We start from the raw sequence: 56214 nt of genomic DNA on the forward strand, positions 1-56214 counted from the left end.
AGCCCTGCTCACCGCCCGGCGAGCCGCAGCCCAGGATCAGGTCGTCGATCTGGGTCGGGTCCAGGGCAGGCACCTTGTCGAGCGCTGCCCGCACAATCTGCGTGGTCAGATCGTCGGGCCGCAGGTCGACCAGCGAGCCCTTGCGGGCACGGCCGATCGGGGAGCGCGCGGTCGAAACGATGACGGCCTCAGGCATGAGGACTCCTTGGGTCGGACGGTTCTGACGAACCCCTGTGCTGGTTACTCACGGGTTCGTATCGAATCTACGTCCCGCTGTGGAGTACCGGAAGCGGGTGTCCCGCCCAGCGCGTCCATCAACACTGGCAGCAACCGCGCCGCGGCCAGCTCGTAACCAGCCGCCGACGGGTGGAAGCCGTCGGCGGCGAAAAGCAGTTCGGGCGCGGCCCGGAACTCGGGGGCGAGCAGGTAGCCCACACGCACCGGGTGTCCGCCCGCGACCGTCGTCGCCACGTGCTGCGCCTTGGCCAGCCGCACGCTCCAGTTGTGCACGACGGTGCGCAGTGGCTGTGGAATGGCCGTCACGGTGCCGAGATTCGGGCAGGTACCGACCACTACGACCGCGTCGGCGCGGCGCAACCGGGCGACCGCCGCGGCGAGCCTGCGCGCGGAGGCGCGGATCGAGTGCTTCTTGGTGACGTCGTTGGCGCCGATGAGGATGACCGCGGCGTCCGGCGGCGGACCGGCGACGAACATGGCGTCCACCTGACCGGCCAGGCCCTTGGAGGTGGCGCCGCAGATCGCCTTGGTGCTCAACCGGATCCGCTGCCCCGTCGCCTCGGCGAGCCCCCGGGCCAGGCGTACGCCCGGCACCTCGTCGGGCACCAGGCAGCCGAGGCCGGCCGCGGTGGAATCGCCGAAGATCATCAGATGCAGGTCGGCGTGCTTCCCCGTGCGCCACGGCTCGGGCGCCCCGCAGCCGGGAGTGTAGATGCCGTCCGCCTCCGGCGGCTTCGAGGTGTCCCGGCCGATCATGCCGCGCGCCACGCCCGCCTGCGCCATGAGCAGACGGTAGGTCGCCCACCACGCGGTGCCCGCGCCCGAGCCGGCCAGCACGGCCGCGGCGCTGGTCATCGCCGCCGTCCGCCAGCGGAATCGAGGAGCGCTCACGACAGGAATTTTACGAAATCCGGCCGGGACGACCAGTGGCGAACGAAGCGACATCCGATGGGTTCGCGGCGCGTGCGCGACCGGTGCGAGGTCAGCTCGGGACCACGAAGGCGCCGCGGGCGGGGACGCTCGCGGCGTCGGTGGAGACGGTGACCTCCACGAGGCCGGGGCCGGTGTCCTGGAACAGCGCGTACTGGATGCTGCCGTAGATGCCGGTGACCACGATGTTGTCGTAGCTGCCCGTCGCGCCGGTGGTGACGTTGCGCCACGCTACCGTGGTGCGAACCTCGCACAGCGGCGCGAACGGGTGGACACCGGGCCCGACGCCGCTCACGGGGAGCGCGCGCACGTTGAGAATGGCGCGACCGGGCCATTCGGGGCTGGTGTCGGCCCAGGTGCGGATGCTCGTCCAGCACAGACCGCCGCGGGCCAGCGTGGGCACCTGCGGGAATTCCACGGTCGCCGCCTCGGCTCGCGCACCGGATCCGACCACTAGAGCCACCGCCGATCCGACCAGAAGCATTGCGGCGCGGGCGATGTTCGGCTGCCTCATGGCAGCGATCCTAAAGCCGCGGGCGCCGGTTCGCCGGGAGTGCGGGCCCGCTGCGCGCGGCGTGCGCGAACTCACAGTTAGTGCGTCTGCAACGATGGGGTCCATGCGCATCGCGGATCATGTCGTGGATCTCATCGGCAACACGCCGCTGGTCCGGTTGAACTCGGTCGTAGGACCGAACGCGGGGCTGGTCGCGGCCAAGATCGAATATCTGAACCCGGGCGGCAGTTCCAAGGACCGGATCGCGGTGAAGATGATCGACGCCGCCGAGCAGTCCGGGAAGCTGCGGCCCGGCGGCACCATCGTGGAGCCCACCTCCGGCAACACCGGCGTCGGCCTCGCCCTAGTCGCACAGCAGCGCGGCTACAAGTGCGTGTTCGTCTGCCCCGACAAGGTCAGCGAGGACAAGCGCAACGTGCTGCGCGCCTACGGCGCCGAGGTCGTGGTCTGCCCGACCGCTGTGCCGCCGGACCACCCGAACAGTTACTACAGCGTCTCCGACCGCTTGGTCCAGGAGATCGACGGCGCCTGGAAGCCCGATCAGTACTCCAACCCCGGTGGTCCGGCCAGCCACTACGAGACCACCGGCCCGGAGATCTGGCGCGACACCGACGGCAAGGTCACCCACTTCGTGGCGGGTGTCGGCACCGGCGGCACCATCACCGGCACCGGCCGCTACCTCGAGGAGGTCTCCGGCGGGAAGGTCCAGATCATCGGTGCCGACCCGGAGGGGTCGGTGTACTCCGGCGGCACCGGGCGGCCGTACCTGGTCGAGGGCGTCGGCGAGGACTTCTGGCCCTCCGCCTACGACCCCGCCGTGCCGGACGAGATCATCGCGGTCTCCGACGCGGATTCTTTCGACATGACGCGCAGGCTCGCCCGCGAGGAGGGCCTGCTGGTGGGTGGCTCCTGCGGCATGGCGGTCGTCGCGGCCGTCGAGGTGGCGCGCCGCGACCCGGACGCGGTGGTGGTGGTGCTGCTTCCCGACGGCGGCCGCGGCTACCTGTCGAAGATCTTCAACGACGAGTGGATGAGTTCCTACGGCTTCCTGCGCGAACGAATGGACGGCACAGCCGAACCACTCGTGGGTGACGTATTGCGCGGCAAGTCCGGCGCGCTGCCCGATCTGGTGCACACCCACCCGTCGGAGACGCTGCGCGACGCGATCGAGATCCTGCGCGAGTACGGCGTGTCCCAGATGCCCGTGGTCGGCGCCGAGCCGCCGGTCATGGCGGGCGAGGTCGCGGGCAGCGTGTCCGAACGCGATCTGCTGTCGGCGGTCTTCGAGGGCCGGGCCCACCTGACCGATTCGGTGGCCCAGCACATGAGCCCGTCGTTCCCGCTGATCGGTTCGGGCGAACCCATCTCCGCCGCGACCAAGGCGCTCTCGGACACCGACGCGCTCATGGTCGTCGAAGACGGCAAGCCCGTCGGCGTGATCACCCGCCACGATCTGCTCGGCTTCCTCAGCACGGGCACCCTGGGGAAGTAGGCGGCCCGCGCTACGCCGGTCTCCTGCCGCGCCCTGCCGCCCGCACGCCGCCGGTGATCAGATCGGTCCATTCGTCGGCCAGCAGAGCCAGCCGGTACCAGGCGGCGTGCACCCGGTCGTCGGACACCTTTTCGGCGGTGTGCAGCAGGTGGCTGGCGTGCACGTGGGCGGCGGCCATGCGGTCGACCGTGGCGCCGACGGATTCGGCGCGCAGATGATCCGTCGAGCGTTTGCCCGGCAGCTGGGCGATCACCCACGCGTCGATGGTGGCCACCAGTTCGGCTCGGCGGCAATCGATCCCGGCGGCGGCAAGTGGATCGCAGTGGCGCCTGCGGTGCAGCGCCGCGAGGGCCCGCGCCCAGCCGACCAGCGGGTGGTCTTCTTCCGGATCGCTCGGGTGACCGCCGAAGGCGGCGACCAACTCACGCTGATCCGGCAGCTTCCGGGAGACGCCGTGCGAGCGCCGCGGCAGATGGTCACGCACGAACATGGCAGGCTCCCAGTGCATCCGGAACCGACCACAGTGCGCTACGGTCGATCGACAATGTGTGCATCTTCGCACCTCCGATGGTGTGGCGGTGGAGGCATCGCCCCAATGCCCGGATCCACTGATATCCTCCGCGTTCCCCTTGGCCTGACGGTGACACCCACATGGCACCCAAATGACAAGAGGTAACAATCCTTTACCCGTCCCTGCCTCGGCTCCTGTGAGGTCCGCTTCCCGCGACTCGGCTCGTTCTCATCCGCTTTCCCATTGTGCGAGAACGTTGTTCGGCAGTCTGTCAGCCGCCGGGACGGCGCCGTCCACCGACGCGGGGGACGGTCGCCGATTCGCACCGGCCGCGATCATCGCTGGTGACCAGGCAGGTAACCAGCCCTTTTCGAACGGCATGCCGGTGGCGAGCGACAGTGCCGCGAGCACCTCGGCGGCGCGGATCGACGACACGCACCGACAGTCGTGCCCGTGCCGGGCTATGCAGTCCCAATGCCATTCTCGGGCAGCATAATCCGAGAGGCCTGTGCCGCCCGGCGGGATCGAGCGGAGGTCGGGTTCACGCAGAACCGGCGCGTGGCATCCGGTAGCGCGAATCGACGTCATCCTTGTCGAAAAAATACTTCGGCAACTTATCCGCAATTACATGTATGGGCTGACTGTCAACGGTATAAACGGTCAGGACGCACTGGCAGCAAACAGTCATGTCATCGACGGATAGCGAAGGAAGGTAATGCACACCTCCAGTTCGGCTATCGATTATCAGCAGGGGTTGTCCGACGCGTGGAGTTCGGTGGCGTCGTTCGTGCCCGAACTCGCCGCGTTCCTCGTCATCCTGCTCATCGGCTGGCTGGTCGCGAAAGCGATCGCCGCGATCATCGCGAAAGTGCTGGAGCGGAGCGGATTCCACCGTCTCGCCGAGCGGGGCGGGATCCGCCGGTTACTGTCGCGCAGTCGCTACGACGCCGGTGATGCGCTGGCCGAACTGGCGTACTACGCCGTCCTGTTGATCGCGCTGCAACTCGGCTTCGGAGTCTTCGGCCCGAACCCGGTGAGCGACACGATCGACGGCGTCATCGCCTGGCTGCCCAAGGCGGGCGTGGCGATCGTCGTCCTGGTGATCGCGGGCGCGGTCGCCCACGCGGCGCGCGACATGGTCGGCGGCCTGCTCGGTGGCCTGTCCTACGGCGCGACGGTCGGCCGGATCGCGGCGGTGTTCGTGTGGGGGATCGGCATCGTGGCGGCGCTGGACCAGATCGGCGTGGCCACCCCTGTCACGCTGCCGATCCTCGTCACGGTGCTCGCCACCATCGGCGGCATCCTCGTGGTGGGCGTCGGCGGCGGCATGATCCGCCCGATGCAGCAGCGGTGGGAGAACTGGCTCGGCCGCTTGGAGGAGGAGATGCCCGCGGTCCGGGGACACGCCGCCGCCTACCGGCTCGGCGAGGACGCCGCTCGGGAGCAGCTGTGGATGGATCAGCAAGCGGCCAGGGGGCAACATTGGGAAGACCAGCACGGCCACGATGCGGAATGGCAGTGGGACCGCGCGGAGGGCGGGTTGTGGCAGGGTGATCCGGCACACCGATGGGAGCAGCAGGGTGCGCGGGCGCACGGGCGGCACTGGGGCGAGAAAGGATCCGGTCCCGGCGGCCGGTATTCGCAGCCGCACGAGTTCATGGACTACCCCGACGAGAACGATTTCCGCTAGGGCGGTAATTGCTCAGTTGTCCGCCGGGTCGCGCCTGCCCTGTGTTTTCGTCCGCACCTCACGCGCGACTCGGAAACTTTCGGCGTGAACCTCGTCAGCGGAATGCGTTCGCGTCGGTCAGAGCTCGGCCGAGCACCAACTGGTGCACCTCAGCGGTGCCCTCGTAGGTGAGCACGGACTCCAGATTGTTCGCATGGCGAAGCACCGGGTAGTCGAGCGTGATGCCGTTGGCGCCGAGGATGGTGCGGCACTCGCGGGCGATGGCGATGGCCTCGCGCGTGCTGTTCAGCTTGCCCGCGCTCACCTGCTCCGGTGTGACGACGCCGCGGTCCTTCAGTCGCCCGATGTGCAGCGCGAGCAGCTGACCTTTGCCGAACTCCAGCGCCATGTCGGCCAGCTTGGCCTGGGTCAGCTGGTAGGCGGCCAACGGCTTGTCGAACACCTCACGGGTCCTGGCGTACTCGATGGTGGACGCCAGACAATCGCGCGCCGCGCCGAGGGCGCCGAAGACGATGCCGAAACGCGCCTCGCTCAGGCACCCCAGCGGCGAGGCCAGTCCGCGCGATCCCGGCAGCACCGCGTCGGCGGGCAGGCGGACATCGTCGAAGTCCAGTTCCGCGGTGACCGACGCGCGCAGCGACAGTTTGCGGTGCATCTCCCGCGCCGTGAACCCGGGCGTGCCCGCGGGCACCAGGAACCCGCGGATCACCTGCTTGCCCTCGTCCTCGGTCTGAGCCCAGACCACCGCGACGTCGCTCACCGAGCCGTTGGTGATCCACATCTTCGAACCGTTCAGCACCCAGTCGCCGCCGTCACGCTTCGCCCGTGTGCGCATGCCGCCCGGGTTCGAGCCGAAGTCGGGTTCGGTGAGCCCGAAGCAGCCGAGCGCGCGGCCCGCGGCAAGCTCCGGCAGCCACTGCTGCTTCTGCTCCTCGGAGCCGTATTTGTGGATCGCGGTCATCGCCAGCGAACCCTGCACCGAGACCATGCTGCGGACGCCGGAGTCGACCGCCTCCAGTTCCTGGCACGCCAAGCCGTACGTGGTCGCCGACATTCCCGCGCAACCGTATCCGTCCAGGTGCATGCCGAGCAGCCCCAGCGCGCCCAGTTCCGGCGCGATCTCGCGGGCCGGGAAGGTGCCCGCCTCGAACCACTCCGCGATGTGCGGACGCAGGCGCTGGGCCGCGAAGGACGCGACGGTGTCCCGGATCTCGCGCTCGTCTTCGGACAGCAGCGCATCGGTGGCGAACAGTTCTTCGACAGTGACCATGAACTCAGCCTAAACAGGGGCCGGTGCGACGAGACCGAGGTCACTCGGTTGCCGCGACGCAACTTTCCGGCGGGGATGCCCCCTGCGCGTAAATCGGCCGGACTCGACCGCGAGATCGCGGTATCTCGGCGTAGTTCGGGCGATTTGGCCGGTTTCGTGTCCGCGCGTCCGGCCATATGCAAGGACCGGGAAGTCGCCTGGCAATCGCCCCGATTAGGCTGGCCCCATGAGCGAGCTGGGATTCTCCACACGGGCCGTGCACGCCGGGTATGAACCCGATCCGCAGACCGGCGCGGTGAATGTGCCCATCTACGCGAGTTCGACGTTCGCCCAGGACGGCGTGGGCGGGTTGCGCGGCGGATTCGAATACGCCCGCACCGGCAACCCGACGCGCTCGGTGCTGGAGGCGAACCTCGCCGCGCTGGAATCGGGCCGCTACGGCCGGGCGTTCGCCTCCGGCATGGCCGCGACCGACTGTGCGCTGCGCGCCACGCTGCGTCCGGGCGATCACATCGTGATCCCCGACGACGCCTACGGCGGCACCTTCCGGCTGATCGACAAGGTCTTCAGCCAGTGGGGCATCGAGCATTCCCCCGCGCACGTGTTCAACGTGGACGAGATGCGCGCCGCGATCCGGCCGAACACCAAGCTGGTGTGGATCGAGACGCCCACCAACCCGCTGCTGAGCATCGGCGACATTCCCGCCCTCGCCGACGTCGCGCACGCCGCGGGCGCGAAACTGGTGGTGGACAACACCTTCGCGACCCCCTATCTGCAGCAGCCGTTGCTGCTGGGCGCCGACATCGTGGTGCACTCCACCACCAAGTACCTCGGCGGTCACTCCGACGTCATCGGCGGCGCGCTGATCACCGACGATCCCGAACTCGACGCGGCGTTCGCGTTCCTGCAGAACGGCGCGGGCGCGGTCCCTGGCCCGTTCGACGCCTTCCTCACGCTGCGTGGCGCCAAGACCCTCGCCCTGCGGATGGACCGGCACTGCGACAACGCCGAAACCATCGCCGAATTCCTCTCCCGGCACCCGTCGATCTCGCAGGTGATCTATCCCGGCCTGCCGGAGCACCCGGGCCATGCCGTCGCGGGCAAGCAGATGCGGCGGTTCGGCGGGATGATCTCGGTGCGCCTGCACGGCGATGTCGAGGCGGCCCGCAAGTTCTGCTCGCGGACCGAGGTGTTCACCCTCGCCGAATCACTGGGCGGCATCGAGTCGCTGATCGAGCATCCGGCCGCGATGACGCACGCCTCCACCGAGGGTTCCGAGCTGGAGGTTCCCGCGGATCTGGTGCGGCTTTCGGTGGGTATCGAGGATGTCAGCGACCTGCTCGCGGACATCGAGCAGGCATTGAGCTAAGTTCACCGACATGACGAAGCGGCCGCACCCGATGATCGGGCGCGGCCGCTCGTGTCCGCGGTGGTGTCGGCCGGGCGCTACGCCGCGGCCCGGAGTATCAGCTGTGGTAGGGCTCGGCGCTGATCAGCGTGACCTTCATCGTGTTGCCGTTGGGCAGCGTGTATTCCCTGGTCTCGCCCACCTTGGCGTCGATGAGCGCGCCGCCGAGCGGGGAGTTCGGCGAGTAGGTCTCCAGCTTCGAATCGCTGAGACCCTCCTCACGGGTGGCGATCAGGAAGGTTTCGGTGTCCGTCTCGTCGCCGTCGTAGTAGACCTTGACGACCGACCCGGGAAGCGCGACGCCGGACTTGGTCGGCGCGACGCCGACCTTGGCGTTGTTCAGCAGCTCCTGCAGCTGGCGAATGCGCGCCTCCTGCTGACCCTGCTCCTCGCGCGCGGCGTGGTATCCGCCGTTCTCCTTGAGGTCGCCCTCTTCCCGGCGTTCGTTGATCTCGGCGGCGATGACCGGACGATTGGCGATGAGCGCGTCGAGTTCGCTCTTGAGCCTGTCGTGCGACTCCGGGGTCAGCCAGGTCACTTGCGTCTCAGTCATCTCGATCACTCCCTAGTAGTTGTTCCCGGCAGGCCGGGATTCCCTGAGCACCGGCGTGTACCCACCCGGAAGAGGGCACGCACCAGTCGACGGCTAGAGCGATCCTGGGAAGTTCATCGAACCCCGACAGGCCCTGGTCGCGGGCATGCTCACAAGCCCGAACCGTCAGCGCTGGCCGCCAATGCAGCAAACACGGCTCCGAGCCCCGGAACCGTGTATCACGCCATTTTAGCATGATTCACAAATGTGCAGGTCGGAGTTGATTTCGTGGGCACGTCGCCGGTCGACGCGCGGAAATCAGCCAGCCCGCAGATAGCCGGGCACCTGATCGCTGCACGCGTACACACTGCCCGAGGCCGGTCGCGCCGACGAGCGCACCACGGTGGTCAGCTCGACGGTGCCGCTGCCCGACGGCTCGATCAGCACTTCACGGCGGCCGAGTTCGGAGCCGTCGCGCGCCATCGCGCGGACGAAACACACCACCGGCCGCTCGGGGTCGGCGCGGGTGACCTTGAGCCGGATGGTCATGGTCGAGTCGTCGACGACGACGTAGCCGAGCTGCTCGGCCTCGATGTCGTCCGGCCCGTACTTCTGGTACCCGAGGTAGGCGACGCCCAGCCCGGCGAGCACCACGACCACGCCGAGCGCCAGCGCGACCCAGCGGCGCGGCTTGCGGGGCCGGATGCCGTACCGGTCGGCCGGGGGTCGGCTCGGGGACGCCGCCGCGGCCTTCGCGTCACCGCCGGTTTCCGGCGCGGGCTGGCTCATGGTGGTCGCTCCCGGGGGGTACGTCGGAACAAATGTGGGTCGAATGGAACTATAGGTAACGAAGCCCCGACAGCCGCGACCGAGAGCGACGGTGAACGAGACGTGAGTGGCCTTCGCCTCATGGCGGTGCATGCCCACCCAGACGACGAATCCAGCAAGGGTGCCGCGACGACCGCCCGCTACGCAGACGAGGGACACGACGTCCTCGTCGTGACGCTGACCGGCGGAGAGCGCGGAAGCATCCTGAACCCGGCCATGGACACCCCGGGCGTTCTGGAGCGGATCCACGAGATCCGCCGCGAGGAGATGGCCGCCGCTGCCCGCGCGCTCGGTGTTCGCCAGCACTGGCTCGGATTCGTCGACTCGGGGCTGCCGGAGGGCGACCCGTTGCCGCCGCTGCCCGAGGGCTGCTTCGCGCTGGTTTCGCTGGAGGAGGCCACCGAGGCCCTGGTGCGCGTGGTGCGCGAGTTCAAGCCGCACGTGATGACCACCTACGACGAGACCGGCGGCTACCCGCATCCCGACCACATCCGCTGCCACGAGGTGTCGATGGCGGCGTTCGAGGCGGCGGGCGACCCGGAGCGCTTCCCCGACGCGGGCGAGCCGTGGACGCCGCTCAAGCTGTACTACGACCACGGGTTCAGCATGCGGCGGATGGAGGTGTTCTCCGCGGAGTACGAGCGGCTCGGGGAACCGTTCCCGCTCCAGGAGTGGCTGGACCGGATGCGCCAGTACACCGCGGAGCGCGGTGACATGATGTCCCGGATCACCACCCAGATCGAGTGCTCCAAGTACTTCCCGCAACGCGACGACGCCTTGCGCGCGCACGCGACGCAAATCGACCCGAACGGCGCCTTCTTCGCCATTCCGCTGGAGATGCAGCAGCGGCTGTGGCCGACCGAGGAGTTCGAGCTGGCCAAGACCCGGGTGCGCACCGAGCTGCCGGAAACCGACCTGTTCGCGGGCATCGAGGACGAGCGGTCGTGACACTGGTCCTGCTCGCCCAGACACCCGGGACGCCGACCGGCCCCGAGTTCGGCAAGGCGTCACCGCTCGGTCTCGTCATCGTCCTGCTGCTGCTCGCGGGTACCTTCCTGCTGATCCGGTCGATGAACCGGCACATCAAGGGCCTGCCCGCCACGTTCGAGCCCGAGCACCCCGAACCGGACCAGGAGGCCGACGAGGGGACCGAGCACGGCATCACCCGGCGTGCCGAGGAGTCGAAAGGCGCTGACTCCGAAGGGCGCGCCGAATCGACTTGACCGGGGCCTCGCCCCGCTGACCTGCGTGTTGTTACCTTTCCGCGCTCTCTTTCGTCAATGAGGTAGTCGCGGCACGATCCACTGCCGTCCCTGTGACGGCGACCCCGGATTCGTTGCCCGCGTCTCCTTTCGAACACTGAGAGTCGAGGACAGAGCGATGACATTCGACGAACTGCGGGCCGAGCTGCCCGGCCGTGTGCTTGTGGCCGGTGACGAGAGCTTCGAGACCGCGGCCCGGCCGTGGACGACGACGGTCGAGCAACCGGTGGCCGCCGTGGTGCGGGCAAACGATGCCGACGACGTCGCGACCGTGCTCCGGTACGCCGGCCGCGCGGGCGTGCCGGTGGTCACCCAGCCGACCGGCCACGGCGCCTCCGGTGGGGTACCGGAGGCGATTCTGCTGCGCACCGGACAGTTGGACGGCATCGAGATCGACGCCGAGCGGCGGGTGGCGCGCGTCGGCGCGGGGGCGCCGTGGGGCCGGGTGCAGGCTGCCGCCGCCAGGCACGGGTTGACCGGCCTGGCGGGCAGCAACCCGGTCGTCGGCGTGACCGGCTACACCCTCGGCGGCGGCATGAGCTGGTTCGGCCGCAAACACGGCTGGGCCAGCGACGCCGTGCGCGCGTTCGAGGTCGTCGACGCCGCGGGCGCCCGGCGACGGGTCACGGCGGAGGACGATCCGGACCTGTTCTGGGCGCTGCGCGGCGGCGGAGGCGACTTCGCCGTGGTGACCGCGCTCGAGTTCGACCTGTTCCCCGCACGGGAGCTGTTCGGCGGCCGCGTGCTCTGGCCGGAAACGCGGATACGCGAGGTCTTCGACGTCTTCCGGGAGATCACCGCCGCCGCGCCGGAGGAGCTGACCGTGTGGTTCCAGCGCCTCCAGATCCCGGACGCACCGCCCATGGTCGGTGTGGACGCCGTCTACCTGGGCGACCCGGATCGAGGACGCGCCGCGCTCGCGCGGCTGGACGCCATCGGGAATCCGATCCTGGACAAGCGCGGCGTGTTCGGGGCCGCCGACATCGGTGCCGTCACCGCCGAACCCACGAACCCGAGCCCGTCGCTCTCCCGGGCAGAGCAGCTCACCGATCTCGGCGACGCCGTGGTCAAGACTCTGATCGATGGACCGGTCGCCCCGCTGGCCAACGTGCAGATCCGTCACCTGGGCGGCGCCTTCGCCGAAGGCAGGCCGGACAGTGGCGTACGCGGCCCGATCGCCGAGCCCTACCTGCTCTACTGCCTGGGGCTGGGGCTGCCGCATCTCGCCGAGGCGGTCAAGGCCCGGCGCATCGCCATCGTGGACGCGGTGAGCGGGCAGATCAGCGGCCATAAGCCGTACACGTTCCTGACGCCGGACGAATCCGCCGCCGCCGCTTTCGATTCGGCGACGCTGGCCCGGCTGCGCGAGATCAAGCGCGCCCGGGACCCGCACGGCGTCATCCGGGCCAACTACCCGGTGCTCGATTGAACCGGCAAGGCGACCCGCGGCAACGGGGCCGAGACCGGTGTGGTCTCGGCCCCGCCGCCGTTCAGAACGGCCAGTCGGCGTCGCGGCCCGCCTCCAGCAGCGGGATCATCCGGAACGCCGCGTCGGTCAAGCCCCCGAAGGAGTGCCGGTACGGGGTGCCGCCGGGGGCATGCCCGTACCGGTATCCCGCCAGGTTCCAGGTGTAGAGCGGCACCCGGGCGGGCAGCGCACGGCCGACGTCGCCGTCGTGCGCCTGCTCGTCGGTCAGGATGACGACCCGATCGTGACCCGCGTAGTGCTCACGCACCGCCCCGGCCGTGTCGGTACCCCAGCCGAGGAAGTAACCCTCCTCGCGCCAGCGCCGCACCGCACCCAGCACCGGCTCGGCGCGCCGCTGCGGGAACACCCGGCTGCCGGGCTGGGTGCGGCCCTGCCACGTGCCGCCGCTCGAGTAGGACACCACGTCGGCCCGAGCGCAGCGCCGGGCCAGCGCGAGGGCGAACAGCGCGGCGGCGTCCCAGCGCGCCAGCGAGCCGTCCTTGGCGAATCCCGCCTGCATCGAGCCCGAGGTGTCCACCAGCACCAGCGTCCGCCCGGACAGCGCGGGCACGGCGGCCAGCGAATGACCGAGCGCCTGCTCGAGCGCGTGACCCCAGCGCAGCGACGGCGCGGCCCGGTACGCCGACAGGAACCGCATCGGCAGCTGCCGCGAACGGGCCACATGTCCGGGATCGGCGAGTTCGGCGGCCACGTCCGCGGCCACGGCGTCGCTCACCCCGGCCTGGTCGAAGTTGCGCAGATTGCGCAGCTTGGCCATGTAACCCATGGTCGGAACGAGTGCCTCCCACACCGTCGCGTCCATCGGGCCCTGGAGCCAGCCCGCGACCGCCTCCCAGGTCATGCCCGCCGCGCGCAGCGTGGCACGAGCCTGCTCGGGGTCGTCGAACAGCGCGCGGCGCTGCTCGACCGGGCGGGCCATCAGCTCCGCACGGGCCCGCAGCACCGCCAGGGCGGTGGGCGGTTCGGTCTCGCGGCCGTACCGCCGATCCAGTGCGTGTGCGAACAACGCGCCCTGCCACGACTTGCCGTCCGCGGGAGTGGGATGGGTCAACTGGAGCACGTCGGCGAACCGGAAGGAGCGCGCGGCGCTGTCCCACTTGAGCAGGGCGCGCTCGTCGTACAGCCGCCGGACGGCGTCGGCGACGCCGCGCTTGACCGGCTTGGGCACGGCCCGCCCATGTGTCGCGATCCAGTAGGCGAGCAGTTCCCCCGGCTCGTCGGCGCGCTGCAACACCGAGTCGATCACCTGCCGCGACATCCCCGCCGCGTCCGCGTCCAGGCGCGCCTTGGCGAACTCGGCGGCGCCGACGATCGCGGCGCTGCGCATGTTCGCCTCGGTGCGCAACCAGCGGAGGAAGCGGGCGGTCCACTCGGGGGCGGTGATCGTCGCCTGGTGCACCAGCGCGGCGTAGCGATCGTCGCGCTCACCGGCGGACTCGTAGAAGGTGTGCTCACCGACCATGTTCGTGACGGCCAGCAGGAACAGCTCGCTCTGCGGCGTGCGGGTGTATCCCGCGCCACCCTCGAAGGTGCGGCCGGTCGGACGGGTCTCGCTGGTGACCGGTGAGGTCGCGCCGGGGCGCGCGCGGTTGAACTTGCTCATGGATTTCCCCAGATGTACGTCGGGGACAGGCGCGGTGTCCGGCCCGAGGTCGAAATCTGCCGCGGCGCTGTACCGGTCGACGCAGGCATGGTGTGGCCTGCTCGCGGAACCAGCCGTGTAGCCGCACCGGGCCGGTGCGTGCGATGCCCCCCGAGATCGATGATTTGCCTGCGGAATTCCCGAAATGGCGTGGTCGAGAAGTAGCCGCCGACTTCGCACCGGGAGGTGCGATGGAGTTGTGGCGCGCCCGGTGGTTCCCGGGTGCACCGAAACTGTAGCGAGACGAATTCGATTGCCGCACCTCATTTTTTGCGAGCACGATGTCCGAGGAAAAGCGGCGACGGCCTGCTCGCCGTATCGAGCGACCGAAATGGTTTCGGCAGGAGTTGAACCCGAAGTAGCCGTTGCCTGCGCACCGGACATGCGCCGTGTGTCACTGCGAGGAGCCGGCCCGAGGTCGAGTCGACCACGAAATATGCCCTTCGTGCTTGCCGATTACACTACTGCCTCCTGGCAGTCCGGATTCGAACCGGAACTTCCTGGCCCCGAAGTAGCCGCGGTACGCGCACCGGGCGGGCTCGCACGCGAATGAATCACGTTGCGCACCCGAGATAGAGGTCGGCGACGGAACGTACCGCTCTGCCGATTGAGCTACCGGACCGTGTGTGGTCCGGGCGGGACTCGAACCCGCAACCTGTCCATTAGAAGTGGAAGTAGCCGTTGCCTGCGCACCGGGTGCACCGCTCACTGTAGTGGCTGCGGCGAGACTCGCGCATCCGATTATTCCGCGGCGATGGCGGGAAGCACACCGCTGGCAACTATTTCGGCACAAAATGGTGTTCGCATTGTCGCGCGCCGGTCGAAGTCCTGTGTTACCAATTCAGCCAAACCGCACGACCGAAGGATGCTCATGGACAATGTGATCGGACAGATCGACCGCGCACTGGACGCGACCGGAGCGATCGTCGCCGCCGTGGAGGGGGCGGGTCTGGCCGCGCCGACGCCGTGCCGGGATTGGGACGTCCGTGCCGTCCTCAACCACACCGTGGGGGGTATGCACATCTTCGCGGCCGCTCTGAGCGGCACGAACGCAGGCGCCGAACACGCATCCGACTGGCTCGGCGGGGATCCGCAGGGCGCGTACGCCGCGGCCGCGGAAGTGGACCGCGCCGCATGGCACCGGCCGGACGCGCTGGACGGCACGGTGGGCCTCGCACTCGGGGAACTGCCCGGCCCCGCGGCGGCACTGGTGCATCTCACCGAGATTCTCGTCCACGGAGTCGACATCGCGGTGGCCATCGACCGGCCGGATCTGGCCGACGACGAGCTGTGTGGCGAACTGCTCGCCACCATGCAAGCCATGGGCGGCATCGACTCCTTCCGCGCGCCGGGCGTCTTCGGGCCCGAGGTCGTCGTCGCAGACGATGAGCCGGCACACCGCCGGTTGCTGGCGTACGTGGGGCGTGAGGTGCTTACGCGGACATAGTCCATCCGGCGAGTCGGCAAAGTATCGCGCGGAATTCGGCCGCCTCCGCACGGCATGTTGAGCGCCCGAGGTCTGGGCGGCGACGGAATACCGGCTCGAGCGAATCGAGCCCTACGGGTCTGGAGACCCTGCCTTGGACAGCTCTGCCGATTGAGCTACCGGATCGCTTGCGATCCGGACGGGATTCGAACCCGCAACCCGTCCATCGAATACGGAAGTAGCCGTTGCCTGCGCACCGGGCGCGGGTAGGACTGTAGCCGGTCGGCTCGGAAGGGCGCAGCTCATTTTCGCCGCGCCGCGTACCGGCCGGCGCGATCCCTACTGCCGAGCCAGGTCCTGCAATGCGTCGAGACCGGGCAGCTCCTGCGCGGGCACTCGGACGCCGATCACTCCCGACAGGCGATCCTCGGGCATCTGCCGGCATCGATCGAGTGCCTCGAGCGGTGCCAGCCCCTCCTCGTAGGCACGGCTGAGCCACAGATGCCACAGACCGGCAGCGATCTCGCCGGTGCGGCCGGAGGAGATCCGCGGTAGATAGTCGGCGGCGTCGTCGGCAATGGACGCCCAGAGATATCCGATGACTGCGCCGTCCTTGCTGACAGGAAAGAATCGGACGGCGGCATTCGTGTCTGTCGGATACCGCGGCAGCGGGCTACTGATCAGTGGCCCCCAGCCCTGCGAGCGGTCGGCAGGGGTGCCGTCCGGGAACATGCCGTCCTGAATCAGCGGGTTCGGCGGCGGTGGGCCACCCGGGTTCACGATTTCGTAGAGCTCGGCGAGGGTGGCGGCGTGCTGTTCGACGGCGTCCGCTGAAATCGCGCCGCCTTGTGGATGTTCCGGTGCGCCGATCCACTGCCGGACGGCTGCTTGTGCTAAAACGCCTCGCTCGTAGGCGAGCGCCAGTCGCTCCGCCCACACGTCCGCGCTCCACAACGACGGATCGGCGAAAGGGGCAGAGAGCCCTTCGCCGGAACCGGGCCGCAGTTTCCGGACGAAACTCGCCGCGTTGCTCGCGGTGGACGCCCACAGGTATCCCAGTAATTCTCCGCGTAGCGTCACCGGCAGGTAGAAGACCGCCTGCTGTGTCCACCGTCGTATCGGCCCCCTCGGTGGGGCCGGAGCGAAGCCTCCGGGAGCGCCGTGCGGTGCATAGAATTCTCGGTGGCTGCCCTGAAGCGGGCTGCGGGGCTGTCGCAGTGTCGGTGCGAGGGGTGTCGATCGAATGGTAATAAGTTCGCAGCTCGCCGGGCGCGAGATCGTTCTCGGGCGTATCGGGTCCGAATCCCTCGTTGAATTTCGGATTGCTGTCGACAATTCTTTCTTCCCGTGGAAGGGCATCCCGGGCTCGCACTTCCTCGGCGACTCGCCGGTCGATCTCGTAGAGCTCTTCGAGCGAGATCCCATGCGGGCGGCGAGCTTCTTGTCGATCTCCCGCTGCTCCTCAGGATTCGGGGACTGCCAGAAAGGTGGTTTCGGCATTTTCCTTGCTCCGGTGGTTTCCGGACGCTTCTCGGCGGTAGACGGTCACTCGAGGCGTCGAACGAATCATTCGTCACCGGCCGCCGAGCGCCGACGCGCGGTGGGCCCTCAGCGTCGGCGCGACGAAGTCCTCTCCCGCGGCCTCGGCGGCTTTCGGAGTCGAGACCCCCGGCCCGTGCTGCCCGCGCGGCGCGAGGAAGGGCCGTACGGTGGAGCCATGAACAGGCTCGGAAAGGCGACGTCTCCGTACCTGCGCCAGCATGCGGGCAATCCGGTGCACTGGCGGGAGTGGGATGCCGAGGCACTGGCCGAAGCGCGTGAACGGGACGTGCCCATCCTGCTCTCGGTCGGATACGCGTCCTGTCACTGGTGCCACGTGATGGCGCACGAGTCGTTCGAGGACGCGGCCACCGCCGAGCAGATGAACGCGCACTTCGTCTGCGTGAAGGTCGACCGGGAGGAGCGGCCCGACCTGGACGCGGTCTACATGAACGCTACGGTGGCGATGACGGGTCAGGGCGGCTGGCCGATGACCTGCTTCCTGACCCCGGACGGCGAACCGTTCTACTGCGGCACCTACTACCCGAAGCTTCCGCGCGGCGGTATGCCGTCGTTCACACAGTTGCTCACCGCGATCACCGAGACCTGGCGCACCCGGCGTGACGAGGTGAACCAGGCGTCCGCGCAAGTGTCGGCGGCGCTGCGCGAGCAGACGGCGGGCCTGCCCGACACGGATCTGACGATCACGCCGGAGCTGCTCGCCCATGCCGTCGCCGCGGTGCTGCGCGATGAGGACCACGAGCACGGCGGGTTCGGCGGCGCCCCCAAATTCCCGCCGTCGGCGCTGCTGGAGGGCCTGTTGCGGCACTGGGAGCGGACCGGTGACCCGGCGGTGTTCGACGTGGTCTCCCGAACCGCGGAGGCGATGGCGCGCGGCGGCATCTACGACCAGCTGCGCGGGGGCTTCGCGCGGTATTCGGTCGACGCCGCGTGGGTGGTGCCGCATTTCGAGAAGATGTTGTACGACAACGCGCAGCTGCTGCGGGCCTACGCGCACTTGGCCCGGCGCACCACATCGGTGCTCCCGGAATCGTTGTCGGAGCGGGTCACCCGGGAAACCGTACGATTCCTGCTCGACGACCTGGGGACCGCACAGGGCGGCTTCGCATCGGCTTTGGACGCCGACACTCATCTGGAACCCGGCAAACCCGGTGTAGAAGGCGCGACGTACGTCTGGACGCCCGCGGAACTGGCCGGCGCGCTCGGTTCGATCGACGGGGGCTGGGCGGCCGAATTCTTCGGCGTCAGCACCGCCGGGAACTTCGAGCAGGGCACCTCGGTGCTGACCAGGTACACCGAGCCCACCACTGCCGAGGAAGGTGCGCGCCTGGAACGCGTGCGAGCGGCGTTGATCGCCGCCCGCGACCGCCGCCCGCAGCCGGACCGGGACGACAAAGTGGTGTCCGCCTGGAACGGCATGGCGATCACCGCGCTGGCCGAGGCCGCGGCCGCGCTGGATGAGCCGGAGTGGACCGCCGCGGCCATTCGGTGCGCCCGCTTCCTGCTGGCCGAACATGTGGTGGACGGACGGCTGCGCCGCGCCTCGCTCGGCGGCGTCGCCGGCGCCGCGCCCGCGATCCTGGAGGATCACGCCTGGCTGGTCACCGGACTGCTCGCGCTGCACCAGGTCACCGGTGAACTCGGCTGGCTGGAAGACGCCCAGCGCCTGCTGGACACCGCGATCGAGCACTTCGCCGATCCGGACCGGCCGGGCAGCTGGTTCGACACCGCCGACGACGCCGAAACCCTCGTCACCCGTCCGCGCGACCCGATCGACGGCGCGACCCCCGCGGGCACCTCCGCGCTCGCCGAAGCCCTGCTCACCGCGGCGGCCACGAGCGACCCCGAACGGGCCGCCCGCTACCGGGAACTCGCCGACCTGACCCTCGAACGCGGCGCGATCGTGCTGGCACGCGCGCCCCGATCGGCGGGACAGTGGCTCGCGGTCGCCGAGGCGGCCTTGCGCGGTCCGCTCCAGGTCGCCATCGCCACCGAGTCGGTCTCCCGCCCGACCGAATTGCTCGCCACGGCACGGCAGGCCGCCCCCGGCGGCGCGGTCGTCCTCGCCGCCGCCCCGAACGCCGTCCCCCTTCTGGCGGACCGGCCTTTGGTCGGCAATGCCGCCGCGGCCTACGTCTGCCGCGGCTCCGTCTGCGACCTTCCGGTCTCCACCGCGGACCAGCTCCGCACGGCTCTGCAGCGGAACTAGCGGAGACGGGCGGGTCCGTCGCGGTCGGGCTTCCCGTCGACCGCGGTCGACCGGCCGGACGCCTGCCGGTCGCGCGATGACCGCCGCGTCGTCGCAGCAGCCGTGCGGCTACCGCTGTCGGAGCCGTCAGCGCCGAGGTCGGGCATCGATCTCGGTATCGGGCGCCGGTGCGGCAGTGTGAATTTCGATCACCGGGTTGGTGTCGGGCGGTAGGTCGCCGCTGTCGAGCTGATCGGTGCCGTTCGCGGCGGGGTCGGGGTGGGCGTCGGAGGTGTCGATGTCGGTCCAGCAGGTCGTCGGCTCTTTCATGCCGCGCAGCACGATGGTGTCGTAGAGGGTCCATTGCGCGCGTTCGTGTTCGGCGGCCGCGTCGATCACCGCTTGGCTCACCAGCACGCGCCGCGGCACTTCCTTGGCCGCCGTGGTGAGCCGAGCCGCCTCGTTGACGGCGTCGCCGATGACCGTGAACTCGAGCCGGGTGTCGGAACCGACGTCGCCCGCGAAGACCGGTCCGCGCGCCACGCCGATCCCGATGTCGAGCTCGCCCGTGGCGATGACCTCGTCCCGGATGCGGCGCGCCGCCCGCAGGGCCGGTGTCGCGTTGTCGCGCAAAGCGATCGGCGCTCCGAAGACGCACAGCGCCGCGTCGCCCTCGAACTTGTTGACCAGGCCGTTGTTCTCCTCGGTCGCGGCGACGACGATCGCGAGCAATCGGTTGAGCTTTTCCACGAACTCCTGCGGCGGCAGCCCGGTGGACAACTCCACCGAGCCGGTCACGTCGACGAACAGCGCCGCCACCTCACGCACGTCTCCGGTGAGGTCCGCTCCGCGGGCGAGCGCGCGCTCGGCGACCTCCGTCCCGACATGCCTGCCGAACACTTCCCGCATCCGCTCCCGCTCGCGCAGGTTCGCGGCCAGCTCGTTGACCGAGTGCTCCAGCCTGCCGATCTCGCTGGTGCTGCCGATCGGTACCCGGGCGCCGAGGTCGCCTCGGGCGATGCGATCCAGCGCGCGGCGCAGTGTGCGCATCGGCGCGGCGACGGAGCGGGCGAGGAAGGCGGTGGCCAGTGCGCCGACGCCGATGCCGACCGCGGAGAGGTAGATCCCGGTGCGAACCCGGTCGGGTGCGGCCGCGGCCGGGTCGGCCAGTACGACGATCAGCATGAGCAGCGGAAGCGCCGCCGCCACCGCCCAGGTCAGCACGACCCGCACCAGCACCGAGGAACTCCAGTGCATCGTCCAGCCGAGCACCCTGGCCACCACCGGAATGGTGGGCCGGATCAACCGGTCCACGATCAAGAAGGTGACCGCCGCCGACTCGAAGGCGCCGATCGTGAACAGCGCCGCCGTCACGCCGGGGTCGTTGTCCGGGCTCAGATGCGCGAAGACGGCGGTCGCCACGATCACGCCGGGGATCCACAGCGCGAGCGCGCGCACGCTGATCACGACGGGCAGGTGCAGCAGGCGTCGCGCCTCCGCCTCGGTCGGCTTGCGCGCGTCGTCGAGCCAGCCGAAGTACACCTTCCGGTCGCGCACCGCGAGCACGATGCCGGCCAGGAACCCCACCGCCGGGTAGATGCCGACGAAGGCGAGTGCCCGCGGCCAATCCGTGCCCAACCTGCCCAGAAAGCCGTTGAGCGCGAGCTGGGTGACGATCACCGCGAGGCCACAGAGATTCGCCGTGGTGACCAACACGGCCAGACCTGCCCGTGCTTTGAGCGCCCAGACGACGAGCTTGGAGATCATGAGGTTCGCGACCCCGATGGACGACGCGCGCCGACGCCGAGCGCAGGCACCGAGCGCGGCATACTCCGCGCGGCTGCCGGACGTGGCAGGGCGATGCCGCGCAAGGCGGCGACGAAGAACACGAACGAGCAGCATAGAACCAGGACACTCGGCACAGGCGGTTTCCCGGTGGTCTCGCCCGGCTGGTCGGGTGACCGATCCGCACCGCCGTCCACAGGCGCCCTCGGCGGCTCACTATCCGGCCCCGATCCGAGCGCATGCCATCCCATCGCGCGCGCCGCCCCTCTCGTCCGACCTCCCCTCGACTCTATGCGCTCAGCGCAAGACGACGAGCCAGACCGCCGCGTAGTGGGTCAGTGCCGCGAGCACCGTGGCGGCGTGGAAGAACTCGTGGTGGCCGAAGACGGCCGGCCACGGGTTCGGCCATTTGGTGGCGTAGAGGATCGCTCCGCCGCTGTAGATCAGACCTCCGATCAGCAGCAGGATCAGCGGCGCGATGCCGATCTGGTTGTTCAGCTGCCCGGCCACCGGCACGATGGCCCAGCCCAGCAGCAGATACAACGGAACGCCGACCCAGCGGGGCGCGGTCGGCCACAGCAGTTTCAGCGCAACACCGGCCAACGCCCCCGCCCACACAACGGCCAGCAGCGTCTGCCCCGTACTTCCGGGCAGGCCGAGCAGGGCGAAAGGGGTATAGCTGCCCGCGATGAACAGGAAGATCATCGAGTGGTCCGCTCGCTTCATCCGGATGCGGGCGCGAACGGTCGGCCAGGTCACCCGGTGGTAGATCGCGCTGATGCCGAACAGCCCGCACACGGTGAGCCCGTAGACCAGCGTCGACCAACCCGCGGTCGCCGACACCGTGGCGGAGTGGGCGATCAGCACAACGGCCGCGACCGCGGCGACGGCCACCGCCCAGGTGTGGATCCAGCCCCGCATACGCGGTTTGACCAGCGCCTCGGCGAGCGCTTCGCCTGCGGAACCTGGGGCCGGTGTGACCGGTGCCGTGTCGGCGGCGCCGACGGATTCGGACACGAGTACCTCCTGATGGGTGCGACTCGGACGAGGTCGGTGCGTGGCACCGCGCCAGGCCGGGTGACGACGAGGCGGCCACCAACTGAACCTGCCAGTAACCTACGCAACCGTAACTTGCGAGCTTATGGCCACTGTACCGGCGTATCGCGGTCGATGCCGGAATCGTGTCGCCGAGGCGTAGGGTTGCCCGCGTGGAACTTCCGAGTCAGGTGCGGGGTCTGCCGTATCGCATCTACGAGGCCCGGCTGTCCAGGCAGCTGGCCGGCAAAGAGCATCCCCGGCACGTCGCGGTGATGTGTGACGGCAATCGCCGGTGGGCCCGGGAGAACGGTTTCACCGATGTCAGCCACGGCCATCGGGTCGGCGCGCTGAAGATCGCCGAGCTGGTCGGCTGGTGCGCGGCCGCGGGCATCGAGATGGTGACCGTCTACCTGCTGTCCACCGAGAACCTGCAGCGCGATCCGGACGAACTGGAGACGCTGTTCGAGGTGATCACCGACGTGGTCGAGGAGCTGTCGGCGCCGGAACAGGACTGGAGTGTGCGCATCGTCGGCTCGCTCGAGGGCTTCCCCGAGTTGATCGCCAAGCGGCTGCGCACCGCGGCCGAGCGCACCGACGGCCGCAACGGTGTGCACGTCAACGTCGCGGTCGGCTACGGCGGCAGACAGGAGATCACCGACGCGGTGCGCTCGCTGGTCCGCCAAGAGATCGCCGCGGGCGAAACGGGCGAGGATCTGGTCCAGTCGATCACGGTGAACGCGATCGGCCAGCACCTCTACACCTCCGGTCAGCCGGACCCCGACCTGGTTATTCGCACCTCCGGCGAGCAGCGGCTGTCCGGGTTCCTGCTGTGGCAGAGCGCATACTCGGAGATCTGGTTCACCGAGGCGTACTGGCCGGAGTTCCGTCGGGTGGATTTCCTGCGGGCGCTGCGCGACTATGCCGCGCGCCATCGCCGTTTCGGCGTCTGATTCGATCTTGGAGGGTGAATCGGGCTAAACGGTCGCCCTTCTCGCGTACCGTGCGGTCTCATGAGCTCCTTCGACCACCGGACCGCCGGAGCCGCCGGAGCCGTGCAGCACGGGCCGGGCGACTCGATCAGCTATGCGGAGTTCGGTAGGCGCTTCCTGGAGTACGCCGCCTCCGAGGAGCGCATCGCCGGCGCGTTCGACCAGTTGACCGGCACCGCCTTCGATCTGGGGCCGATCGGGGTCGGGCCGGCCCGGCTGGCCAAGGTGACCGCCCGGGTCCACCTCGGCCAGGCACGGCTGCGCCGCCACGACGACGAGACGCTCAGTGTCGAGATGATCATCCCGCTGGACATCGACCTGCTGCTGGACCTGGCGCTCGACCGGCACCGATTCCACGTCGAGGGAACCGTGCACCTGCACCTGACGGTGCGTACGGCCGCGCCCCTGCGCGTGGTGATCGATATCGCCGAGCCGCTGCCGGGTGACGTGCGCGTCGATGTCGCCGCCGCCACCAAGCGCGCGCAGCTGCTGCGCACCCTCGCCGGCGTCGATCACGAGATCAGGCGTTTCGTCGCCCGCTATATCTCCACCGAAATCCGTAAACCGCACATAGCCGCGGTTCGTGATATCGATGTGGCCCGGCGGCTCGATGAGGCGTGGAAATTGTAAGCGGAATCACAATTTCCGCAGCCGCAACCGGTTGATGGTGTGATCGGCGTCCTTGCGAAGCACCAGGGTCGCCCGCGGCCGGGTGGGCAGAATGTTCTCCACCAGATTCGGGCGGTTGGTGTTGTTCCAGATCTCCTGCGCGGTGGCGGTCGCCTGCTCGTCGGTGAATCGGGAGTAGTGGTGGAAATGCGCGTTCGGATCGGCGAAGGCGGTGTTGCGCAGCGTGAGAAACCGTTGTACGTACCACTTCTCGATGTCCTCGATGCGCGCGTCGACATAGATCGAGAAGTCGAACAGGTCCGACACCATCAGCCGTGGACCGGTCTGCAGCACGTTCAAGCCCTCCACGATCAGAATGTCGGGCTGGCGCACGCAATGCAGCTTGCCCGGCACGATGTCGTAGGAGATGTGCGAATACACCGGGGCGCAGACTTCGGCCGAACCGGATTTCACCTCGGTGACGAATCGCAGCAGCTTGCGGCGGTCGTAACTCTCCGGGAAACCCTTGCGGTGCATGATGCCGCGCCGGGTGAGTTCCGCGGTGGGATAGAGAAATCCGTCGGTGGTGACGAGGTCGACCCGAGGGTGGTGATCCCAGCGGGCCAGCAGCGCCTGGAGTACGCGCGCGGTGGTGGACTTGCCGACCGCGACGCTGCCCGCGACGCCGATCACGAATGGTACCTGCTGGTCGGGGTGGGTTTCGCCGAGAAAGGTAGCGGTCGCGGCGAACAGTCGCTGGCGCGCGGCGACTTGCAGATGGATGAGACGAGCGAGCGGAAGATAGACCTCCGCGACTTCCTCGAGATCGATCTGTTCCCCGAGGCCGCGCAGCCCGATCAGTTCTTCCTCGGTGAGCACCAAAGGAGTCGACTTACGCAGGGTTCGCCACTGTTTCCGGTCGAATTCCACGTATGGACTCGGCTCGCTCATTCGTGCCACTTACCCGACACTCCGTTTCGGCAAACACGCACAGTTACCGTGCGGATCCGGTGAGATTCGGTCTAGCTGTCGCCGCATAGCCGAATTCTGCTCCGCGTCAACATCGTGGGATGACCGGGGTGCCGGTACCGGTCGGTAACCGACTCGATGACGCAGGTGTGAGCCGCTAATGTCGGCTGGCATGGAAGCGCATCCGCTCGTGACCGAATACCTGCGGCTCGGCCTCGCCTTCGATCGGCTGGAGGAGGGGTTCGTCGACGCCTACACCGGCGATCCCGCCCTGCGCCGGGAAGTGGAGAACGCGCCCGCGCCGCAGCCGCGTGAGCTGGCTCGTCGGGCCGCGGAGTTGCGCGCCGCGGTGCCGGAGGCCGGGTTGGCGTCGCAGCGCGCGGAATTCCTCGACGTGCACCTGCGAGCACTGGAGTGTTCCGGACGGAAGTTCGCCGGAGACGACATCGGCTTCGTCGAGGAGGTCCGCGCCTATTTCGACGTCGACATCGCGCCCGGCGACGTGGACGACTACCGCGACGCGCACCGGCAGATGGACGAGGTGCTCGCCGGGGACGGTCCGCTGGCCGAACGGATGGCCGCGCATCGCAAGGCCGACGAGATCCCGCCGGAGCGCCTGCCGGTCTGCGTGGAGGCGTTCTCCAGCGCGCTGCGCGAGCTGGTGCGCGCCCGCTACCCGCTGCCCGACCACGAACACGTCACCTATGAGGTCGTCGGGGACAAGCCCTGGTCCGGCTTCAACTATTACCTGGGCAACTACCACTCCAGGGTCGCGATCAACTCCGACCTGAAGCAGCACATGGCGCACCTGCCGCAGCTGATCGCGCACGAGTCCTATCCGGGCCATCACACCGAGCACTGCCGTAAGGAGGCCGGGCTGGTCGCCGCCGGGCAGGCCGAGCAGACGCTGTTCCTGGTGAACACGCCGCAGTGCCTGATGGCCGAGGGGCTCGCCGATCTGGCGCTGCGTTCGATCGTCGGGCCGGGATGGGGCAAGTGGGCGCAGGAGATCTACGCGGATCTCGGATTGCGCTTCGACGGCGAACGAGCCGAACGGCTTTCGAACGCTTCGGCCAAGTTGCTGGGCGTGCGGCAGGACGCCGCGCTGCTGCTGCACGACCGAGGGCGCACCCACGACGAGGTGGCGGAGTTCTTGCAGACCTGGAGCCTCACGACGCCGGAGCGGGCGCGCCAGTCGCTGCGATTCCTGTCCTCGCCGCTGTGGCGGGCGTACATCTCGACCTATGTCGAGGGGTATCGACTGCTGGGCGGATGGCTCGATCGCGCGACCGACGCCGACGATCGGGCGGATCGATTCCGCAGGCTGCTCGACGAGCCGCTGACGCCGGGCGCGGTGCGCGCCGCGGCGTGAGCGCGACGGCAGCCGGGTGCGGCACGCCCTACTGGATCACCGCGCACCCCTGCCCGCCCGCGGAGATGCTGCACAGCAGCAGTGAGAGGGTGCGCAGCAGCGCCTCGACCGGGGAGTTGGGTACCGAGACCAAGCCGACCATGTTCGTTCCTTCGTCAGGTGATCGTGAACTGTCACCAGGGAAACCGGTCGGCGGGCCACTTCTCGTTACCGCTTGTAGAGCCCCATCAATCAGGGTCACGCCGTCCGGGGGCACTTCCGGAGGGCACGGTCGGGCCTCGTGCGCGGGCTCAGGTCCGCGAAGGTGAAGGACGCCGTGATCGGGTCGCTCCCTGTGGCTTTTTCATTCGTTCGGTGACAGTGGCGGCAACGCGCCCTGTCGCGAAGGTGCGCGAGCGGGCCATCGCGTCGTCCTCGGGCACGAACGCGGCCGCCCCGGTGCGCCAAGGGCTGCCCTGCCGCGGCCGTACGTGTGGGTCGGCGGCGACAGTACTTCCTCAATTCACTGCTGCGCGCGGAAGATGACGCACGTGGTGGTGGCGTGCGCGACCAACCGGCCCTTCTCGTCGACCACCCGTCCCTCGGCGGTCGCGGTGGTGCGCCCGACGTGGATCGTGGTGCCGGTGGCGGTGAGGCGTTGCCCGTCGGTGGGCACCGCCCGGATGTAGTTGATCTTCAGCTCCAGCGTCGTGTACCCGACGCCCGGCTCCAGCGTGGTGTGCACCGCGCAGCCCATCACCGAGTCGAGCAAGGTGGCGCAGATGCCGCCGTGCGTGGTGCCGAGCGGGTTGGCGAAGTCGGGCCGGGTGCGCAGCGCGAAAACCACCTTGCCGTGCTCGAGTTCATCGACCTCCATGCCGAGCAGGTCCCCGATGAAGGGCGGGCGATCCGCCCTGGTCATGGCGGTGCGCAGCAGTTCGAGACCGGACAGCTGAGCCAGGTCGACCGTCGCTTCGGACATCAATCCCATCCTTTCGATGAACCGATCGGTCCACATCTGAGATGATTGGAGCATGGACCGATCGGTTCACGCAACCGTGGGCAAGGAGCTCGCATGACCGCAGGGCCGCGCACCAGGCTGATCGAAAGCACCATCGAACTGGTGCGGGAGCAGGGCGTGCACGCCGCCGGACTGGCCACTCTGCTCGAACGCGGGAACGTTTCGCGCAACTCGCTCTACCAGCACTTCCCGGCGGGCAAGAGCGAGTTGGTCGAGACCGCCACCCGGGTGGCGGGCGCCCGGATCGGTGAGGTGATCGACAAGGTCACCGCCGCGCCGCCCCGGGGCTGGTTCGATGCGCTGCTCGGCTGGTGGGTCACCGCGCTGGAGAAGACCGGCTATCGCGCCGGGTGCCCGGTCCTCGGGGCGGCGCTGGCCGAGTCCGAGCCCCGGGTGCGGGCCGCCGCGGGCGAGGTCTTCGGCGCCTGGCACGACCGGCTCGGCGCGGCGCTCGTGGCCGCGGGGATGTCGGCCGAGGAAGCGCGCTCGTTCGGCAGCTTCGCGTTGAGCGCGATGGAGGGCGCCATCGTCCAGGCGCGCGCCATGAAGTCCACTCGGCCCCTGGAAGACGCGCAGCGACATCTCACGGTGCTGTTGGAGAGCTACCTCCCCGAGGACGGCGCGTCCCGCTGAGCGTCCGACCGTGCCTCGCGGGCGTGTCGCGCGTCACGACGGGCGGCACGAAGCGCCCATGGTGACCGAGCGGGATGAACCCCCTGCTCGAGGGCGGGCCTCCCGGCCCATAGACTGAGGCCGTGACGCAGACGACCGCCTCTGTCAATTCCCAGTCTCTCGGTGAGCTCGATCCGGAGCTCGCTGCCGCGATGGCAGGCGAGCTCGCCCGCGAACGCGACACGCTCGAGATGATCGCCTCCGAGAACTTCGTGCCGCGCGCGGTGCTGCAGGCGCAGGGCAGCGTGCTCACCAACAAATACGCCGAGGGCTACCCGGGGCGGCGCTACTACGGCGGCTGCGAGCACGTCGACGTGGTGGAGACCTTGGCGCGCGACCGTGCCAAGGAGCTGTTCGGCGCGGAGTTCGCCAACGTGCAGCCGCATTCCGGCGCGCAGGCGAACGCCGCGGTGCTGATGTCGCTGATGAACCCGGGCGACAAGCTGCTCGGCCTCGACCTCGCGCACGGCGGTCACCTCACCCACGGCATGCGCCTGAACTTCTCCGGCAAGCTCTACGAAGTGCACTCCTACGGCGTGAGCAAGGAAGACCACCGCGTCGACATGGACGAGGTGCGCGAGATCGCCTTGCAGGCGCGTCCGAAGGTGATCGTGGCGGGCTGGTCGGCCTACCCGCGCCATCAGGACTTCGCGGCCTTCCGCTCGATCGCCGACGAGGTCGGCGCCTACCTGTGGGTGGACATGGCCCACTTCGCCGGTCTGGTCGCCGCCGGTCTGCACCCCTCGCCGGTGCCGTACGCCGACGTGGTGTCCTCGACCGTGCACAAGACCCTCGGCGGTCCGCGCTCCGGCCTGATCCTGGCCAAGCAGGAGTACGCCAAGAAGCTGAACAGCGCGGTCTTCCCCGGCCAGCAGGGCGGGCCGCTCATGCACGCCATCGCCGCCAAGGCCGTCGCCTTCAAGATCGCCGCGGGCGAGGAGTTCAAGAACCGCCAGGAGCGCACCCTGTCCGGTGCGAAGATCCTGGCCGAGCGGCTCACCGCCGCCGACGTCAAGGACAAGGGCGTCAGTGTGCTCACCGGCGGCACCGACGTGCACTTGGTGCTGGTCGACCTGCGCAACTCCGAACTCGACGGCCAGCAGGGCGAGGACCTGCTGCACGAGATCGGCATCACGGTCAACCGCAACGCCGTCCCGTTCGACCCGCGTCCCCCGATGGTCACCTCCGGCCTGCGCATCGGTACCGCAGCCCTGGCCACCCGCGGCTTCGGCGACACCGAATTCACCGAGGTCGCCGACATCATCGCCGGCGCGTTGGCCGGTAACGCCGACCTGGACTCGCTGCGCGCCCGGGTGAGCAAGCTGGCCAGGGACATTCCGCTGTACGACGGCCTGGAGGACTGGCGTCTGCTCGGCTGACCACGCGACCTGCTTCGCGCCTCCGAGCTGCTCGTCGAAGGTGCGAAGCAGGAACCGCAATTGCCTCAACCTACGAGCAGACGCGGCGATCCGGAACTACCGGTCCATGCGCGCTTTGGCCCGCACGATCGATTCGTCCAAGTAGCGAGCGATATCGGCGCTGGTACCGGGGCGGATCATCAGAGCGCGGTTGGCGGGCACCTCGCAGTAACGGCCGTCGGGCGTGTCGATCCAGCGTAGGCGGCCGGTGCGCGTCGGTTCGGCGTTGCGAGGACCGAGCAGCACGGCAGCGGTACCGCGGGTGGTGCACTTCTGCCGCCAGAAACGCCGATAGCGTTCTTTGGCCTGGCTGGCGGGCGCGTTGCCGAACAAGTCGGGGCGATCGTCGTTGAGATCATCGAGCAGGAAGCTCTTCTCACCGACCGTTCCGGCCGGGGTGTCCGGCAGCAGTCGCACCAGTTCGGTGGCGAGCTGGTCGATTCGGCAGCGGCGCAACTTGATCCGCCCGCCGTCCGGCGCAGGCGATTGCACGGCGAGCACACCGGAGCCGGTGCGCGTGCCGCAGGCGACGGCGCGCAGTTCGACGCCTTCGCGCGTGTTGTCGTAGCCGAACAGTTCGATACGCCAGTCGGGACCGGCCAGCGTGGTGATCGCGCTGCGCAGCGGCAGCCGTTCGTCACGTCCCAGCTCGGCACGGAACTGCCGCTGATACGCCTGGTACTCGCGCAGGCCGGGGAACCGGCTGGTGAACCGGAACGGGAAGGGCATCCGGTCGAGGCCGGTCCCGAACCATGCCGCGGCGAACTGCTCGGCCGACAGTGACCACTGCGCCGTCATTTCTCCCCCAGCGCGGGCGGCACGGTCGGTTTCACCTCGCCGAGCAACTCTTTCGCGTGCTCTTCGGTGCGCAGATACTTCGGCGACTTGTGCTCGTCGTCGTCCGTGCGCCTACCGCGCAGCCCCGGCGGGATCATCCCCGAATAGCCCGGGGCGCCCGGCGTGCCAGGGCGTCCCGGCGTGGTGGAGGGCGCGTTCGCCGCCGCCGGGGCGGTGGGTTGGGCGGGCCGTGACGTGCCCGATCCCGCTTCACTGCCCGCGGCGCTCGGAGTTCCGGCCACACCGGGCATGCCGGGCCTGGTCGGTGTGCCGTTCGGCCTGCCATCGAACGACGTCGCCGTGACGGCGGCGGGTGCGGTCGGCAGCGGCGTGGTGGACGCGAACGGCGCGACCGGGGTCGATGTCGGCGTCCTCGTGGTGGATGCCGGAGTGGTGGTGGTCGCGTCCTGGGACTGCGAGACAGCCTGCGCCGTCGTCGTTTCCGGAGTGGCCTCCCTCGACGTCGTCCGATCGTCGGGCACGCCGTCCTCCTCCACGCCGCTGGGGGAGGGGGTGTCCGCGGAAGCGGGCTCGCCGCCGGAGGAGGACGTGTCGGTGGGCCGGGTGTCGCCCACCGGCTGCGAACCGACGTTCGTGCCCACCGCCGTGCCGGTGCCGGTCTCGACATCCGTCGGTGTGGTGGCGGCGGGGCTGACCGGAGGCGGCAGCGTGGGGATGGCGGGCGCCGTGGCCCCGTACGGCTGGATGTACTGGGTGTTCATCTCGTCGCGGGCCTGCTCTTCCCGCGTGTTGCGTTGTTCCGGATCGGCCGGGCCACCCGACGAATCCACCAGATCGGGCACCGACACCTTGAACTTGGCCGCCGCGTCCGCCGCCGACGACAGCGGCACACTCTGCGCGCTCAACGCCTCGCCGAATTCACCGACCCGCGCCGCGTACTCCCGCATGCCGCGGACCGCACTGTCGGCAGCCGCGCCCTCCCAGTGGTGTTCCACCGCCTTCTTGATCGCGTTCTCGAACTGCTGCCCCGCGTTCGTGACCGCCGCGGCGATGGCCGACCACGCGGCGAACGCACTGTCGAGCCCGGCCGGATTCATCGTGTCGGCCGCCTGCTTGATCTCCGCGTGCGAGAAACTCTGCGCGTTCTCCGGATCGGTGATCGCGCGGCCGTCGGTCTGTCTCATGCTCGCTTCCCCCGGTGTTCAGCTGCCCGCGGGCAGCAGCGGTGCGACTGCTCGGGCGATATCGGTGGCGATATCGCAGGAGACGAGGTGTTTGTTCGCCGATGTCTGTGGCACGTTCGTCAGGATGTAGAGCGAACCGGACCTCATCTCGACGTTGACCGTGCAACCACCGGGTACGTCCGGACGGGCTTCGTAGCGCACGGCTTTCCGGTCACCTGCCGACACGTCCACGGCGGCGGGGTATTTGCTTCGGACCTGATCGAGGGTGCCATTTGTCGTCTCGACGACGAATCCGTACCCAGCCCGCGCGACGTAGCGGCATCCCCTCCAGGTGATGCCGCCTTGGCTGTCCTGTCTGGGTTCCGGAGGTTTCGAGTCCCACTGGCGCTGGGCGAGAAACTCGGGGGTCAGAGCGGTACAGGGGTCGAAACCGGGCTGTGTGTTCGCGCCAGGCGATGCGCTCGAATTGGAAACGGTCGCGTTGCCGGACGATGTCGCCGGTTCGCTCGGCGGCATCGGGTCGCCGCACCCGGTGAGCAAAACCAGTCCTGCCGCTCCGGCAACGAACCCGGTTCTTCGAATGCCGGTGCCGCCCCTCATACCTCCAGCTCCCGCATTGCGGCGGCGAATTCCGTGTCGGTCCGAACGTAGCTGTCGCAGATGGCTTTGAATATGGACTGGATTTCCTGCGCCACGGAGATGTAGTCGGTCAGCGTGTCGAACGCGTTGTTCGGACCGCCGAAGGCTTTTTCCCGGAACAGGCGCACCAACTCGACGGCCGAGGTCAGCTTGGGGTTGTCCTCACCCAGCCCCCAGTATTGCCGTTCGCCGAGTTCTCGCGCGTCGGTCTGCGCTGCCACGAGTGCGTCGATCAACTCCTGGCACGCCTGGTCGATCTCCACGAACCCCTGCGGGTCTATCCGCACCTGCAATGCCCCGGTCTTCGCAGCCTCGATGTGCCCGGGAAACGGGCTGTCCGCCATCGTCGCCCCTTCCGTCAGTGCCGTCTGACCTTATAGACGCGCCACATCTCGCTCCGGTTCCATCGAAACACAGCCGACCTCGCGGGTGCGCCCCGTCGCGCCACTCGTCGCCGCCGGCATAACCGTCGCGAGCTGGGCTGTTGTGCCGAAACGCGCGTGGGTGCGACGAATCCGATTCCCTGTCAAGGCTGCTGACGGACGGTCAGCGCGCGCCCGCCGCCCCGAGCAGGGCGGGGTAGTCCTTCAAATCGATGTCGTTCGCTGCGTTGTCACCGTATTTCATCATCAGCGTGAACAGCCGGGAACCGAGGAACCGGTTCCGCATCCTGATGCCACGCGCGGTCTTCGGCGCCAGGAAACGACCGGCGTTGCTGTTGCCCGCGATCTTCGCGTAGCGCTTCATGATCTCGTCGTAGCGGGCGAAGGCCACGGTGTGATCGCCGTCGGCGCAGGCCAATTCCCCCGCGATGACGTACGCGCCGACCACGGCGAGTCCGGTGCCGAATCCGCCGAGCGTGTTCCCGTACGCGGAGTCGCCGACCAAGGCGACCCGCCCCTTGGTGTAACCGTCGGCCATGCGGACCTGACCGAGCGAATCCAGGTAGACATCATCGAATTCGGTCATGTCGGCGAGCATCCGCGGCACTTCCCACCCGATCCCGGCGTAGGTCCGCGCGAGGATACGTCGCTGGGCCGCGCTGTCGTCCCTGGCGTAGTCGAGCACGGGGGAGGCGAACATGTACATCTGCTGTGCCTTCGGGCCGCCGCTGATCGCGAGTCGTCCGGGAGCGTTGTGGGCGTGGGCGACCGCCCGTTCGCGAGGGCCTGTCGCCTCGCCGCTCCACGGGCTCGCACCCGCGACGGCGTAGTAGTAGCCCAGGTGTTTCACGAAGTCCCGCTCGGGCCCGAAAGCCAGCCTGCGTACCCGCGAATGGATGCCGTCGGCGCCGAAGACGAGGTCGAAGGTGCGGGCGGGCGCGCGCTCGAATTCGACCTGCACGCCGGTGGCGGTCTCGGTGAGGGCGGTGATCGAATCGCCGAACAGGTATTCGCAGCGGTCGGCGGTGCGGCGGTAGATGATCTCGGAGAGGTCTCCGCGCAGGATCTCGACGTCGCCGCCGGTGAAGTCTCCCGACAGGACCGCCAGTCGTGAGCCCTGCTCGTCGACGAAGACCATGTCGGTGGTGCCGGTCCTGCGCCGCTCGACGTCGTCGAGGATGCCCATCCGCGTCAGCACCGTGCGGTGTGTACTGCCCTTGAAATCGACGGCCTGACCGCCGGGCCGCAGCGCCGGGGCGCGCTCGACCACCGTGACCGCGAAGCCGTAACGGTACAGCCAGTAGGCCAGCGACGGTCCGGCGATGCTCGCGCCGGAGACGAGAACGGTGGTGTTGCGCATGGGGTCTCCTGTCCCGAAATCTGCGTCCATCGGAAACTGTATCCGATGGACGCAGATTAGCGTATGGTAGACACAGTTACGCGGCAAGACGTTTTTCCGGAAGGATCTCGGGCATGCCGACACCAACCGCACTCGAACTGCTCTGGGGGACCGGTCAGCGCCCTAAGCGCGGTCCGAAACCCGCGCTGTCGCTGGAGCGGATCGTCGGGGAGGCCATCGCGCTGGCCGACGCCGAAGGGCTGGGGAGCCTGTCCATGCAGCGGCTGGCCGAGCGTCTGGGCTTCACGAAGATGTCGCTGTACCGCTACGTGCCGGGCAAGGCCGAACTGGTCGCGCTGATGCTGGACACGGCGCTCGGCGCGCCCCCGGAGATGAGCGTGGGCGCGGAGGCGCCGCAGGACGCGTGGCGCGACCTGCTCGGCGAGTGGTGCGAGACGATCTACGAACGTCTCCGTGCCCACCCCTGGTCGCTGGAGGTGTCGGTGGGCGCGCGGCCGGTCGGCCCGAACGAAATGGCCTGGATGGAATCCGCGCTCGCCGCGCTCGCCGGAACCGGGCTCACCACCGCGGAACGCCTGGACACCATCGTCCTGCTCATCGGCCACGCCCGCAGCCTCGCGCAGCAGCAGCGAGTGATGGACGCCGACGCGTTCGAGAAACAGATCGCAGGGCAGTTCGCCGAGATGATGGCCGCCGCGGCCGATCGTTACCCGGCCGCCGCCGCCGCGTTCGCCGAGCAGGGCGTGGTCGCGGGCGGGGAGGGCGCGCTGCGATTCGGCATCGGGCGAATTCTCGACGGACTGGCCGTGCTCATCGCGAGCCGCCGGTGACCGGCGCGGCCTACGCTCGGACCATGAGCGACGAACTCGACCTGAAACAGGACTCGATCACCACCGTGCGGGAGTTCTTCGCCGCGCTGGAGCTGGGCGCCGCCGAGGAGGCGATCGACCTGCTGCACCCGGACATCGTCTGGAAGAACACCTCGCTGCCCGATGTCACGGGCGTCCGCCGGGTGGGTGGCGTGCTGCGCGGCCTGCGCCGTGACTGGCTCGGCTTCGGGGTGGACCTGCACCACATCGCCGCCGACGGCGACATCGTGCTCACCGACCGCACCGACTACCTGCGCTTCGGGCCGGTGCGCGTCGGCTTCTGGGTGACGGGCACGTTCGAACTGCGCGACGGCCGAATCATCCTGTGGCACGACCACTTCAGCTGGGAGAACTTCCTGCGCGGCACGGCCGCCGGCCTCTGGCGCGCCGCACTGACCCGCGGCTGACCCGGTGTCAGGAGTGCTGGACCAAGTAGTCGAGGTAGACCGGCCGCAACACCTCGGCGACCGCGCCGTCGCCGGCGTGGACGTAGTCGTCGAGCATGGGCAGCACGTACTTGATGTCCGCCTCGCTCTCGCCGACATTGCCCGCGGCGGCTTCCGCGGCCGGGATCGACGTGAGCAGCCGCCACAGGAACTTCACGTCACCGCGTCGCACGGCCAGCTTCATCGCCCGGTCGTGCAACTCCTTCGACGACAGCTTCTCCAAATCCTCGTTACCGGACATACCAGCGACTCTATCCGTCGAATCGGGCCACAGCGACCGTGTGGCGAAACCCGGAGCCGCTCGAAGGCCGTGCTGCGACAACTGCCATGCCATCGCAACCACCGCCCGGCCTCCGGGGTGAAACGTATCTGACGATCCGACCCGGACGACGGCACCCGGATGCCGGTCGATCGGCTCGGGCCGGCGGATGTCACCGAAGCCGTGCCGCGGGTCGATCGCTGGCCCGAGGCGCTCGCCCCGTCGACCGAGTTGCGGCGCTGGTTCCACGCCGACCGGGACGCGCGCGGCCCGCAATTCGCCCATCGATACCGCGCCGAACTGGCAGCGCTGGAGGTTCAGCAAGATTTGCGGGAATTACGCGCTCTGGCCGCCGAAGGTCCGGTCACATTGCTGACAGCCGTACAGGATCCGGTGCACAGCCATGTTCCGGGGTTGCTCGACCTGCTGGGTCGAGTGCCCGCGACGTGCTGGTTTACGACAAATTCACGGACACGCCTTTCAGTCCCTGAGCGCGGACATGGGGATCGGAGGTAGCGTCGGGTGTGCGGGCCGCGGCGGTGTGGCTCGTACGGGAGGTCCTGGCCGTGACTGAGCTACTCAGTACGAGGGGGCCGGTACCCGGCCCTCGTGGCACCTGACGGCAACGTCGGGTCCATCAGGACGGACCGGTCCAGCGAGATCGTTCGTGCGACTGCCGCACGGACACAGAGGAGCCCACCGTGACTGCTGCACGCTCCGTTTCCGCTCCGTCGGCGAACTCCAGCTCCGCGAAAGGCGGAGCCGCCGCGAAGGGGGCCCGCCCCTCGCAATTACTCGGCAAAACCTTCGTCATCGACACGTCCGTCCTGCTGTCGGATCCCTGGTCCTTCACGCGGTTCGGCGAACATGACGTGGTGTTACCCCTGGTGGTCATCAGTGAACTCGAAGCCAAAAGGCACCATCACGAGCTGGGCTGGTTCGCGCGAGAAGCGCTGCGCAACCTGGACGATCTGCGCCTGCAGTACGGCAGGCTGGATCAGCAGGTGCCGATCGGCGCCGAGGGCGGAACGTTGCAGGTGGAACTGAACCACACCGATCCCGCGGTCCTTCCGGTCGGCTTCCGCACCGACACCAACGACTCCCGAATCCTGGCATGTGCGCTCAACCTCGCGGCCGAGGGCCGCGACGTGGTGTTGGTGTCCAAGGACATTCCGCTGCGGGTCAAGGCCAGTGCGGTGGGCTTGCAAGCCGACGAGTACCACGCCCAGGACGTGGTGACCTCCGGCTGGTCCGGCATGGTGGAGCTCGATGTCAGCACCGCGCACATCGATCGGCTCTACGCGGAGTCGGTGATCGATCTGGACGAGGCGCGAGAGCTGCCCTGCCATACCGGTATTCGGTTGCTCGGAGTCAGCTCCAGCGCACTCGGCCGGGTGACCCCGGACAAGCGGGTGCAACTGGTCCGTGAACGCGAGGCATTCGGGCTGCACGGCCGTTCCGCCGAGCAGCGCATCGCGCTCGATCTGCTGCTGGACGAGAGCGTCGGCATCGTCTCCCTCGGTGGCAGGGCGGGTACCGGCAAGTCGGCGCTGGCGTTGACCGCGGGCCTGGAGGCGGTGCTGGAACGGCGGACGCAGCGCAAGGTGGTGGTCTTCCGTCCGCTGTACGCGGTCGGCGGTCAGGATCTCGGCTACCTGCCCGGCACCGAGAGCGAGAAGATGGGTCCCTGGGCGCAGGCGGTCTTCGACACCCTCGACGGGCTGGCCAGCCGGGAGGTGATGGAGGAGGTGCTCAGCCGCGACATGCTGGAGGTGTTGCCGCTGACCCACATTCGCGGGCGGTCGCTGCACGACTCCTTCGTGATCGTGGACGAAGCCCAGTCGCTGGAGCGCAATGTGCTGCTCACGGTGCTCAGCAGGCTGGGAACCGGCTCACGGGTGGTGCTCACCCACGACGTGGCCCAGCGGGACAATTTGCGCGTCGGAAGGCACGACGGTGTCGCGGCGGTGGTCGAGAAACTCAAAGGCCACCCGTTGTTCGCGCACATCACGCTGACCCGTAGCGAGCGCTCGCCGATCGCGGCGTTGGTCACCGAGATGCTGGAGGAATACGGCCCCAACGCCTGATCCTCCAGCGCCGTTCGGCGGTGTGTTTCACAGCACATCCGGCGGGTATCATCCGCCGCGATAGCTGTTCGGTATGACCCGGTGACCCTCGTCGATCACCGGGTCATTGCCTGACAATCGGCCGAGGCTACGCGCGATGTCACGGAGTCCGTGGTGTGCCGGTAGCCCACAGCGAGAGGATGGACATGCACCACTTCGCTCGACGAACGGCTGGATTCACCGCAGTGCTCGCCGCCGCTGGGCTGGCCTTGGCCGGGTGCGGCGACGATGACGACTCCGACCCCGGCGCCACCATGACCGGCATGATGACGAGCATCATGACCACGATCGCGAGCCCGACCACCACCGCGGCCGACGACGACACCACCACCACCGAGGGCGGCGCCACGGGCACGACGGCCCCGGCGGCCGGGGGGACCAGGATCGCCACTCCGGGCGGCGAGATCGCCGTCGACGGCGACATCTACGAGAAGTACGTGGAGCTCGGCGGCCCGACCGGCACACTCGGCCTCCCGCTGGAAGCGGAGGAGCAAGGCCCCGACGACGGCGAGTACCAGGACTTCGCCGGCGGCACGATCTACGAGGCCAAGGAGGGCGAACCCCATGTCGTCTGGGGCGAGATCCGCAAGGCGTGGGAAGAGAACGGCGGCGCGCAGGGGCCCCTCGGCTACCCGGTCAGCGACGAGAAGGACATCCCCGGTGGCAAGCAGAGCGATTTCACCGGCGGCACCATCACCTGGGTGAACGGTACTATCACCGTCACGCCGAAGTAACGACCAGGTATTCGGCGTCCGGGGCCGCCCGCGTGGCCCCGGTAGCCTGCCCATTCCACCCATCCGCCCCCGCTTCGCGGGCCAAGCCGCTAGGTTATCTCGGTGCAAACTCTCCTGACCGATCGCGAACTGCTCGAATCGCTCGCGGTGGACGTAGAACTGCTGCTGCGCAAGCACGTCGATGTCGCCGACGGGTGGCAGCCACACGACCTCGTGCCGTGGGACGACGGGCGCAACTTCGCCTTCCTCGGCGGTACCGACTGGACGCCGGACCAGTCCGAACTCGGTGAAACCGCCAAACTGGCGTTGACCGTCTCGGTGCTGATCGCCGACAACCTGCCCTCGTATCACCGCGAGATCGGCAAGTACCTGCGCACCGGCGCGTGGTGGCGCTGGGTCGGCCGCTGGACGGCCGAGGAGAACCGCCACGAGATCACGATCCGCAACTACCTCATGGTCACCAGGGCCGTCGACCCGGTGGAACTGGAGCGGTTGCGGATGGAGCACATGACCAAGGGCTTCCGCCGCCCGGCGATGCACCTGCTCGATGTGCTGGCCAACTGCGCGTTCGAGGAGTCCGCCAGCGCCGTGCGGCACCGCAACATCGCGGCGCTCGGCGAGAACCCCCTGGTCACCGCCATCGCCGAGCGCATCGCGCTGGACGACGAACTGCAGTCGGTGTTCTTCGCCGACCTGATTTCCGCCGCTCTCGATCTGGTGCCGGACCAGGCCGTGCGGGCCATCGCCGACCGGATCGCCGGTTTCGAGGTCCCGACAGTGACGCTTTCCGACGGCCGCGACAGCGACGAGGTGCTGGCCGAGGCGGGCGTCTACGACCGCGCCAAGGAGGGAGAGCTGGTCTTCGCTCCGTTGCTGCGTCGTTGGAACATCTTCACGCGCACGGATTTCGGTCCGGATGGCGAACTGGCGCGCGACGAGCTCTCGCACCTGCGGGACTGAACCGCCGCCTCCGGATCACGGTCCGGCGAACGCCACCTCGGTAGCCCGACGGCTACGGAGGTGGCGTTCGTTCTGTCGCGGCTCGGTCGGCCCTCGTCAGTCCTGTTCTTTCACCTTCGCCATGGCGAGCACGTCGAGGCGGCGGTCGAGCTCCTCCTCGGTCAGTTTCTCGTTCAGCAGACCGCGATCGATGACGGTCTGGCGAATGGTCTTCTTCTCCTTCAACGCTTCCTTCGCGACCGCGGCCGCCTCCTCGTAGCCGATGGCCGAATTCAGCGGTGTCACGATCGAGGGGGAGGACTCGGCAAGTGTGCGCAGGTGCTCGACGTTGGCGACCAGGCCGCGCACGCACTTGTCGGCGAACAGGCGAGAGACGTTGGCCAGCAGGCGGATCGACTCCAGCAAGTTGCGCGCCATCACCGGGATGTAAACGTTCAATTCGAAAGCGCCGTTCGCGCCGGCGAAGGCCACCGCGGCGTCGTTGCCGAGCACCTGCGCGCCGACCTGGGTGACCGCTTCGGGCAGTACCGGATTCACCTTGCCGGGCATGATCGAGCTGCCCGGCTGCAGATCCGGCAGCTGGATCTCGGCCAGACCTGTCAGCGGGCCCGAGCCCATCCTGCGAATGTCGTTGGCGATCTTGGTCAGGCTCACCGCGATCGTGCGGAGCGCGCCGGAGGCCTCCACCAGACCGTCGCGCGCGGCCTGTGCCTCGAAGTGGTCCTCGGCCTCACGCAACGCGTCGATGCCGGTCGCGCGCACCAGCTCGGCGACGACCTTCGCGCCGAAACCTTCCGGCGCGTTCAGCCCGGTGCCGACCGCCGTTCCGCCGATCGGCAGTTCGCCGAGCCGCGGCAGTGTCGCCATGATGCGGTCGATGCCCGCCGCGACCTGACGGGTGTAGCCGCCGAACTCCTGGCCGAGGGTCACCGGGACGGCGTCCATGAGATGGGTGCGGCCGGACTTCACTACCGTGCGCCATTCGGTCGACTTGTCCAGCAGCGCCAGCCGCAGATGCTCCAGCGCGGGAACCAGATCGGTGATGACCGCTTCGGTCGCGGCGAGATGCGTTGCCGTGGGAAAAGTGTCGTTGGACGACTGCGACATGTTCACGTCGTCGTTCGGATGGACCGTGACGCCCTTCGCTTCGGCCAGCGAGGCGATCACCTCGTTGGCGTTCATGTTCGAGCTGGTGCCGGAACCGGTTTGGAAGACGTCGATCGGGAACTGATCGTCGTGCTTGCCTTCCGCGATCTCGTTCGCCGCGGCGACAATGGCATCGGCCTTCTCCGGATCGAGCAGACCCAGGTCGCGGTTCACCGTGGCACACGCGGCCTTCAGCAGGCCGAGCGCGCGAATCTGCGCGCGCTCCAAGCCGCGTCCGCTGATCGGGAAGTTCTCCACGGCCCGCTGGGTCTGCGCCCGCCACAGAGCGTCCACCGGAACCCGGACCTCGCCCATGGTGTCGTGCTCGATGCGGTACTGCGTCTCCGTCTCCTCGGTCATGCTTTCGACCCTATGCCGCGGCCGCCTGCCATGGGGCTGCCACGCCTGAGGTCATTCGCACACGCCGACACGCCGCATCCGGGAATACGAAACGACAAGACGGGTGCCCTCGCGACGAAGTCGCGGCCAGAAGTCACGGCAGCGGCGGGACCGCGTGTTCGTCGCCGATGAAGTCGACCGAGGAGTATTCGCGCAGCTTGGTCAGGCGGTGGTAGGCGTCGATCATGCGGACCGTGCCGGACTTCGAGCGCATGACGATCGAGTGGGTCGACGCGCCGCCGCCGTAGTAGCGCACGCCGCGCAGCAGGTCGCCGTCGGTGACGCCGGTGGCGCAGAAGAAGACGTTGTCACCGGAGACCAGGTCTTCGGTGGTCAGGACGCGGTCGAGGTCGTGGCCCGCGTCGATGGCCTTCTGCCGTTCCTCGTCGTCCTTCGGCGCGAGCATGCCCTGTAGTTCGCCGCCCATACAGCGCATCGCGGCGGCGGCGATGATGCCCTCGGGGGTGCCGCCGATGCCGACCAGGATGTCGGTGCCGGAGTCGGGGCGGGCCGCGGCGATCGCGCCCGCGACGTCGCCGTCGGAGATCAGGCGGATGCGGGCGCCCGCGTCGCGCACCTGCTGGATCAGTTCGGCGTGCCGGGGACGGTCCAGGATGCAGACGGTCAGGTCGGACTTCGACAAGTTCTTGGCCTTGGCGACCCGGCTGATGTTCTCGCCGATGGGGGCCGAGATATCGATCACGTCGGCGGCGTCGGGGCCGACGGCGATCTTGTGCATGTAGAACACCGCGGACGGGTCGAACATGGCGCCGCGCTCGGCGACGGCCAGCACCGAGATCGCGCCGGGCACGCCCTTGGACATCAGCGTGGTGCCGTCGATCGGGTCGACCGCGAAGTCCACTTCAGGACCGGTGCCGTCGCCCACGGCCTCGCCGTTGTACAGCATGGGCGCTTCGTCCTTCTCGCCCTCGCCGATGACGACGATGCCGCGCATGGACACCGAGCTGACCAGCTGCCGCATGGCGTCGACGGCGGCTCCGTCGCCCCCCTCCTTGTCGCCGCGTCCGACCCACCGGCCCGCGGCCATCGCCCCGGCCTCGGTCACGCGGACCAGCTCGAGTGCGAGGTTGCGGTCGGGCGCCTCGCGGCGGCTAGGTGTGGGAGAAGTTGCCGTCATTGCGGGGTGCCTCCTGTGCGTCGGTACGTACCGGTCGATTGTCTCATTCGGTCTGGCACGGGCGTACACCCCTGCTGCGCGGGTCGGGGTGGGCGGGGCGGCATCGCCGCGCGAGTGGATACTGGGAGCGTGTCGTACCAAAAGCCGCGCATCTTGAACGACTACCGGGATCTGTTCTGGTCGTTGATCCCGTTGGTGCTGATCGCGCTGGTGTTCGCGGGCCTGGCCAGCCAGTGCAGTTTCGCCGCGAACGGTCCGACGCAGGGGCAGATCCCCCATTTCGACGTCGAAGCGGCGCTAACCGCCGACGCTCGTTCCTTGCCGTTCCCGATCCGGAACCCCGCTCTGCCCGCTGATTGGACGCCCAATTCCGGCAGCCGTGAATCCATCGGCGGCACCGGCGGCGGATCGGTCAGCACGGTCGGCTACATCACGCCGCAGGGCACCTACATGCGATTCACCCAGAGCAACGCGACCGAGGAGGCGCTGGCCCGGTTCGTGCTCGGGTCCCGGTATGCCAGCGGCGCCGAGCAGGTGGGGGCGCAGAAGTGGATCGTCTACGCCGAGCAGGGGTCGGAGACGGCGTGGATCACCGACCTCGGCCAGTCCCGCGTACTGATCACCGGTGCGGGCGACCAGGCGGCGTTCACCACGCTCGCCCAGGCGATCACGGCGGCGCAGCCGCTGCAACGCTGACCCGCCCCTTGCTGTCGGCCGCGCGCGACCGCTAGGGTTTGCCGCGGTACGTGGCACGTGCCGAACCGGATCTCGGAGGTCGATGAATATGGCTGTCAACAGCCGTTCTTCGCATGCCCTTCGCCGGTTCGCGCGCCACTGATTCTCCGCATACACCTCGACGCGGACCGGTCTTTTCTTCGATGACCAGGAGTGTCACGTGTCTGCTCTCATTTCCCCCGACCTGCGCACCGAACGCCTGATCCTGCGGTCGTGGACCGCCGACGAGGCCGCCGCCGTGCTCGACGACCGGCGTCGGCCCGCGTGGTCGGCGGACTTTCCCGCCGAAGGAGATCGCGTCATCGCGGAGTTGTTCGCCGCGAACCCGGACTGGCTCGGCCCGTTCGGCCACCGCCTGATCGTCGAGCGATCGAGTGGACTCGTCGTCGGATCGATCGGGCTTTTCTGGCCGCCCTCCGACGGAGAGCTGGAGATCGGGTACGGCGTCGTCGCCTCGCGTCGCGCTCGTGGCTACGCCACCGAGGCCACCGTCGCCTTGACGGCGCACGCGTTCACCGCGCCCGGCGTCCGCGTGGTGCGCGCCGATGCGGAACTGTCCAATCCGTCGTCGGTGCGTGTGCTGGAGAAGGCCGGATTCCAGCGGCTGAGCAGCGCGGGCGGCGTCGCGCGATTCCGCGCCGTGGCCGCGCCGCGCCAGGAATGACCGAGCGGGCTGTCGTCAGTGGTGGCTCACCACGTTGACGACGGTTCCGCTCGGGTCACGGACGAAGAAGCGGCGCACGCCCCAGGGCTCGTCGCGCAAGGGATAGACGACGTCGGCGCCCGCGGCGGTCACCGCCGCGTGTACGGCGTCGACGTCGTCTACCTCCACACTCATGTCGGGCTGGAGCTGTCCGGCTTCCGGGCCGACGAGCAGCACCTGGGCGGTCGGGTTGGACGGGGAGGCCATAGTCACGACCCAGCCGAGGTCCATCGCTTCGCGGAAGCCGAGCAGCCGGTAGAACTCGCGACTGGCGGCCAGGTCGGTGGTGCGGACGTCCGGCGTGGCGCGGCGGATGGTCATTCCCGCTGTTCCAGGTCGGTGCGGTGCAGTGCGTCCTCGACGCGCTTGCGCGCCCCTGCCAGATGTTCTTCGCAGCGGTTGGCCAGCGCCTCACCGCGTTCCCACAGTGCGAGGGACTCGTCGAGGTCGAGGCCGCCTTGTTCGAGGATCTTGACGACGTTGACCAGTTCGTCGCGCGCGCGTTCGTAGCCGAAACCGGCGATCTCGGCCGAATCGTCGGCCGGGTCGGCTCCCGCCCCGTTCTTCCCCGCGGACTTGCCGGATTCGGCCAAGGTCAGTTCCTCCCGGTGTCGGTGTGCTTCGCGCCGAGCGCCTGAGTGCCGAGCGCGGCGGCCGTGACGGCGCCGTCGGCGACCCGGATGCGCAGCTGGCTGCCGGCCGGCGCGTCCTCGATCGAGCGCACCACCTCCCGTTCCCGGCCGGTGACGCGCTGTACGACAGCGTAACCACGGGCCAGTGTGGCGGCCGGGCCCACGGCGGTGAGTTTCTCGCGCAGATGCCGGGTGGCCGTGGATTCGGTTCGGAGGAGTTGCTCGACGAAGCGGCGCGCGGCGGCGCGCAGGCGTTCGACCTCTTCCTGGCGGCGATCGATCTCGCGCAGCGGGTCGGCCAGCACGGGCCGCGACCGCCGCTGGGCCAGCGCCCTGGTCTCCCGGTCGACCCAGCCGCGCAGCGCGGCGGCGCTGCGTTCCCGCAGCTCACGGATGCAGGCCAGTTCGGCGGCGGCGTCGGGGACGATCCGCTTGGCGGCATCGGTGGGGGTCGCCGCGCGCAGGTCCGCGACCAGGTCGCTGAGGGGGTTGTCCGGTTCGTGGCCGATCGCGCTGACGATCGGCGTGGTCGCGGCCACGATCGCGCGGCACAGCGCCTCGTCGGAGAAGGGCAGCAGGTCTTCCACGCTGCCGCCGCCGCGCGCGAGGACGATCACCTCGACAGCCGGGTGACGATCGAGCTCGGCCAGCGCCGTGAGCATCTGCGACACCGCCGTCGGCCCCTGCACGGCTGTGTTGCGGATTTCGAAACGCACCGCGGGCCAGCGATTGCGGGCGACGCTCAGCACGTCGCGCTCCGCGGCGCTGGCGCGGCCGGTGATCAAGCCGATCGTTCCGGGCAGGAAGGGGATCGGGCGTTTGAGCCGGGGATCGAACAGGCCCTCGGCCGCCAGCAGCGCCTTCAACCGTTCGATGCGGGCCAGGAGTTCGCCGATGCCGACCGGCCGGATCTCCAGCACGCGCAACGAGATCGTGCCGCGCCCGGTGAAGAACGAGAGCTTGCCGTAGACGACCACCCGGCTGCCCTCTTGCAAGGGAACGGGGGAGCTGCGGATGAGGTCCGGGTCGCAGGTCACCGACAGCGACATGTCGGCCGATGGGTCGCGCAGCACCAGGAACGCGGTGCGGGTGCCCGGACGGAGATTGATCTGGGTGATCTGACCCTCTACCCAGATGCTGCCGAGCCGGTCGATCCACTGGGCGACCTTCATGGACACCGAGCGCACCGGCCAGGGGTGCGCGGCGGAATTGGCCGGCGCGGCGGCGGAGTGGCCGGAGGTGTCCCGGCCGGCCGTCGGCGACGAAGGTGTCCGGGGTTCGGTCACTGGGCCTGCACGGTGGCGATCCGGTTCGTCAGCATGGTCACGAACGGCGCCCTGGCCCGGGTGTGCTGCTCGTACTCCAGCAGCGCGGTGAGGTCTTCGACTGTCAGCAGGCGCAGCCGGGCACGCAGCTGGGCCAGGGTCATGGTGGCGTAGTCGTAGCGGATGGCGACTTCCGGTTCGGTGATCCGGGGCGCTTCCGCGACCGGGTCGAGCTCCGATTCCGGATCGGTCGGCTCCGGTTCTTCGGCCGGTTGTTCGGCGATCGTCGGCGCGGCGGCGTGGCCGTTGGTCTCGCCCGCGCGGGCGTCGTCCGCTGGGAAGGATTCGGGCGAGCGGAACGGCTCCGGATCGTCGGCGGTGTAGAGATCGAATCGACTGCTGCGAAGCGGAGCGGGGCTCGGCTCGTCGGCGAGGTCCTCCTCGAAGGTGGCCCACTCCGGCTGCTCGACCGGGCGGTTGGCCCAACGGTCGAATACCGCGTCGCCTTTCAGGGCCAGACTGGTCACGAACTGCTGGACGTGCATAGTCGTCTGCAGCATCTGACTTATGGCCGTGATCGGGAGATTCATTGCCGCCGTGGGTAACCGGCGGGATTCCTCGAGGGCGTATACGGCGGCCCCGGCGGCGACCCGGGCCAGAAAGGGTGGTCGAAACATGGTCCTAGCCTGCCCGAAATGGTGTGCTATGCAAAGGAGGGGTGGGCGCGGTTCGGATATTCGCCCGCAACGGCGCGCGGCCGATCGGCGGGAATTGCGCGACGCTGTGCTCATAAAGCGGAGAATAAACCCAGGTCTCGGCGGGAGTGTCCGCCGAGAGTCACCGCGGCTTGTCGCCGGCTCCGCTGTGACGGCCTTGCGCCGCAGTTCGCGACCCGTCCTCCGCGGATACCGGCGGGAATGTGACGGACAACTCCCGGACGTGGCAGGGTCCCGGGCCGCACGTATCCTGTGGGCATGTCTTCGGCCATTCCCTTGAACGTCGGAATCGCCCGCTCGGCAGGCGCCGCAAACGCCGTTGCCGACGGCGGGAAACGCGTGCTGCTCGCGGAACCGCGGGGGTACTGCGCCGGCGTGGACCGCGCGGTCGAAACCGTCGAGAAGGCGCTGGACAAACACGGCGCGCCCATCTACGTGCGCAAGGAGATCGTGCACAACCGGCACGTCGTGGAGACGCTGCGCGAACGCGGCGTGGTCTTCGTCGACGAGACCGACGAGGTCCCCGAGGGCGCGGTCGTCGTGTTCTCCGCGCACGGCGTGTCGCCCGCGGTGCACGCCTCGGCCGCCGAGCGCAATCTGCACACCATCGACGCCACCTGCCCGCTGGTGACCAAGGTCCACCAGGAGGCCAAGCGGTTCGCCCGCGACGACTACGACATCCTCCTGATCGGTCACGAGGGTCACGAGGAGGTCGAGGGCACCGCCGGTGAGGCGCCCGAGCACGTCCAGCTGGTCGACGGTCCCGACGCGGTGGACAACGTCAGCGTGCGCGACGAGTCGAAGGTGATCTGGCTCTCGCAGACCACGCTGAGCGTGGACGAGACGATGGAGACGGTGCAGCGGCTGCGCAAGCGCTTCCCCGGCCTGCAGGACCCGCCGAGCGACGACATCTGCTACGCCACGCAGAACCGCCAGGTGGCGGTGAAGGCGATGGCGCCGGAATGCGACCTGGTGATCGTGGTCGGCTCGCGCAACTCGTCGAACTCGGTGCGATTGGTCGAGGTGGCCCTCGGCGCGGGCGCCAAATCGGCGTATCTGGTGGACTTCGCTCGCGAGGTCGACCCGGCCTGGCTCGAAGGTGTCCGCACGATCGGCATCACCTCGGGTGCCTCGGTCCCCGACATCCTGGTCCGCGGCGTCCTGGACATGCTGGCCGAGCACGGCTACGGCGACGTCCAGCCGGTCACCACGGCCAACGAAACCCTCGTCTTCGCGCTGCCCCGGGAACTGCGCGACGCCCGTCGCTGACGGACGCCGAGCCCGCTCAGATCGCGAGAATGTACGGGATGGGCGTCCCACTCGACGCGCGAGTCGCGTGGTCACCACAACGCTGATCGCCCTCGCGGACCGCGAGGGAAAACCTTCGCGGGAATCGCTCGAATCGTCCGCTGACCACGGCACAGCGTTATGCGCGCCATTTCCGGGGTGGTTGCCGACATTCCCGTGCGGCTCGGTACACCGGCGAAGACTGAGCCTTCGCGCCGAATCGCATCGCCGTATCTCAGTGCGGTGGCCACCGATCCGGTCGGCATGTTGCTGGCACCCGGCACTCGGAGTTCGCCGCGGAGACCGACTTCGGGAAACCGGCTGAGCGGCGAACTCGTTCTACAGATTCTCCGGCCTGCGCCGTTCCGTGCGGCCCGAGTCGCGGTAGCGCACATTGGGCTGAGGATGCGGCGGCACTTCGCGACGGCGGCCCGCACCGCGCGGTGGTTCGCCTTCCGGACGGGGCATTGCCGCGGTGGGGCGGGTGGCGCCCCGGGCAGGAGCCCGGCCTTCGCGCGGACGAGACGGTGCGACGCGCGGCGGGGTGTCGGCGACCTGCGCCGCAGGCCGGCGCGCCGGCCGCGGGGCGGGCTCGTCCGACTCGTCCACCTCGAGTTCGTCGGGCTCCTTCTTCGGGCGGCGGGCTTTGCGGCGCGCCGGGTCCGAGACGCCGCCGGAGGAACGGGCGGGTCTGCTCTTCTTCGCCGACGACTTGCCCCAGCTCTCGCCGCGGCGGGCCGAGAGCGGCCGTGCGTCCTGCTCCTCGCGGCGATGCAAGTAGATCCGGGCGCCGCCGATCAGCAGGACGACGACCGTGGCGAGCATCATCGTCGGAAAACGGTTCACCAGCGGGATCGCCAAATTGAGCAGGATGTCCTTCAAAGAGGTCGATCCACGGCCGGTGAGATGCTGATAGGCCAGCGGGACGGCGACGAAGAGCAGCAGTGGCGGCAGCACCATCGTGCTGAACAAGCCGCGGTAGCGCACGGCGGCGACGGCCGCCACACACCCCAGCACGTACAGCGCGGCGAACGTGCCGGTCAGCTCGGCGCTGCCGCCGCTGGCATCGATCAGAAACCCCAGAAACGTGCAGGCAACCGCGATCAGGATCGCCGCGCCGACCGGGATTCCCGGCACCGACGGCAGGATCGAGCGTTGCGGCGCGGGCACCCGGGATCGCACACGTTCGGAAGCAGCCACGATATGCACACTAGTTGCCGCCGCGCTCGGCGGCGTGGCGGCACGGCCATTGTCCCGGTTACTCGACCGCCTCGGCGAAGCCCACGCGCGCGGCCGGGAATCCACGCGCGCGATCGCGTGCACGCCCTGGTCGGCTATTTCCAGATCGTCCAGGGGTTGGTCGGCATGCGCGCAGGTGTTCGGCGTACCTGGTGAGCTGCTCGGCTCGTACGTCGGGGTCCACGGCGCCGCAGGCGTCCAGGTAGGAGGCGAACGGCGCCCGAGCTGGATCTCGCCCCACCGCCCCGGTCCTGGGGCGCACGCAGCCCGGACCAGCTGACCGATCTGCTCGGTGAGCAGGTGGGAGATGCGCTGCATGCTCGCGACTGTCGCAGCAACCGTTCGTTGTCCGCGGCCGCCGCGAGCTGTGTATCCGCCACCGCGGCGCGATGCCCGGCCCGCGCGGCACGGCTCATCCGGCCGAGGCCGCAACCCGCGGCGAACACCGGCGTCGGTGCGACGAGCATCGGGGCGGTCATGGCGCAGATAGTGCCGTAGGTCACCGACAAGAACGAGCACGGAGCGACTATTCGGCATCGCGTCGGCAACAGGCTTGCCGGCGCGCCGCCGTCCGGTCCGCACACCGTGCGGGATGCCGACAGCCGGAAGCTCCCGCGTCGGAATGCACGGGAGGCAAAGGCATGTGCGGCGATCGGCCTCGTGGCGCATTCCGCCCCTGATCCGAAGCCGGTGGCGGACACGCCGGGCCTCGGCTGGGCAAACCGGACACAGCGGGCGTGGCGATTGGAGTCTGTCGGTGCCTTGGCCTACGGTTTCGCGGCATGCGGATGCTGCACACCTCGGACTGGCACATCGGGCGCACGTTCCACGGGGTCGATCTGCTTGCCGACCAGGCTCGTTCACTGACCGCCATCGCGGAATTGGTGGCCGAGGAGTCGGTCGAGGTGGTGGTCCTGCCCGGCGACGTGTACGACCGGTCGATTCCGAGCGCCGACGCGATCGCGGTGTGCAACCAGGGATTCGAGGCCATTCGGGCGGCGGGTGCGCAGATCGTGGCCACCTCGGGCAACCACGATTCCCCCGCCCGGCTGGGGGCGGGCGCGAGTTTCGCCGCGGCGGGCGGGTTGCATCTGCGTACCACGGTCGCCGACGCCGATCGCCCCGTCCTGCTGGAGGACGAGCACGGGCCGGTGGCGTTCTATGGCATCCCGTACCTGGAACCGGAGATCACCCGCGCCGAACTCGATGTGCCGCAAGCTCGCTCGCACGCCGAGATCCTGGACGCGGCGATGGCCCGGGTGCGTGCCGACATCGAACGGCGACCTGGTGCGCGAACGGTCGTGCTCGCGCACGCCTTCGTGGTCGGCGGGGAGGCCACCGGCTCGGAGCGCTCGATCTCGGTCGGCGGCGTGGAGACGGTGCCGCTGGCCGCCTTCGACGGCATCGACTACGTGGCCCTCGGCCACCTGCATTCGCCGCAGACGCTGGCGGAGTCGGTCCGCTACTCCGGCTCGCCGTTGCCGTACTCGTTCGGCGAGAACGCGCATCGCAAAGCGGTGTGGATCGTCGATCTGGACGCGGCCGGCCTCCAGGCGGTGCGCCGCCGGGACCTGCCGACGGTCCGCGGCCTGAGCAAGCTGACCGGCACCCTGGACGAGTTGCTGTTCGGCGCGCAGCACACCGCGGCCGAACAGCATTACGTGTCCGCCGTGCTCACCGACGACGCCCGCCCGGTCGACGCCATGCGCAAGCTGCGCGAACGGTTCCCTTACGCGGTGCACGTCGAATGGGCTCGGCCCGAGGGGAACCCGGAACTGCGCTACCGTGAGCGGGTGCACGGCCGACGCGACATCGAAGTAGCCCGGAGCTTCCTCTCCGACGTCCGCGGTACGCCCAGCTCGGGCGAGATGACCTGGCTGGAGCGGGCGTTGTCGGCCGCCGTCGCGGAGCCGGAGCAGGCGGCGACGGTGCGCGCCGCCGAGGAACTGTCCGCATGAGCGCGCTGCCGAGGCCGGGCGCGGGCGCGGCGGCATGAGACTGCACAAGCTCCAGATGACCGCGTTCGGCCCGTTCGCCGACACCACGGTCGTCGACTTCGACGCGCTCGGCGCCGACGGATTGTTCTTGCTGCACGGCCAGACCGGAGCGGGCAAGACCACGGTGCTGGACGCGATCGCGTTCGCGCTCTACGGCAGAGTTCCCGGCGCGCGCGGGGAGAGCAAGCGCCTGCACTCCGATCACGCCCCGGAGCAGACGCCACCGCGGGTGGTGCTGGAGGCGACCCTGGGCGGGCGGCGGCTACGTCTCACCCGCAGCCCCGAGTTCCAGCGTCCCAAGCGAGACGGCACCGGCCTGCGCACCATCAACGCGAAGGCGACACTGACCTGGCTGGACGGCACTGGGGAAAACCTCTCTCGGATACCCGATATCGGCGACGAGGTATTGCGCCTGCTCGGTATGAGTGCCGACCAGTTCTTCCAAGTGGTGCTATTGCCACAAGGCGATTTCGCCCGCTTCTTGCGGGCGGACAACGAAGATCGGGAGAAACTGCTCGAAAAGCTCTTCGACACCAAGCGTTTCGGCACTGCGGAGCAGTGGCTCGCCGAGAAACGCCGCGCCGCCGAAGCGGATCTGGATGCTCGTACCGACGGTGTCAAGCGACTGATCACCCAGGTCGGCATGGCCGCCGGGGTGCCGGATTCGGTCGGTCCGGCGGAGTGCGTCGGTTGGTCGCAGGATCTGCTCTCGGCCGCACGCGCCGATCTGGCTGCCGCCGTCACGGAACTCGAACGTTGCCAGCAGGACGCGACGAGAGCGCGGGCACAGGCCGAACAGCATCGTAGGCTGCACGAGCTGCGCCGCCGCACGGCCGCGGCGCGGGCACAGCTGGACGACTACGCCGCGGGCGCCGAGCGGCGGGCCGCGTTGCACGCCGAACTCGAAGCGGCCCGCCGCGCCGAGCCGGTCGCCGTCGCGATCGACGAAGCGCGTTCGGCGGTGCGCGTCCAGCGGCAGCGCGAGAGCGAAGAGCGCGAATCGGCCCGACGACTGGCGGCCCGGCTCCTGGAACCGGCGGGCGTCGACCTCGGTGGCGCCGAACTGGTCGATTCCGACGGCGAGCAGGTGCGCGAGGACGCCGACATCGACGCGGCGATCCAGCGTTGGAGCGGGCAGATCGGCGCACTGGACGAAGTGCGGGCCGACGCCGAGGCCGCCACGCGGCTCGGCGGCGAACTCGACGCTCTGCGCGCCGAGGACGCGACGCTGGCCCGGCGCGTCGCCGAACTCGCCGCGCGGCGCGAGCTGTTGCCGGCCGCGCTCACCGCGGCCGAGACAAGGCTGCGCGAAGCCACCGAAGCAGTCGCGGCGCTGCCCGGGATCACCACGGAAACCGAGCGGCTGCAGGCCGCCGCCACGGCCGCGGTGGATCTGGCCACTCGCCGCACCGCGCTCGATCACGCCCGCGTCGAGTTCGACGCCGCCCGCACCGCGCACCTCGATGCGAAGGAATTCGTACTGGATCTGCGCGAGCGCAGGCTGAGCGGGATGGCCGCCGAACTGGCGGGCGCGCTGGTCGACGGAAGTCCGTGCGCGGTTTGCGGTTCCGCGGAGCATCCGGCACCCGCCCGGCCCACTGATACCGCGGTGTCCGAAGACGAGGAGGAGGCCGCCGTGGCGGCCGAGCGCGCCGCGGAGGACACCCGCGACCGCGCGCTGGCCCGCATCGCCGGGCTCGAGCGTGAGATCGAAGCGCTCGTCGCTCGCGGCGGCGACACCGACCGCGTCGAACTCGCCGCGGCTCTGCGCGCCGCGACCGACCGCTACGAGGACACGTCCGAACTGGCCGCCAACGCCGACGGACTGGAAGCCGAACTCGCCGGGTTGCGCGAAGACTTGGCCCGCCTGCACGACGAGCTGAGCGCATCCGAAGCCCGTCGCAGCGCGGTGACCGCCACCGTCGTCTCCGCCGAGGCACGGCTCGCCGAGTTCTCCGAACGGCTGCGCACCGCGGCCGGCGCCGACGAGACGATCGAGCGTCGCCGGTCCCGCCTCGCCGCCCTCGTCGCCGAGGCGACTGCCCTGCGCGCTGCCCGGTCCGAAGCGGTCGCCGCGCGTGAGCAGGTGTCGCTGATCACCGACCGGGTCGAAAACCTCGCTCGCGCCGCTGGATTCATTTCAGAAGGAGGGTTCGGCGACGCGTCGTCCGCCGCGACCGAAGTTGCGACCCCACCCAGCGCCGATTCGGTTCCGTCCTCGGAAGCCACTGCTTCCGTATCCGCTGGTGCGGTCGAACCGGTGCGTCGCGGCGCCGACGGTCATCTCACCGCCCGAGACGACGTCGCGCTCTTGACCGCCTACGCGAAGGTCGTCGCCGCCGCGTCCCGCGGCCCGCAGCGGCAGGCCGAGATCGAAGCCGAACTCGTGGCGGCCGACCGCGCCCGCGCCGCGGCGGAAGCCGTCTTGGCCGAACCGGAGATCCAGGCGGCGGCCGAGCAAGAGCCCGGCGACTTGGCCGAGCTCGACGCACTGGTGACCGCCGCGCAGACCGCTCTCAACGCGGCGGTGGCCGCCCACGCGGAAGCGAGCAGGCGGGCAAGCCAGCTGGAGGACCTCGGTGGACAGCTCTGGGCCGCTGTGGATCGGATCGCCCCGGCGCAACGAGCGTTCGAGGAGCTGGACGGGCTCGCCGACGTCGTCGCCGGGCGCGGTGCGAACAACCGCCGCATGTCCCTGCACTCGTATGTCCTGGCCGCCCGCCTGGAAGAGGTGGCACAGGCCGGTTCGCTGCGATTGCGCAGAATGTCCGGCGGCCGGTACGAATTCGTCCACTCGGACAAGGCCGGGCCGCGCGGTCGCCGAGGCGGGCTCGGCCTCGACATCCGGGACGACTACACCGGAGCCATCCGCCCGGCCAAGACGCTCTCCGGCGGCGAGACCTTCATGGCCTCACTGTCGTTGGCGCTAGGGCTGGCCGACACCGTGGCGGCCGAATCCGGCGGCCTGGTGCTGGACACACTCTTCATCGATGAGGGCTTCGGCGGCTTGGACGCCGACACCCTGGACGCTGTGATGGGTGTGCTGGACGAACTCCGCACAGGCGGCCGGGTGGTGGGCGTGGTCAGCCACGTGGACGAGATGCGCCAACGCATTCCCAGCCGCCTGCATGTCCTGCGTGGCCGCACCGGATCCCACCTCCAGGCGACCATCGCCTGATCGCGCCGCGCGGTGACCGCACCCGCATCGCCGGCTTGTTCATGCTGATGGCGGGCCGGAGCACACCCGGACCTGCTCGACAAGGTTCCTCTGCCTCGCACCGACGCCGACGGCTCGGTATCGTCCCGGCCGAAAATGCCCGGCTGCTCGATCATCTGTGCGGGCGGAACGTCTTGCCCTGAGCGCTTCCTTCGACAGCTTGCACATACGAGCGGGCCACCACATTGACCGGAGTTCCGTCGGCGGGATCGAGACCCATGGACTCGAGTGTCTCCGCCACCCAGCCCGGCCCGACCGCGTTGACCCGCAGACCGCGCGGCATCTCGATCACGGCATGTTCGACGAATGCCTCCAACCCGGCATTGACCAGCGCACCGAACGAACCGCCCACCATCGGACGTTCGAACACGCCACTGGTCAAGGTGATCGAACCTCCATCCCGAAGGTGTTGGATCGCGCGCCGGACCAGGTGCAGTTGCCCGAACAGCTTGCCTTGCAGGCCGCGGATGAAATCGTCGTCGGAGTCCAACGCGGTCAGTTTGCCGCCGGCGGCGGTGACCACTACGGCATCGACATCACGGACCGTCTCGAAGAGCGCGTCGATCGAGGCGGGGTCGTCCAGGTCGACCTGAACCGGGCCGCGCCGAGATGCCCGCACCACCTCGTGATTCGGCTCCAACGCCGCGACGACCGCCGAGCCGATGGTGCCACTCGCGCCGACGACAATGATCTTCAACGCAGTCTCCTCGAGCTTCCACGGCGGAACCGACAGGGTCTCCAACCGACGCTTCGAGCCGATGATTCCCAAGAGCAAGCCGCGCTGTGGATTCAGCGCATGCACCCCTCATGGTCGAGCAACCAACGCTTGATCGGCAATCCCCACCGGAAGCCGCCGAGTGCGCCGCCGATGCGGAGGATCCGGTGGCAGGGCACGAAGAGGGCGGCGGCATTTCGGGCGCACGCGTTGGCCGCGGCGCGGGTGGCGTCGGGGCGGCCGGAGCGGGCGGCGAATTCGGTGTAGGTGAGGGGGCTGCCCGCCGGGACGGTGCGAAGCACCTCCCACGCGTGTAGCAGGAACTCCCCGGACCGCTGGCGAACGGGAACCGGGTCGATCGCCCGGAGGTCGCCCTCGTGGTAGGCGGTGACGGCGCCGGTCACCTCGCCCAGCGAATCTCGTTGCCGCAGTCGGTCAGGGCGCAGGGCGGGGTGGATGAGGCCGCGCAGGTTCTCCGCGTCGGACGTCCAGCCGGAGGCCAAGACCGCGCCGTCGGAGCCGACGAGGGTGGTGAACGGGCCCAGCGGGGTCTGCGTGACCGCGAAATCCGCGGTGGTGGTGCGGGTACCAACGATCTCGGTGCGGAGGGCGATGCTGGCGTTCATGGTTCGACACTGCCTTTCGTGGTGGCGAGCGCTGGGGCTTGGGCGGGTGTGGCGCGGCTGGTCAGCGCCGCTTTCCACAAGTGCATGGACAGGTACGACCGCCACGGCGCCCAGCGCGCGGTGTCGGTCAGGTCGACGCCGAGCAGGGTCGCGCCGCGGCGGACCACCAGGTCGGTGCCGAGCAGGACATCCGGGTCGGCGAGCAGACGCATGGTCACGTAGTCGGCCGTCCACGGCCCCACGCCGTCCAGCGCGAGCAGGTCACGGCGCAGATCGGCCGCGGTGCGTCCCTGGTGCAGCAGCAGTTCACCCGAGGCCACTGCTTCGGCGGCCGCGATGATGGAACGGATCCGCCGCGCCGGTCCGGTCAAGATCTCGGCTCCGCGTTCGGCGATCACCTCCGGCGTCGGGAACAGCAGCGGGACCGGCCCGTCGACCCGCTCGCCGAGCGCCTCGACCAACCGGGCGGTGTGCGTCGCGGCGGCGGACACCGAGATCTGCTGCCCGATCATGGTGCGCAGCAGCAGTTCGGTTCCGTCCAGGCAGCCGGGCACCCGGATACCCGCGCTGAACGAGGGCCGTCCCGCGCCGAGCGGGTCCACCTCGGTCAGCGCATCGCCTTCGGGCGGCGACCCCGCCCCCGCGTCCGGCAGGTACTCGGTGCCGTTCTCCGGCAGTCGTTCGGAGGAAGGGCCGCCCGCCGCGGGTCCGGCGCCGAGCGCTTCATCGATCCCGACCGGATCGGCGTCCAGATCCAGCAGGTGCCGCAGCCGGGTCACCGTCGGCGCGAGGTCGCGCATGTCGTGCAGGGACAGCTCCGCCCGCACGTGGTCGCGCTGGAAGCTCAGCCGCGCGGTGGCGTGCCCGTGTGGCGTGCGCAGGTTCCTGGTGTAGGTGCGGTTGTCCCACAGTTCCATGCCCGGTACGACGTGGGCGGACAGGAACCACTCCAGCCAAGCCCGGTCGAGCGGCTCCCGGTAGGGCAGCCGCAATGTGAGCGAGCCGCTGCCGGTCGGCGCCGGACGCGCGGGGACGCCGGTTTTCGCGCGTTGCGCCTCCAGCCGCATGGTGGTGGGACTGACCGCGAACACCTCGCGGACCGTGTCGTTGAACTGGCGGATGGAGGTGAAGCCCGCCGCGAACGCGATGTCGGACATGGGCATCGCGGTGGTCTGGATCAGCAGCCGCGCGGTGTGCGCCCGGTGCGCCCTGGCCAGCGCCAACGGCCCCGCGCCCAGCTCGGTGGTCAGCACCCGGGTGAGCTGGCGCTGGGAATAGCCGAGCGTGGCGGCCAGCCCGGGCACTCCGGCCCGCTCGACCACGCCGTCACCGATCAGCCGCATCGCGCGCGCGGCCAGATCCGCCCTCGTGTTCCACAGCGGCGAGCCCGGCGCGGCGTCCGGCAGGCAGCGGCGGCAGGCGCGAAAACCCGCCTGCTGCGCCGCGGCGGCGGTCGGCAGGAACGACACGTTCGCCCGCTTCGGCGTGATCGCCGGACACGAAGGGCGGCAATAGATTCCGGTGGTTCGCACCGCCGTGAAGAATTGCCCGTCGAATCGCGAGTCCCGGGTCGACACCGCCCGGTAGCAACGTTCGAAATCCAATGCCGTGATCGTCACGCACACCACAATGGCAGCTGCGACGAACCCGTGCTAGCGGAAATCGGCCAGCACCGCCCGGGGTCGTCGCTACCTCGCACAACGGGTCATGACATCGCACAACGCCTGCCTGGTCGCCGGTTGGGGCAACTACCGAATCGACGTGTGGCGGCGCGCACCGAAATTCTGCCGCTCAGCAGCAGCGATTGGCC

The 56214-nt window shown here is 69.3% G+C and carries 55 protein-coding genes and 1 tRNA gene (2 of these 56 only partly in view); 24 read left to right on the forward strand and 32 right to left on the reverse strand.

Annotated elements, in window-relative coordinates:
• The 3 genes from K8O92_13570 to K8O92_13580 all read right to left on the reverse strand — a co-directional run.
• Positions 1-196: the start of an acetyl-CoA C-acetyltransferase gene (locus K8O92_13570; protein ID UAK34768.1), read on the reverse strand. It extends 1025 nt beyond the left edge of the window; only the first 196 of its 1221 coding nucleotides appear in the window; it begins with the start codon at positions 194-196; its stop codon lies off the left edge, out of view.
• Positions 197-240: 44 nt separating this feature from the next.
• On the reverse strand, positions 241-1092 hold the full coding sequence (locus K8O92_13575; protein UAK35678.1) for an SGNH/GDSL hydrolase family protein: 852 nt from the start codon (positions 1090-1092) through the stop codon (positions 241-243).
• Between the two features lie 127 nt (positions 1093-1219).
• The gene (locus K8O92_13580; protein UAK34769.1) at positions 1220-1681 is read right to left on the reverse strand and encodes a hypothetical protein; all 462 of its coding nucleotides are present in this window, start codon (positions 1679-1681) and stop codon (positions 1220-1222) included.
• A gap of 103 nt (positions 1682-1784) precedes the next feature.
• On the opposite strand from K8O92_13580, the gene K8O92_13585 reads away from it, so the two are divergent.
• On the forward strand, positions 1785-3173 hold the full coding sequence (locus K8O92_13585) for a cystathionine beta-synthase (GenBank protein UAK34770.1): 1389 nt from the start codon (positions 1785-1787) through the stop codon (positions 3171-3173).
• 10 nt (positions 3174-3183) lie between these two features.
• On the opposite strand, the gene K8O92_13590 is transcribed toward K8O92_13585, so the two are convergent.
• Complete coding sequence (locus K8O92_13590) at positions 3184-3663, reverse strand: DUF4254 domain-containing protein (GenBank protein ID UAK34771.1); 480 nt, start codon at positions 3661-3663, stop codon at positions 3184-3186.
• A 249-nt stretch (positions 3664-3912) separates the two neighbouring features.
• On the reverse strand, positions 3913-4119 hold the full coding sequence (locus K8O92_13595; GenBank protein UAK34772.1) for a hypothetical protein: 207 nt from the start codon (positions 4117-4119) through the stop codon (positions 3913-3915).
• Between the two features lie 280 nt (positions 4120-4399).
• On the opposite strand from K8O92_13595, the gene K8O92_13600 reads away from it, so the two are divergent.
• Positions 4400-5374, forward strand: coding sequence for a hypothetical protein (locus K8O92_13600; GenBank protein ID UAK34773.1), 975 nt, complete (start codon positions 4400-4402; stop codon positions 5372-5374).
• A 94-nt stretch (positions 5375-5468) separates the two neighbouring features.
• Here K8O92_13600 and K8O92_13605 read toward each other — a convergent pair whose 3' ends face one another.
• Entirely contained in the window at positions 5469-6644 is a 1176-nt protein-coding gene (locus tag K8O92_13605; protein UAK34774.1) for an acyl-CoA dehydrogenase family protein, read from the reverse strand.
• Positions 6645-6870: 226 nt separating this feature from the next.
• Between K8O92_13605 and K8O92_13610 the strand changes: the two genes are divergently transcribed.
• Positions 6871-8013: a cystathionine gamma-synthase gene (locus tag K8O92_13610; protein UAK34775.1), complete on the forward strand. Its 1143-nt coding sequence runs from the start codon at positions 6871-6873 to the stop codon at positions 8011-8013.
• Positions 8014-8110: 97 nt separating this feature from the next.
• Here K8O92_13610 and greA read toward each other — a convergent pair whose 3' ends face one another.
• Both greA and K8O92_13620 read right to left on the reverse strand, forming a co-directional pair.
• On the reverse strand, positions 8111-8605 hold the full coding sequence (gene greA / locus K8O92_13615) for a transcription elongation factor GreA (protein UAK34776.1): 495 nt from the start codon (positions 8603-8605) through the stop codon (positions 8111-8113).
• 297 nt (positions 8606-8902) lie between these two features.
• A complete protein-coding gene (locus K8O92_13620) occupies positions 8903-9373 on the reverse strand; it encodes a DUF4307 domain-containing protein (protein ID UAK34777.1) in 471 nt (156 codons plus the stop codon).
• 120 nt (positions 9374-9493) lie between these two features.
• Here K8O92_13620 and mca point away from each other — a divergent pair, with 120 nt between their 5' ends.
• The 3 genes from mca (at position 9494) to K8O92_13635 (ending at position 12103) form a co-directional block, all read left to right on the forward strand.
• Positions 9494-10360: a mycothiol conjugate amidase Mca gene (gene mca / locus K8O92_13625; protein ID UAK35679.1), complete on the forward strand. Its 867-nt coding sequence runs from the start codon at positions 9494-9496 to the stop codon at positions 10358-10360.
• Positions 10357-10635 carry a hypothetical protein gene (locus K8O92_13630; GenBank protein ID UAK34778.1) on the forward strand — a complete coding sequence of 93 codons (279 nt, stop codon included), beginning with the start codon at positions 10357-10359 and terminating at the stop codon, positions 10633-10635. Before mca ends, K8O92_13630 begins: the two co-directional genes overlap by 4 nt.
• 157 nt (positions 10636-10792) lie before the next feature.
• Complete coding sequence (locus K8O92_13635) at positions 10793-12103, forward strand: FAD-binding oxidoreductase (protein ID UAK34779.1); 1311 nt, start codon at positions 10793-10795, stop codon at positions 12101-12103.
• 61 nt (positions 12104-12164) lie between these two features.
• Here K8O92_13635 and K8O92_13640 read toward each other — a convergent pair whose 3' ends face one another.
• Complete coding sequence (locus K8O92_13640; protein UAK34780.1) at positions 12165-13766, reverse strand: TROVE domain-containing protein; 1602 nt, start codon at positions 13764-13766, stop codon at positions 12165-12167.
• A gap of 666 nt (positions 13767-14432) precedes the next feature.
• A tRNA-OTHER gene (locus K8O92_13645) sits at positions 14433-14501 on the reverse strand.
• Between the two features lie 175 nt (positions 14502-14676).
• On the opposite strand from K8O92_13645, the gene K8O92_13650 reads away from it, so the two are divergent.
• A complete protein-coding gene (locus K8O92_13650) occupies positions 14677-15252 on the forward strand; it encodes a TIGR03086 family protein (protein UAK34781.1) in 576 nt (191 codons plus the stop codon).
• Between the two features lie 318 nt (positions 15253-15570).
• Here K8O92_13650 and K8O92_13655 read toward each other — a convergent pair whose 3' ends face one another.
• Complete coding sequence (locus K8O92_13655) at positions 15571-16311, reverse strand: hypothetical protein (protein UAK34782.1); 741 nt, start codon at positions 16309-16311, stop codon at positions 15571-15573.
• Positions 16312-16948: 637 nt separating this feature from the next.
• Between K8O92_13655 and K8O92_13660 the strand changes: the two genes are divergently transcribed.
• Positions 16949-19000, forward strand: a complete 2052-nt coding sequence (locus tag K8O92_13660; protein ID UAK34783.1) for a thioredoxin domain-containing protein — start codon at positions 16949-16951, stop codon at positions 18998-19000.
• 126 nt (positions 19001-19126) lie between these two features.
• Here K8O92_13660 and K8O92_13665 read toward each other — a convergent pair whose 3' ends face one another.
• Both K8O92_13665 and K8O92_13670 read right to left on the reverse strand, forming a co-directional pair.
• Positions 19127-20746 carry an adenylate/guanylate cyclase domain-containing protein gene (locus tag K8O92_13665; GenBank protein UAK34784.1) on the reverse strand — a complete coding sequence of 540 codons (1620 nt, stop codon included), beginning with the start codon at positions 20744-20746 and terminating at the stop codon, positions 19127-19129.
• Between the two features lie 315 nt (positions 20747-21061).
• The gene (locus K8O92_13670) at positions 21062-21685 is read right to left on the reverse strand and encodes a hemolysin III family protein (protein UAK35680.1); all 624 of its coding nucleotides are present in this window, start codon (positions 21683-21685) and stop codon (positions 21062-21064) included.
• Between the two features lie 287 nt (positions 21686-21972).
• On the opposite strand from K8O92_13670, the gene K8O92_13675 reads away from it, so the two are divergent.
• Positions 21973-22752 carry an isoprenyl transferase gene (locus K8O92_13675; protein UAK34785.1) on the forward strand — a complete coding sequence of 260 codons (780 nt, stop codon included), beginning with the start codon at positions 21973-21975 and terminating at the stop codon, positions 22750-22752.
• A gap of 102 nt (positions 22753-22854) precedes the next feature.
• Positions 22855-23421: a hypothetical protein gene (locus K8O92_13680; protein ID UAK35681.1), complete on the forward strand. Its 567-nt coding sequence runs from the start codon at positions 22855-22857 to the stop codon at positions 23419-23421.
• A gap of 6 nt (positions 23422-23427) precedes the next feature.
• On the opposite strand, the gene coaA is transcribed toward K8O92_13680, so the two are convergent.
• Entirely contained in the window at positions 23428-24360 is a 933-nt protein-coding gene (gene coaA, locus K8O92_13685; protein ID UAK34786.1) for a type I pantothenate kinase, read from the reverse strand.
• Between the two features lie 181 nt (positions 24361-24541).
• Here coaA and K8O92_13690 point away from each other — a divergent pair, with 181 nt between their 5' ends.
• Positions 24542-25741 (forward strand): DUF885 domain-containing protein, encoded by a 1200-nt coding sequence (locus K8O92_13690; GenBank protein ID UAK34787.1) that lies wholly within the window; start codon positions 24542-24544, stop codon positions 25739-25741.
• 502 nt (positions 25742-26243) lie between these two features.
• On the opposite strand, the gene K8O92_13695 is transcribed toward K8O92_13690, so the two are convergent.
• Positions 26244-26711: a PaaI family thioesterase gene (locus K8O92_13695; protein ID UAK34788.1), complete on the reverse strand. Its 468-nt coding sequence runs from the start codon at positions 26709-26711 to the stop codon at positions 26244-26246.
• An 84-nt stretch (positions 26712-26795) separates the two neighbouring features.
• Between K8O92_13695 and K8O92_13700 the strand changes: the two genes are divergently transcribed.
• Together K8O92_13700 and K8O92_13705 are read left to right on the forward strand one after the other, a co-directional pair.
• Positions 26796-27374 (forward strand): TetR/AcrR family transcriptional regulator, encoded by a 579-nt coding sequence (locus K8O92_13700; GenBank protein ID UAK34789.1) that lies wholly within the window; start codon positions 26796-26798, stop codon positions 27372-27374.
• A 122-nt stretch (positions 27375-27496) separates the two neighbouring features.
• Entirely contained in the window at positions 27497-28792 is a 1296-nt protein-coding gene (locus tag K8O92_13705) for a serine hydroxymethyltransferase (GenBank protein ID UAK34790.1), read from the forward strand.
• Between the two features lie 96 nt (positions 28793-28888).
• On the opposite strand, the gene K8O92_13710 is transcribed toward K8O92_13705, so the two are convergent.
• The 5 genes from K8O92_13710 to K8O92_13730 all read right to left on the reverse strand — a co-directional run bounded on the left by K8O92_13710 (position 28889) and on the right by K8O92_13730 (position 33195).
• Positions 28889-29629 (reverse strand): ESX secretion-associated protein EspG, encoded by a 741-nt coding sequence (locus K8O92_13710; GenBank protein UAK34791.1) that lies wholly within the window; start codon positions 29627-29629, stop codon positions 28889-28891.
• Positions 29626-30813, reverse strand: coding sequence for a hypothetical protein (locus K8O92_13715; protein ID UAK34792.1), 1188 nt, complete (start codon positions 30811-30813; stop codon positions 29626-29628). Before K8O92_13715 ends, K8O92_13710 begins: the two co-directional genes overlap by 4 nt.
• An 18-nt stretch (positions 30814-30831) precedes the next feature.
• Positions 30832-31413 carry a DUF3558 domain-containing protein gene (locus tag K8O92_13720; GenBank protein UAK34793.1) on the reverse strand — a complete coding sequence of 194 codons (582 nt, stop codon included), beginning with the start codon at positions 31411-31413 and terminating at the stop codon, positions 30832-30834.
• Positions 31410-31796 (reverse strand): hypothetical protein, encoded by a 387-nt coding sequence (locus K8O92_13725; GenBank protein UAK34794.1) that lies wholly within the window; start codon positions 31794-31796, stop codon positions 31410-31412. Before K8O92_13725 ends, K8O92_13720 begins: the two co-directional genes overlap by 4 nt.
• 202 nt (positions 31797-31998) lie before the next feature.
• Complete coding sequence (locus K8O92_13730) at positions 31999-33195, reverse strand: FAD-dependent monooxygenase (protein UAK34795.1); 1197 nt, start codon at positions 33193-33195, stop codon at positions 31999-32001.
• 113 nt (positions 33196-33308) lie between these two features.
• On the opposite strand from K8O92_13730, the gene K8O92_13735 reads away from it, so the two are divergent.
• Positions 33309-34025 carry a TetR/AcrR family transcriptional regulator gene (locus K8O92_13735; protein ID UAK34796.1) on the forward strand — a complete coding sequence of 239 codons (717 nt, stop codon included), beginning with the start codon at positions 33309-33311 and terminating at the stop codon, positions 34023-34025.
• A 23-nt stretch (positions 34026-34048) separates the two neighbouring features.
• The gene (locus K8O92_13740; GenBank protein UAK34797.1) at positions 34049-34471 is read left to right on the forward strand and encodes a nuclear transport factor 2 family protein; all 423 of its coding nucleotides are present in this window, start codon (positions 34049-34051) and stop codon (positions 34469-34471) included.
• A 7-nt stretch (positions 34472-34478) separates the two neighbouring features.
• Here the strand turns inward: K8O92_13740 and K8O92_13745 are convergent, their stop codons facing one another.
• Entirely contained in the window at positions 34479-34751 is a 273-nt protein-coding gene (locus K8O92_13745; GenBank protein UAK34798.1) for a hypothetical protein, read from the reverse strand.
• Positions 34752-34910: 159 nt separating this feature from the next.
• Here K8O92_13745 and K8O92_13750 point away from each other — a divergent pair, with 159 nt between their 5' ends.
• From K8O92_13750 to K8O92_13765, 4 genes are all read left to right on the forward strand, one after another.
• Positions 34911-35285 (forward strand): DUF488 family protein, encoded by a 375-nt coding sequence (locus K8O92_13750; GenBank protein UAK34799.1) that lies wholly within the window; start codon positions 34911-34913, stop codon positions 35283-35285.
• Between the two features lie 185 nt (positions 35286-35470).
• Positions 35471-36856 (forward strand): PhoH family protein, encoded by a 1386-nt coding sequence (locus K8O92_13755; protein ID UAK34800.1) that lies wholly within the window; start codon positions 35471-35473, stop codon positions 36854-36856.
• Positions 36857-37041: 185 nt separating this feature from the next.
• Entirely contained in the window at positions 37042-37629 is a 588-nt protein-coding gene (locus tag K8O92_13760) for an esterase (GenBank protein ID UAK34801.1), read from the forward strand.
• Between the two features lie 102 nt (positions 37630-37731).
• Positions 37732-38589, forward strand: coding sequence for an acyl-ACP desaturase (locus tag K8O92_13765; GenBank protein UAK34802.1), 858 nt, complete (start codon positions 37732-37734; stop codon positions 38587-38589).
• A gap of 96 nt (positions 38590-38685) precedes the next feature.
• Here K8O92_13765 and K8O92_13770 read toward each other — a convergent pair whose 3' ends face one another.
• Both K8O92_13770 and glpX read right to left on the reverse strand, forming a co-directional pair.
• Positions 38686-40095 (reverse strand): class II fumarate hydratase, encoded by a 1410-nt coding sequence (locus tag K8O92_13770; GenBank protein ID UAK34803.1) that lies wholly within the window; start codon positions 40093-40095, stop codon positions 38686-38688.
• Between the two features lie 133 nt (positions 40096-40228).
• The gene (gene glpX / locus K8O92_13775) at positions 40229-41272 is read right to left on the reverse strand and encodes a class II fructose-bisphosphatase (GenBank protein UAK34804.1); all 1044 of its coding nucleotides are present in this window, start codon (positions 41270-41272) and stop codon (positions 40229-40231) included.
• Between the two features lie 129 nt (positions 41273-41401).
• On the opposite strand from glpX, the gene K8O92_13780 reads away from it, so the two are divergent.
• Positions 41402-41968, forward strand: a complete 567-nt coding sequence (locus tag K8O92_13780) for a DUF4245 domain-containing protein (GenBank protein ID UAK34805.1) — start codon at positions 41402-41404, stop codon at positions 41966-41968.
• Positions 41969-42167: 199 nt separating this feature from the next.
• Complete coding sequence (locus tag K8O92_13785; protein ID UAK34806.1) at positions 42168-42671, forward strand: GNAT family N-acetyltransferase; 504 nt, start codon at positions 42168-42170, stop codon at positions 42669-42671.
• Positions 42672-42686: 15 nt separating this feature from the next.
• Here the strand turns inward: K8O92_13785 and K8O92_13790 are convergent, their stop codons facing one another.
• The 4 genes from K8O92_13790 to K8O92_13805 all read right to left on the reverse strand — a co-directional run bounded on the left by K8O92_13790 (position 42687) and on the right by K8O92_13805 (position 45284).
• The gene (locus K8O92_13790) at positions 42687-43031 is read right to left on the reverse strand and encodes a VOC family protein (GenBank protein UAK34807.1); all 345 of its coding nucleotides are present in this window, start codon (positions 43029-43031) and stop codon (positions 42687-42689) included.
• The gene (locus K8O92_13795) at positions 43028-43234 is read right to left on the reverse strand and encodes an exodeoxyribonuclease VII small subunit (protein ID UAK35682.1); all 207 of its coding nucleotides are present in this window, start codon (positions 43232-43234) and stop codon (positions 43028-43030) included. Before K8O92_13795 ends, K8O92_13790 begins: the two co-directional genes overlap by 4 nt.
• A gap of 71 nt (positions 43235-43305) precedes the next feature.
• A complete protein-coding gene (gene xseA / locus K8O92_13800) occupies positions 43306-44514 on the reverse strand; it encodes an exodeoxyribonuclease VII large subunit (protein ID UAK35683.1) in 1209 nt (402 codons plus the stop codon).
• A gap of 110 nt (positions 44515-44624) precedes the next feature.
• Positions 44625-45284: a lipid droplet-associated protein gene (locus K8O92_13805; protein UAK34808.1), complete on the reverse strand. Its 660-nt coding sequence runs from the start codon at positions 45282-45284 to the stop codon at positions 44625-44627.
• A 297-nt stretch (positions 45285-45581) separates the two neighbouring features.
• On the opposite strand from K8O92_13805, the gene K8O92_13810 reads away from it, so the two are divergent.
• Entirely contained in the window at positions 45582-46592 is a 1011-nt protein-coding gene (locus K8O92_13810) for a 4-hydroxy-3-methylbut-2-enyl diphosphate reductase (protein ID UAK34809.1), read from the forward strand.
• Between the two features lie 357 nt (positions 46593-46949).
• On the opposite strand, the gene K8O92_13815 is transcribed toward K8O92_13810, so the two are convergent.
• Entirely contained in the window at positions 46950-47810 is an 861-nt protein-coding gene (locus tag K8O92_13815; protein UAK35684.1) for a hypothetical protein, read from the reverse strand.
• Between the two features lie 821 nt (positions 47811-48631).
• Here K8O92_13815 and K8O92_13820 point away from each other — a divergent pair.
• Both K8O92_13820 and K8O92_13825 read left to right on the forward strand, forming a co-directional pair.
• A complete protein-coding gene (locus K8O92_13820; GenBank protein UAK34810.1) occupies positions 48632-49807 on the forward strand; it encodes an exonuclease SbcCD subunit D in 1176 nt (391 codons plus the stop codon).
• Positions 49808-49841: 34 nt separating this feature from the next.
• Complete coding sequence (locus K8O92_13825) at positions 49842-53024, forward strand: SMC family ATPase (protein UAK34811.1); 3183 nt, start codon at positions 49842-49844, stop codon at positions 53022-53024.
• 151 nt (positions 53025-53175) lie between these two features.
• On the opposite strand, the gene K8O92_13830 is transcribed toward K8O92_13825, so the two are convergent.
• From K8O92_13830 to K8O92_13845, 4 genes are all read right to left on the reverse strand, one after another.
• A complete protein-coding gene (locus tag K8O92_13830) occupies positions 53176-53760 on the reverse strand; it encodes a short chain dehydrogenase (GenBank protein ID UAK34812.1) in 585 nt (194 codons plus the stop codon).
• Positions 53761-53852: 92 nt separating this feature from the next.
• Positions 53853-54404: a methylated-DNA--[protein]-cysteine S-methyltransferase gene (locus tag K8O92_13835; GenBank protein UAK34813.1), complete on the reverse strand. Its 552-nt coding sequence runs from the start codon at positions 54402-54404 to the stop codon at positions 53853-53855.
• Complete coding sequence (locus K8O92_13840) at positions 54401-56032, reverse strand: helix-turn-helix domain-containing protein (GenBank protein ID UAK34814.1); 1632 nt, start codon at positions 56030-56032, stop codon at positions 54401-54403. The genes K8O92_13835 and K8O92_13840 overlap by 4 nt, the downstream gene beginning before the upstream one ends.
• Positions 56033-56195: 163 nt before the next feature.
• Positions 56196-56214 carry the 3' portion of a YbdD/YjiX family protein gene (locus K8O92_13845; GenBank protein ID UAK34815.1) on the reverse strand. 242 nt of this gene lie beyond the right edge of the window, so 19 of the gene's 261 nt are visible here — the last part of the coding sequence; the start codon falls outside the window, past its right edge — the gene reads right to left on this strand; the stop codon is at positions 56196-56198.

Source organism: Nocardia asteroides (assembly GCA_019930625.1).
Taxonomy (GTDB): domain Bacteria; phylum Actinomycetota; class Actinomycetes; order Mycobacteriales; family Mycobacteriaceae; genus Nocardia; species Nocardia sputi.

Excerpts from the sequence above, each read along its gene's own strand:
- K8O92_13820 (UAK34810.1), top strand. The coding sequence starts at position 48,632 with ATGCGGATGCTGCACACCTCGGACTGGCACATCGGGCGCACGTTCCAC.
- K8O92_13665 (UAK34784.1), bottom strand. The coding sequence starts at position 20,746 with ATGATCTCCAAGCTCGTCGTCTGGGCGCTCAAAGCACGGGCAGGTCTG.
- K8O92_13825 (UAK34811.1), top strand. The coding sequence starts at position 49,842 with ATGAGACTGCACAAGCTCCAGATGACCGCGTTCGGCCCGTTCGCCGAC.
- K8O92_13635 (UAK34779.1), top strand. The coding sequence starts at position 10,793 with ATGACATTCGACGAACTGCGGGCCGAGCTGCCCGGCCGTGTGCTTGTG.
- K8O92_13605 (UAK34774.1), bottom strand. The coding sequence starts at position 6,644 with ATGGTCACTGTCGAAGAACTGTTCGCCACCGATGCGCTGCTGTCCGAA.
- K8O92_13750 (UAK34799.1), top strand. The coding sequence starts at position 34,911 with ATGCCGGTCGATCGGCTCGGGCCGGCGGATGTCACCGAAGCCGTGCCG.
- K8O92_13670 (UAK35680.1), bottom strand. The coding sequence starts at position 21,685 with ATGCGGGGCTGGATCCACACCTGGGCGGTGGCCGTCGCCGCGGTCGCG.
- K8O92_13650 (UAK34781.1), top strand. The coding sequence starts at position 14,677 with ATGGACAATGTGATCGGACAGATCGACCGCGCACTGGACGCGACCGGA.
- K8O92_13580 (UAK34769.1), bottom strand. The coding sequence starts at position 1,681 with ATGAGGCAGCCGAACATCGCCCGCGCCGCAATGCTTCTGGTCGGATCG.
- K8O92_13695 (UAK34788.1), bottom strand. The coding sequence starts at position 26,711 with ATGGGATTGATGTCCGAAGCGACGGTCGACCTGGCTCAGCTGTCCGGT.
- K8O92_13600 (UAK34773.1), top strand. The coding sequence starts at position 4,400 with ATGCACACCTCCAGTTCGGCTATCGATTATCAGCAGGGGTTGTCCGAC.
- K8O92_13710 (UAK34791.1), bottom strand. The coding sequence starts at position 29,629 with ATGACGGCGCAGTGGTCACTGTCGGCCGAGCAGTTCGCCGCGGCATGG.
- K8O92_13805 (UAK34808.1), bottom strand. The coding sequence starts at position 45,284 with ATGTTTCGACCACCCTTTCTGGCCCGGGTCGCCGCCGGGGCCGCCGTA.
- K8O92_13720 (UAK34793.1), bottom strand. The coding sequence starts at position 31,413 with ATGAGGGGCGGCACCGGCATTCGAAGAACCGGGTTCGTTGCCGGAGCG.
- K8O92_13700 (UAK34789.1), top strand. The coding sequence starts at position 26,796 with ATGACCGCAGGGCCGCGCACCAGGCTGATCGAAAGCACCATCGAACTG.
- mca (UAK35679.1), top strand. The coding sequence starts at position 9,494 with ATGGCGGTGCATGCCCACCCAGACGACGAATCCAGCAAGGGTGCCGCG.
- K8O92_13760 (UAK34801.1), top strand. The coding sequence starts at position 37,042 with ATGCACCACTTCGCTCGACGAACGGCTGGATTCACCGCAGTGCTCGCC.
- K8O92_13620 (UAK34777.1), bottom strand. The coding sequence starts at position 9,373 with ATGAGCCAGCCCGCGCCGGAAACCGGCGGTGACGCGAAGGCCGCGGCG.
- K8O92_13730 (UAK34795.1), bottom strand. The coding sequence starts at position 33,195 with ATGCGCAACACCACCGTTCTCGTCTCCGGCGCGAGCATCGCCGGACCG.
- K8O92_13690 (UAK34787.1), top strand. The coding sequence starts at position 24,542 with ATGGAAGCGCATCCGCTCGTGACCGAATACCTGCGGCTCGGCCTCGCC.
- K8O92_13725 (UAK34794.1), bottom strand. The coding sequence starts at position 31,796 with ATGGCGGACAGCCCGTTTCCCGGGCACATCGAGGCTGCGAAGACCGGG.
- K8O92_13790 (UAK34807.1), bottom strand. The coding sequence starts at position 43,031 with ATGACCATCCGCCGCGCCACGCCGGACGTCCGCACCACCGACCTGGCC.
- K8O92_13590 (UAK34771.1), bottom strand. The coding sequence starts at position 3,663 with ATGTTCGTGCGTGACCATCTGCCGCGGCGCTCGCACGGCGTCTCCCGG.
- K8O92_13770 (UAK34803.1), bottom strand. The coding sequence starts at position 40,095 with ATGACCGAGGAGACGGAGACGCAGTACCGCATCGAGCACGACACCATG.
- greA (UAK34776.1), bottom strand. The coding sequence starts at position 8,605 with ATGACTGAGACGCAAGTGACCTGGCTGACCCCGGAGTCGCACGACAGG.
- K8O92_13835 (UAK34813.1), bottom strand. The coding sequence starts at position 54,404 with ATGAACGCCAGCATCGCCCTCCGCACCGAGATCGTTGGTACCCGCACC.
- K8O92_13585 (UAK34770.1), top strand. The coding sequence starts at position 1,785 with ATGCGCATCGCGGATCATGTCGTGGATCTCATCGGCAACACGCCGCTG.
- K8O92_13735 (UAK34796.1), top strand. The coding sequence starts at position 33,309 with ATGCCGACACCAACCGCACTCGAACTGCTCTGGGGGACCGGTCAGCGC.
- glpX (UAK34804.1), bottom strand. The coding sequence starts at position 41,272 with ATGACGGCAACTTCTCCCACACCTAGCCGCCGCGAGGCGCCCGACCGC.
- K8O92_13640 (UAK34780.1), bottom strand. The coding sequence starts at position 13,766 with ATGAGCAAGTTCAACCGCGCGCGCCCCGGCGCGACCTCACCGGTCACC.
- K8O92_13745 (UAK34798.1), bottom strand. The coding sequence starts at position 34,751 with ATGTCCGGTAACGAGGATTTGGAGAAGCTGTCGTCGAAGGAGTTGCAC.
- K8O92_13610 (UAK34775.1), top strand. The coding sequence starts at position 6,871 with ATGAGCGAGCTGGGATTCTCCACACGGGCCGTGCACGCCGGGTATGAA.
- K8O92_13575 (UAK35678.1), bottom strand. The coding sequence starts at position 1,092 with ATGACCAGCGCCGCGGCCGTGCTGGCCGGCTCGGGCGCGGGCACCGCG.
- K8O92_13660 (UAK34783.1), top strand. The coding sequence starts at position 16,949 with ATGAACAGGCTCGGAAAGGCGACGTCTCCGTACCTGCGCCAGCATGCG.
- xseA (UAK35683.1), bottom strand. The coding sequence starts at position 44,514 with ATGAAGGTCGCCCAGTGGATCGACCGGCTCGGCAGCATCTGGGTAGAG.
- K8O92_13810 (UAK34809.1), top strand. The coding sequence starts at position 45,582 with ATGTCTTCGGCCATTCCCTTGAACGTCGGAATCGCCCGCTCGGCAGGC.
- K8O92_13740 (UAK34797.1), top strand. The coding sequence starts at position 34,049 with ATGAGCGACGAACTCGACCTGAAACAGGACTCGATCACCACCGTGCGG.
- K8O92_13715 (UAK34792.1), bottom strand. The coding sequence starts at position 30,813 with ATGAGACAGACCGACGGCCGCGCGATCACCGATCCGGAGAACGCGCAG.